The following is a 42,185-nucleotide window of genomic DNA, read 5'->3' as shown; positions in this document are numbered from 1 at the left end:
GCCTTGCGGCGTTTGCTTCGAATCGTTTTGTTCGTAAGCAGCAGAGAAACGAGATTATGAAGCTTCGACCGGATTGTGTCAACACCTTGATCAGAATCTTCTGTTTATTCTCTTCAAACCGTTGTCTTAACTATTATTCGGCGCAACAAAAACTGGTTTGCACTTAGCATCACGAGATGAACTACGATTTATTTGATGCGCTCGCTTATACATCCGCCCAGCCAGAAGAGATAGAACCGGGTGTGGTTCTGCTGCGCGGTGCAGCCAGCCATCTGGTATCTGACATCCATCAACAACTAGGCGCTATTTTAAATATCTCGCCATTCAGACATATGTTCACGCCTGGTGGACGACGCATGGCAGTTGCAACCAGCAGTTGTGGCCCGTATGGCTGGATTTCAGATCAGTATGGATATCGCTATCATTCTGCTGATCCCCTCACGGAGCAGCCATGGCCAGCGATGCCAGTCAGTTGGGAGCAGTTTGCACGCGAATCTGCCTTGTATGCGGGCTTTCCAGATTTTCTGCCCGACAGCTGTCTGATCAATCGCTACCAGGCTGAGACTCAGTTAAGTTTGCACCAGGACAAAGACGAAAAAGATTTCAAGCATCCTATCGTTTCTGTGTCTTTAGGTTTAAGCGCACAATTTCTATTGGGCGGAATGCGGCGCGAAGATGCAAGCCGCAAAATTCCCCTGATGCATGGTGATGTTTTAGTCTGGGGCAATCAAAGCCGCTTGCGCTTTCATGGTATATCGCGCATACAGGCCGGATATCACCCTGTATTTGGAGATTGCCGGATAAATCTGACATTCAGGCGGGCGGGCTAAGCGGGGCTTCATCGGACCTGAACGAAAATAAAAGACTTTACCCCGCTCACCGCAAGTCTACAGACAGTGATATCTTCTTACTAATGCAGCAAATAGTCTGCCGCGCTTCAGGCACAGCTTAATCACCTGTCACTCACCATCACCTGGAACACTGTACACATCTATGGCTTATTCCTTAGACCACTTACTGGTAATCGGCATTTCCTCACGTGCTTTATTTGATCTGGAAGCGGAAGATGAGATTTTCCGTGAACAGGGGCTGGATGCTTTTCGCTCCCACCAACTACGACATGAAAACAAGGTCTTAAATCCGGGAGCCGGATTTGCACTGGTCAAAGCTTTACTGAAGCTAAATGCACTGGCGCCTGAGCAGCGCATGGTAGAGGTCGTTGTGATGTCACGTAACTCATCCGAAACCTCGCTCAGGATCTTTAATTCGATAGAACACTATGGACTGGACATCAGCCGTGCTGCCTTAACTGGCGGCGCACCGCTCTCTCCCTATCTCAAGGCATTTAATGTCAGCCTGTTTTTGTCTTTACATGAGGATGATGTGCAGGCTGCGATCAATTCTGGCGTCGCGTCCGCGATGCTGTATCCCATGCCGCCCAATGCGGCCGACATGGAACAAATACGCATCGCCTTTGATGGAGATGCCGTGATTTTTTCGGACGAGTCCGAAAGAATTTATCAGCAGCACGGGGTTGAGGCGTTTGAGCAGCATGAGCGAGAGAATGCCAAAAAGCCTTTGCCCGAGGGACCGTTTGCACGCTTGCTGGTTGCACTCTCGTATCTACAAAATCAGTTCAGAACGCCGGATGGCCGCGCTTTTCCTATACGCACAGCTCTGGTCACAGCACGTTCCTCACCGGCGCATGAACGTGTGATTCGTACTCTGCGCGCCTGGAACATCGCCATTGACGAAACCTTTTTCATGGGTGGCGTAAATAAATCAGAAGTGCTGGCCGCTTTTAAACCGCATATGTTTTTTGATGATCAGCATGGTCACTGTATCAAGGCATCTGATTTTGTACCTACCGGCCGCGTACCTATCCGCCAGAATCAACAGGAACAGCAGGAACAACAATAAAAAACGGAGGCATCAGCCTCCGTTTTTTAATACAGACTCAGCAAACTATCAGCGCTGAGCAACTGCATCCACTACGCACAATGCCGTCATATTCACGATACGACGTACTGTTGCCGATGGTGTCAGGACGTGCACAGGTTTTGCGCAACCCAACAGGATAGGACCAATCGCCACATTGTTGCCGGCCGTTGTTTTCAACAAATTGTAGGCAATATTAGCGGCATCGATATTTGGCATGACCAGCAGATTGGCATCGCCATTCAAAGTCGTATCCGGCATCATTTTTTTCCGGAAGGCAGAGTCGAGCGCGGTATCGCCATGCATTTCGCCATCAATTTCCAGATCTGGCGCATCGCGACGGATGATCTCCAGCGCGGCACGCATTTTCTGCGCAGATTCACTATTACTCGAACCGAAATTCGAATGCGACAGTAAAGCCGCCTTAGGCATCAGACCGAAGCGACGCATTTCTTCAGCCGCCATAATCGTGATTTCCGCCAGTTGTTCTGCAGTCGGATTTTCATTCACATGGGTATCCACCAGCACCAGCTGACGGTCTGGCAGTACCAGCGCATTCATCGCTGCATAGACATTGACGCCTTCGCGCTTACCCAACACCTGATGAATGTAGTTCAAGTGTAGCGTGGAATTGCCAAAAGTACCGCAGATCATGCCATCTGCATCGCCCTTATGGACCATCATGGAACCAATCAGGGAGTGACGGCGGCGCATTTCCAGTTTGGCGTATTGCTCAGTGACGCCTTTGCGAGAAGTCATCTGGTGGTAAGTCTGCCAGTAATCACGGTAGCGCGGATCGAATTCCGGATTGATGACTTCAAAATCAATACCAGGACGAATGCGTAAACCGAATTTTTCTACGCGTTGCGCCAGAATTTGCGGACGGCCAACCAAAATCGGCGTCGCCAGCTTTTCGTCTACCACCACCTGTACTGCGCGCAGTACACGCTCGTCTTCACCTTCGGCATACACAATGCGCTTACGTTCAGCCGGTGCTTTCTTCGCGATCTGGAACAGCGGCTTCATAAAGGTGCCGCTGTGGTAGACAAATTGCTGCAACTTATCTGCGTAAGCCTGCATATCCTGAATCGGACGCGCAGCCACACCACATTCTTCTGCCGCTTTAGCTACCGCTGGCGCAATCTTAATCATCAGGCGCGGATCAAATGGTTTAGGAATCAGATATTCCGGACCAAACGACAGGTTACTAATGCCATAAGCGGAAGCCACGACGTCAGATTGTTCCGCCTGAGCCAGCTCAGCAATGGCGTGGACAACAGCGATTTCCATTTCACGGGTGATGGTGGTTGCACCACAATCCAGCGCGCCACGGAAGATATACGGGAAGCACAATACGTTATTAACCTGATTCGGGAAATCCGAACGGCCAGTCGCCATGACCGCATCGTCGCGCACCGCCTTGACTTCTTCCGGCAGAATTTCCGGTGTCGGGTTGGCCAGTGCCAGAATCAGAGGATTCGCGGCCATCATTTTGACCATGTCCTGCTTCAGTACACCTGCCGCAGACAAACCAAGGAAGATATCGGCATCAGGAATGACATCGCGCAAAGTGCGCGCACTGGTGTCCTGCGCAAAGCGTGCCTTGTCCGGATCCATCAGTTCTGTACGCCCCTGATACACCACACCTGCTAAATCTGTGACGAAAATATTTTCGATCGGGAAGCCCAGATCGACGATCAGATCCAGACATGCGAGCGCTGCTGCGCCTGCACCTGACACCACCATCTTGGTTTTTTTGATGTCTTTACCGACGACTTTCAGACCGTTCATGATCGCCGCGCCGACGATAATCGCAGTGCCGTGCTGATCATCATGGAAGACCGGTATCTTCATGCGCTCACGCAGCTTGCGCTCGATATAGAAGCACTCAGGGGCTTTAATATCTTCCAGATTAATACCGCCAAAGGTAGGCTCCAGCGAAGCGATGATATCAACCAGCTTGTCCGGATCTGGTTCATTAATCTCAATATCGAACACATCGATACCGGCAAATTTTTTGAACAGGACGCCCTTACCTTCCATCACGGGCTTCGATGCCAGTGGGCCGATATTGCCCAGACCCAGCACCGCAGTTCCATTGGTGATGACACCAACCAGGTTGCCACGCGCCGTATATTTAAATGCAGCAGTCGGATCAGCAACGATTTCTTCACAAGGAGCGGCAACGCCAGGAGAGTAAGCCAGCGCCAGATCACGTTGGTTGGTCAGTTGCTTGGTTGGCGTCACGCTGATTTTGCCCGGTGTCGGGCATTCATGATATTCCAGCGCTGCCTGACGCAACTGCTGACGAATTTGCTCTTTCTGATCTGCTGAATCCATACGGCCTTCTTTCTTTTTTACTTACTCAAAACTTACTGTTGGAGGATAGGCTCTAGATTCTAGCAGAGCAGGCTTTCATTCTTCATACGTATTTGTACGGTTTCTATGCTTTTAGCGCATAGGTCCATGCCTAATTCGAATGAATAAACCCTAATCGCATAGCAAGCCACTATCCAACCAATAAAAACAATTAATTTCACAAATAAATTACATATAACTATCATCAATACTACTTTGATAGCTAAGTACCTGGCGCAGCATAACATGAAGCTCGTCATCCCATGCAATCCTGCAACAGAACACCCAATCCAGTATGAAAGGATACAAAGAATGCAAACCGCGCTCCAGCTCCGCCAAGCAGTACAAACATTATGGCAACGTGTCAATAATTGGCAGACTTTCCATACCTACAGTCTGTCCCCGGATGTGCAAAATATGCTACTGACCGCCAGCCGGGTCTGAGTCAAAACCAGAAGCGCATACCCTGTGTTTCCGCTGACAAACTCAGCCGCACAGACTCTGGTATTCGGTACAATGCGCGCATGCTCTCCGAATTTGATTTAATCCAACATTATTTCGCCCATCACTCCCCGGCCGACTCGCATCTGGTACTGGGTGTGGGTGACGACTGTGCGTTGATACAGCCAACGGCTGGCATGCAAACCGCAGTTTCTACCGACATGCTGGTCTCGGGCCGACACTTTTTCCCTGACGCCGACCCGCGTATGCTGGGACATAAATGCCTGGCGGTGAATTTGTCGGATCTGGCTGCGATGGGCGCGCGTCCTATGGGCTTTAGCCTGGCGCTGGCCTTACCAGAAGCGAATGCTGACTGGCTGCATCCTTTTTCGCAGGGCTTGCTGGCACTCGCCGATCAACATCAGTGCCGTCTGATCGGCGGCGACACCACCAAAGGGCCGCTGAATATCTGCATTACGGTATTTGGTGAAATCCCACCGGGGCAGGCATTACGTCGTGATGCCGCTCAAGTCGGCGATGATATTTGGGTCTCTGGCACCTTAGGTGACGCGCGGCTGGCATTGGCCGGATACTGGCAAGAGCTGGAATTAACTTCGGATGTCCATCAACAGGCAGCGCTGCGTATGCATATGCCTACGCCCAGAGTTGAGCTGGGACTGTCGCTGCGAGGTATCGCCCATGCGGCACTGGATATCTCAGATGGCCTGACTGGTGATCTCGGGCATATCCTGAAGCGCTCAGGTGTTGGTGCGAGTTTGTGGGTGGATGCCTTGCCAGCCGGCCCTATGCTGCAACAGCAAGAGCTTGCACTGCGCCGGCGCTTTTGTCTGACTGGCGGCGACGACTATGAATTGTGCTTCACCGCACCTTCGGACCAACGTGCGCAGGTACTGGCGGCAGCGGCAGCCAGCCAAACCCGGGTAAGCCGCGTCGGCCAGATTGAAGCACAACCCGGCTTACGCTTATTCGATGCGCAGCAGCAGCCGCTGCAATTACATTTACAGTCTTTCGATCACTTCTCTACCCCATGACCACTCTGGATAACGGGCAAACGGCCCAAATACTACGCCCCGGTGCACGCTTCATGTTCAGTCATCCTGCGCATATCCTGGCGCAAGGCTTTGGCAGTGGCTTATCGCCCAGTGTTCCGGGTACCATGGGCACCCTGTTTGCCTGGCTGAGCTTTAATATCTTCAGCGACCGCTGGCCTGCGTTTTTCACTCCCTGGAACTGGTTGCTCATCATCGTGATTGGCTTCGTAGCCGGCATCTGGGCTTGCCATATCACAGGCAAAAATCTGGGTGTCGCCGACCATGGCAGTATGGTGTGGGATGAGATTATTGCGTTCTGGCTGGTTTTAGTTTTGGTCACCCCTGCGGGTGCACAGGCGCAGACTGCTGCGTTTCTGATTTTCCGCTTCTTTGACATGGTAAAACCACCGCCGATACGCTATTTTGACCAGCGCTTCAAAGGTGGCTTTGGTGTGATGTTCGATGACATTGTGGCGGCCTTTTTCTGCCTGCTGTGCATCGCACTGTGGCGCAGCTTATAGCAGATTGCCACGTTTCATCTCGAATAAGCAGATGGCAAACTTCAGGCATGTATTGCCTTAATTACACTCTATCCGCATAATATTGCGCTCAACGCAATACATAGGATACGACATGCAAGTTGCCCGCTGCGCCTTAAGCCTGATTATCATCGCCCAGTTTTTCTGTGCGCCACTTGTCGTCGCCAGTGATGAGGCTGGGGAGTCCGTTCCCGCTGTAAAGTTCGACTTCTCCATGGATATGGAAGCCATCTGCAAACTGCCTGAGTATCCGGCCGCTGCGGTGCGGCGTGGCATAGAAGGTGACACCAAGTTAAAGCTGCATATCGATGAGCACGGCAAAATTGCAGCCTTTGACCTGCTGCGCAGTGCAGGCTGGAAGATACTCGATATGAGTATTATGAATCATCTGTCTGGTTGCCAACTTCTGCCACCTGGTGACTATGCACCACAATCAAAAATCTTCGTCTTGCGCTGGTTATATGAACAAGGTTACTCAAGTCGTGCTGAGCTGGACCTGGCCAGTTGCAAAAAATCAGCGACTCTGCGTATCGCCGAAAACAAAGACATCGCCAATGATATCGTGGTCGGCGTCATGGTTTCATCCAGTGGTAAGGTGGTCGATGCAATCATTCAATGGGGAAGCGGCGATGAAGCCCTGGATAAGGAAAGTCTGCGCATTGCGCGCTCCTGCGAATTTACTCCCGCCGAGTTCAGAGGCAAACGGGTAGCGAAGGCTGAATCCTTGCGACTAATCGGTCTGACTGATTAAGTCGAGTCAACAGGTATCAAGCGATCTATGCACTTCTTTGCTCCACGCTCAGGGAGTCCCAAGCCTAAGCCATCGCTGCAGCAGCGCAAATCTGCTGCCCAGTAACAGTTGGCAGACAGTTCGTATATTTTCTTTTGCAAACAGGCTTCACCTCAATACAGACTAAGTGGTAAAGTAGTTTCCACAGCTCATGATCGGGCACGGAATCAGACGTGATCCGGAGCATTCAATAACCAGACGGGAGACGCATCATGCAGAATGCTATCGAACTCGCAGCAAAAGTTGGTGAAGAACTCAAATCCAGACGTCTGTTACTGGCGGTCGCTGAATCCTGCACCGGCGGTGGCGTCTGTCAGGCATTAACAGAAATTGCAGGCTCCTCGGAATGGTTTGACTGCGGCTTTGTCAGTTATTCCAACTCCTCAAAGTCTGAACTCCTGAGTATTCCGGCCGCACTGATTGCGCAACATGGCGCGGTGAGTGAAGAAATCGCTGCCGCCATGTCCGAGGGCGCAATCGCTAATTCTGAAGCCCATGTCGCCCTGTCCACCACGGGCATCGCCGGGCCTGGCGGTGCGGTACCTGGTAAGCCAGTAGGGACGATCTGCTTTGGCTGGACTGTCGGTGGGACAACGCATACCGAACGTAAAATTTTCAGCGGCGACCGCCACAGCGTGCGTGAACAGACTGTGGCCTACGCATTAGAAAAATTATTACGCTACCTCGAGGAAATTTGAGCCACGCGGGCAGCGCTACCTAAGTGAGCGAGTGCCTGCGCTTAACGGTTCTGTGTCAGTAACTCGTTCAATAATACCGACTGTACTTTGTCGGTTGCCAGTCGCTGGTTTAAATCAACGCGCATCTGTTCACGGATGCGCTCCATTCCCTCTTCGGTTTTCAGGTCGTCCGGCTCTATCGTAGTCATCGTGATCGGAAACATCTCGGTCAGCGCCTGTTTGTTCTTTGCCAGCCAGTCACGGTCCGCATTCTTGACCTGAATATTCACCTGCATTCGTATTACCTGCCCATCCAGATTCACCACGGTCTGGGGTAGCGCCAGATAACTGGGCTTATTTTCATTATTGGAAAATTTGGTAAAAAACACCGCACCAAAGATCACCAGAAAACTCAGCAGCGCAACGATGGCGGCATAAAAGGCAAAATTATCTCCCTTGCCATTCGCCTTCTGGCGCTCACGGTCCAGCCGCTCCTGGCGCTGTTTCTCTCTGGCGATATCCTCTGCCGAACGCAGTATGCGTGGCGTTCTTTCCACTTTCACAGCAGCGGGCTTGCTATCGTTATCGACATCAAATTGCAAATGCGACAAGTCATCCCCAAGCGGCGGCGCGGGATCTCCGGGATTTCTGATATCCTCGAAATCAAGTTGTGCACTGAGCAAACTGGCCCGTGATTTATCTCTCGCCATGCCACGCCATCCAAGAATTTTGACTGCTATCTATGTGCAAAAAAGGAGCACATAATATTTCATTAGGTAAACATATTTTACCCGACTCTCCTGACAGCTCCATCACTGAAATCGCCCGAAACTTAGAATAATTAAGCATGCAGACTGACGCCGATCAGCATAAGCAAGCCCCAATGCATGATACGATAAAAAATTACCTATATAGAAATACGTTACAAAGCGGAACTACTTAATTGCGGGAAAATATCCTAAATTCGATTATCATCACGGCTCTTTGCGGTATTTGATTGAATTGACGAGTATGCACACCTCCCGCCCCGCCCTTCCCCTGAACAGAAATACTAGCCTCGATAACATTAAAGGCTTACTGATTTTTCTGGTGGTATTCGGCCATTTGGTGGAATTGCACATCGCCAGTGATGCCTTCCTGCGTCCAATCTGGATTCTGATCTATACCTTCCATATGCCTATGTTTGCCATGGTGTCGGGCATGCTCTCAAAACCCGATCTGAACCAGCACCAATCCGGCCAGCTGATACGGAATATCCTGGCGCCCTTACTTGCTTTTGAATTGTTGTATGAATTGACGGAGTATGCGCTGACAGGCAGTTTCAGCGTCTACGCCAAACTGATCGCGCCTTACTGGATGCTGTGGTATTTGCTGAGTCTGTTAAGCTGGCGGCTGTTGCTGCCACTGTTTGCGCGCTTACAATTTCCCGTGCTGATTGCGGTCTTACTGGGTATGGCAGCCAGCTATTCCGAGCACAGCGGTTATTTTCTGAGTGCTGCACGGACGCTGACTTTCTTCCCGTTTTTCGTACTGGGCTGGACGCTGGGGCCAGATTTCTTCCAGCGCTGGAAGAGCAAACCACAATGGCTCTTGCTCAGTTTGCTGATCTGCGCCAGCGCGATCGTTGCTGCCATGTTGTTGCCTAAGCATTTTGACTATCGCTGGCTGTACGGCAGTTTCTCATTGCACAGGCTGGGTTTGGCAAATCTGACGGGCAGTATGTATCAACTGATCCAATACGTAAGTTGTACTGTGATCGGCCTGGCTGTTTGTTATCTGATGAGTCGCCGCAACTGGGGACTGGCAAGAATAGGACAGCAATCCATGTATGTCTTTTTATGGCATGGAATGGCACTGATTATTCTGCACAATACGGGCTTATTAAACCGCATCTTGCATCTGGAAGACACGGCACGCTTATTGGTATCACTGGGAGCGAGTGCCCTCATCGTCTGGATGGCTGCCCACCCGTATTGCGAATTACTGACTAAAAAACTCATATTGCAACCTGCGCAATGGTTATTGCTACAGCAGGATAGCAAAACAGAGCAAGTCACTTCCTCTGCCAAAGGCGAATCCAGACATACCGGCTGAAATATGGATATGGGAATACAGGCACGACCAGTCCAATTCTAAAATCCTGGTCTGAGTAAACATGCGGCTCGCAGCCGCATTTCAGGCTGAAAGCCGCATCTGATCAGGGTCTTGCCTTGAGCAGCCCTGCCAAATGGGCGATAGGCAGGCTATTCGGGCGCAAATAGCAGGGAAGTTGCGGGCTACAAGCTGAAGCCAGCTTAACGGATCTGAATATTGTCTTCAAATTGCTGCGGGTGCTTGCCTTGTATGCCAGCATAGAATTGGCGAATTTCCAGCATGTCGGCAGCGATATCGCCAGTCGGCATAAACATCTTCCCTATGCCACCTACCTTGCGACCGAAATCCAGGTAACCCAGGGCAATTGGTACACCAGCGCCAAGCGCGATATAGTAAAACCCGGTTTTCCAATGAGTGACTTTGCCACGTGTACCTTCCGGCGGCACGATCACGGTCAGTCTGTCACTGGTGTGAAACGCATCCACCGTGCTCTGTACCAGATTACCGGAACGGCTGCGATCCACCGCAATCCCGCCCAGCCAGCGCATCACGCCACCCAGCACAGGTGGAAACAGGCTGGCTTTCCCCATCCAATAGACCCGCAGACGCAGCACAAAGCACACCATCAGAGTCACTGGAAAATCCCAGTTACTGGTATGCGGCGCTGCAATCAGCACATATTTTTTTTCGGCCGGCTGTATGCCCTCAACGCGCCAACCGGTCAGCCGTGCGGCCAGGACGGCGATCCAGCGCATCAATGTGTTTATGATAGGAGTTTCGAAGATAGTCAGGTGCATGCCGTAAGTATTTGATATAAAAAGGGAAACTTCCCTGTACTCAGGGAGACGGCATTATAGGTAAGTATTGCTGGAGAGGGTAATTTTCCAAGAGAAATATTGCGTTTTTCGACCTAACACTCCAAAAACCTGACAAACGGAAGATTTTCAGTGAGATGCCGTCGATCCGGACACCCGGGCGGGTGCACCGGAATCCGCAGAATAAAAACTAATGCTCTATCCAGCGCAATACCTCTTCCCATTGCTCCAGATCTTTATCCACGCGGGATGGCGCGACATCCCAGATGGTCGCGCCATGGGCCGCCAGCTGTATATAGTTCTGGGTGTCACGTAAATAACCGATCACCGGTAAGCCCAGTTGATTCACATAATTCGCCAACTGATCGGCAGAACGGCTGCGTGCATGGACGCGCATACCTAATACGCCGACTTCGCAACGGTGTTTTTGTTGAGCGAGCAGATTCAGAAAATCCTGCGTCGCAAGAATATCGAAAATCGATGGCTGCAAAGGAATGACGATTTTGCTCGCCAGCGCCAGCACCTGCTCCAGTGAGTCACCGGCCAGACCAGCGGGCGTATCCAGCACCAGATGCGCTTTGCCTGTTTTGGATGGTAAGGGATCAGCAGGCTGCCAGGGGGTGATGCGCGCCAGATTATCGGGGCGGATTTTCAGCCAGCTGAGAGAGGATTGCTGAACATCCATGTCCCCCAGCATGACAGTCTGACCCTGAGCCGCAAAATATCCGGCCAGATTAGTGGAAAAAGTGGTTTTTCCTACGCCCCCTTTGGGGTTGGTCACAGCAATCACACGCATAGTCAGTTTCCTCATTCATGATCAGCAAAACGAAAGACCTGAAATCCATGAAACTCAGGCCAGTGAATTCATGTTGAAACCTTAAACAACGCGCCAGCGCCCCCGCTTACGCGTTGAAATCGACAGGAACCAGTAAGTCCAGCTGCTCTTGCGTCAGGTAACACCACTCGCCCTCTTCCAACTCCAGCGATGCGAGTGTTAACTTACCTATCGCGGTGCGTTGCAAGGCGGCACAATGATTACCTGCTGCCGCTAACATGCGCTTGACCTGATGATACTTGCCTTGCTCCAGAATAATCTCGATCTGAAACTCTGCGACCTGCCGGCACATCTGGGCGGCGAGTGGTGCAGGCTCATCATGTAATTGCACGCCACTGAGTAAAGTACTGACCAGTGCCTCAGTCACCGGTTCAGCTGTCGTCGCCAGATAGACCTTGGGCACATGGCGCTTAGGCGATGACTGCGCGTGGATGAAAGGACCATCATCAGACATCAGCAACATGCCAGTGGTATCGTGATCCAGTCGGCCAACCGGCTGCACATCGCGCCAGCTGAACTGCTCTGGCAATAAGGTCAGGACACCGGGATGGTGGCTGGGCTTACGCGAACATTCAAAATTGGATGGTTTATTCAAAGCAATGTAGACATGCTCGCGATAAGTCCATTCTTCCTCGAAAATTGTGAACCGTAAGCCATCGGTTTCCAACGTCAGCTTATAGTTATCGACAACTTCATCCTGGATGCTGACCTCGCCATCCTCTATCAGCTCGCGGCAATACTTGCGCGATCCAAATCCCTGCGACTGCAGAATACGGTCTAAAGATAATTTACTCATTACAAGACTGTAGCAGAACTATGGCATGCAGGCAAAGCAACATACCTCCATCCATAGGCAATTCGTTCAATGCGGGGTTTCAGCGATTTTGGCAATTTTCGGTATGCTCATACTGAAACGCGTTCCTTCGCCAACGGTACTGGACACCCGTATATCGCCACCCAGCACATCTTTGACCAGGTTGTAGACGATGTTCAAGCCGAGTCCACTGCCACCTTGCCCCAGGCGGGTGGTGAAGAAGGGATCAAAGATACGACCAATATTGGCTGGTGGAATGCCTTTACCATTGTCCGTCACTGTGATTTCGATGAACTCCCCATCCATGTCGCGCCCCTCTATACGCACCCGGCCGCGCACATCTGCATCAAATGCATGGATGAACGCATTGTTAATCAGATTGGTCATGACCTGGCCCAGTGCGCCCGGATAGCTATCCAGCAGCATTTTCGCGGGAATATCAGCAATCACTTCATGCGGCGTCTTACGTATCATGGGTCCCAGCGTCAAGATTAATTCATCCATCATCTCGTCAAGCGCAAACTGGCGACGATTGGCACTGGTGCGATCGACCGCGACTTGCTTGAAACTGGCGACCAGCTCGGAAGCCTTACTCAAATTACGCAGGAGCAAATCCGTCCCAAGGCGGGCATTGGATAAATAATCTTCCAGCACTGACTTGCGTAAGCCTTGCTGGAATTGCTGATAAATTTCATTGGTTTGCTGCTGCAAGGTACTGGCGACCGTCACACTTGTGCCTATCGGCGTATTCAATTCATGCGCCACACCAGCAACCAGCGAACCCAATGCCGCCATTTTTTCTGTGCGCAGCAATTCCTGTTGTGCGCGTTGTAAATCTTCAAGCACAATAGTCAGCTCGCTATTGGCCACTTCCAATTCGTGCGTACGTTCTGAAACGCGTTTTTCCAGTGTGACATTCATATTGCGTATAGCCTGTTCATTCTGGCGCTTTTCCGTAATATCCTCCTGAACCAGAATCAACATGGTTTCCTCGGCAATTCTTACCAGACGGCCAGACAATTCGCACAATAACAAACGACCGGCGATACCGCTGCGGCACCAGGCTTCGTAGCCATGTATTTCACCATCACGCTCCAGGCAATTGACGACATGATGGAAATCATCCATGTCGCGCCACAAATACTCTTGCATGCTGACTTGCCCAAGTATGGTTTCATGCGACCAGCCGAACTGGCGCACCCAGGCATCGTTGACATCTGCCATGCGGTAAGTGGGATTTTTTCTGAATACCGTCATCGCGACCGGTGAGGCCTGAAAAATCGCGATAAACTTTTCTTCTGTTTCGCGCAGTATTTGTTCAACCCGCAGCCGTTCTGCGAGCTCTTGCTGCAGCAAGGCATTCTGATGTTCACGTCCCGCAATCAGTTCGCCCAGGTTCAGACGCATTTTGTTCAGCCCCTGCGCCAGGTTGCCGATTTCATCCTGACGTGTCCAGGCCAATGGCTGCTCCATCTGGCCGCTGGCCAGCCTTGCGGTTTCCTGCTGCAAAATTTGTATAGGTCGTATGATACGGCGGTCAAACAGGAACCAGATCAAGGCAAAGGAGAACAAGACCTGGGCGCCCAAGCCCAGCAATTGCGTGGCTACATCTTCCAGCAAGTCATGCTTTACATTAGCGGTTGTGAGCGAGATTTCGACTTTACCGATAATTTTGTTATCAAGAATGACAGGGCGGATATCCGTGAGTAATGCAGCACTGGATCCAGCTTCTTTTTTTTGGCTGACAAAGTCGGAACCCGCTTCATCGGTGATGGCGATACTGACAACTTCGGGATTGCGCATCACGCCACTGACAAACTGGCGGCCAACCTCTTTATCTACATTCCAAATCGGTACTTCCATCGCTTTTGCCAGCATATCGGCGTACTGCACCATGGGATTGCGTATGCGTAGCTGTACTTCACGCTCGTAGCGCGCCAGCACCATGAAGTATCCGAACACGAGCGCAGGCAGCAAAATGCCGAGTCCGACACCAAAAATCGAAATTTGTCTTAAAGAATATCTTTGCAAAGCAAGCCTCGTGCAGCCGTTTATTTTGCGTGCTGCTTGCGCCAGAGTTCCATATTCGACTCCAGCAATTTATCCATCACTTTTTGCTTATCAAGTTTATACATTGCTTTTCCCACACGGGCCCGCATTTCCGGCGTATTGCAAGGCGACTTGTGCGGAATGGTCAAATACAGATTTTCATTCGTAATCGCAGGATAAACTGCCTGCAGGCTAGTGATTTGATTTTTAGCAGCAATTGCTAATCCCGGCGCCTCTTCATAAATCAGATAGTCTGCACGTCCCAAATTCAGTATCGCCAGTGCCTGCTCCAGGGTAGCAACGGTTGAAATGCGTAAAGATTCCTTGGCATAACGGTCGAATTCTTCACCGAAGCTGTTATTGATAACGGTGACACCACTTTTCCCAGTCAGGTCACTCCATTTTTTATAACGGACTTTGCCACCCTTTCTGATCCAGATGACAGTACTGGTTTCACGAAAGGCGGGATACACATAATCCATGTAATCAAAACGAGGCAAGGTCAAAAAGGCGCCGGCCATCAAGTCCACTCTGCCCAGTTTTGCCTCTTCCTGCACTCTGCCCCATGGCCCAAAATAGCGGACTTCAACCGGAATACCTATTTCTTTTCCTATGGCCTGTACGAAATCAGCATTGGCACCGATCAAGCGGTTTTCATCTTCAGGATCGCGCCACAAATAAGGCGGATATTCGGGATTCCCTGTAGAGATTATTTTTTTACACGACTCCGGTACAGTCGCCTGTACCTGCGTCCCGGCAGAAATGAATAGGGCAAGCCCTATGCCTAAATGGAAACATTTCGAAGATATCCTGCGCATTATCATTTGCATGCCTCTTGGCAATAAACTTAAATCTGACTTGCAGTCTAACTGCGAGATTCTTTTGAGGCAAGAAAGGGATTTTTGTCTCTGCTTTTTTGTTGTGCTGATGCAGAAAAGAAATAGAAAAACGGCATAACAATTTAAAAAATGTTATGCCGTTATCCTTATACGCAATCAAATTAATCAGAAGAACAATTATCTGCGCACGATGCTGGAACCGCTGTTTTTCACTAAGTCACCAGATTGCAATCCTGGATCCTGGTCAAAATGAAAACTCTGCTTGTTGCCGTTATCATATTGAACTGTTACATTCCAGACTTTGGCAGTTTTCACTTTCTGTTCAATTTTATGACCCGCCATCGCGCCGCCTGCAGCACCCGCAATGGTTGCCAAATCACGACCGGTACCGCCACCAACCTGATTTCCTAACAATGCACCTGCGACACCGCCTGCAATGACGCCGATAGCACTGCCTTCACCGTCTTTTTCACTGACATTGACTGCAACAACACGCCCGCATTCTGCGCAGACCGGTTGTTTTTTCTGATTGCTGCTCATATTATTCGATGCAGATGCTGTTTTTGCCGCAGCGAGCGCATTGTTGTACACGGCTTTCGCATCCCTTAAGCATTGCATGCGGGCACTGGAGCTGGTTTCTTCTGCACACAATTTTTTATCGTCGGCATAACGGCTGGCCGCCTGCTTCGATGCTTCACTATATTGCTGCTTAGCCATCTGCGCATTTTGCGCAAACGCTGCTGAGGCAGAACTCAATAACAAACCAGCCAGAATTAAATTTTTTTTCATGATCAACTCCTGTTGAAAAACGGTGAACCTGTAAAGCATAACGTCACACCACTGAATCAGATGACAATTATCACAATTACTCACAATTAATTTCCTGCTTAGAATTGCATTAAATAATTAAGTTACCTCAATAAAATANTATCACAATTACTCACAATTAATTTCCTGCTTAGAATTGCATTAAATAATTAAGTTACCTCAATAAAATATAGGACTTACGCAAAATTGTCCCGGCAAGGCTTGGCGACGCAGACAGACCATTTGTACGGCAAGGAGCCATAACGCCGCTGGGGCGGTTTTGCGTAAGTCCTAAAACTATATGGCAAACAAAAAGCCAGCTACTGACAGGTAGCTGGCTTCGCAACAAATCATGACAACTGGCAGAAAATCAGAGTTTTGCTTTGATCAGTTTGCCCAGTTTTTCTATGCCTTCGTGGATGCGTTCAGGTGAGACCGTGACGAAGGATAAGCGCAAAGTATTTTTCTCTGCTTCATTCGCATAGAAAGGCCCACCCGGTACAAAAGCAACATTCTGTGCAATCGCCTCGTCCAGCAATTGCTTGCTATCCATATGTGCAGGCAAGGTAACCCAGATGAACATGCCGCCTTCTGGACGAGTCCAGCTGACGCTGGCTGGGAAATGCTGACTCATGGCTTCCAGCATGACATCACACTGACGCGAATACAGCGCGCGGATGGTAGGAATGTGTTCGTCAAGGAAACCATCCTTGATCACTTCATACACCACCATCTGGGTCAGCTGGGCAGTATGCAGGTCAGAAGCCTGCTTAGCCTGCTCCAGCTTGCGGATCAGCGGAACTGGCGCCACGATATAACCCAGGCGTATGCCAGGCGTCAGCACTTTAGAGAATGAACCCATGTAAATCACACCATCCGGATTCATGTTCAGCATTTTTGGCAGCGGATCGCCGCTGTAGCACAGATCGCCATAAGGATTATCTTCAATCAGCGGTATACCCATGCGTGCGCAGGTTTCAACCAGCTCATAACGACGCTCAACTGACAGCGTACGGCCTGTCGGGTTCTGGAAATTTGGCAAGGCATACATCAGCTTAGCGCCCTGACCTTTTTCTGCCACGGAAGCAGGGATCAGGCCATGTTCGTCGGTATCTACCGATTCAAACTGCGGCTGATAAACGGAAAAAGCCTGCAAAGCGCCGAGATAGCTTGGTGTTTCCACCAGCACTTTACTACCTTCATCGACCAGAACTTTGCCGATCAGATCCAGCGCCTGCTGGGATCCGGACACCATCATGATTTGCTCAGGCAAAATCGTTGAGGTTGGCGTGGACAGGGATTTCGCCAGAAATTCACGCAGCGGCGCATAACCATCGGTAGGACCGTACTGCAAAGCCATCTTGCCTTGCTCTGTCAATACTTTGTCAAAGGCGGCCTTCATCCGTTCTACCGGGAAAGTTGCAGGAGATGGCAAACCGCCGGCAAAGGAAATGACTTCCGGACGCATGGTCACTTTGAGAATCTCACGGATCGCAGAGCTTTGCAGTTGCTCGGCGCGAACGGAGAACTTCCAATCTATAGGGGTGGGATTTTCAAGTTTCATGCTAGTCTCACTAAAAGTCATGCCATGTCGGCAATTTTGTTGTCGTTAAATAGTATTAAAGCAAATTCCAGAACAGCGGCGTGACGTGGCGGTCAAGCCAGCCGTGTGCATTAAGCGAGCTCTGCGATCAACTCGATTTCAACGCAGGCGCCCATAGGAATCTGCGCCACACCGAAAGCTGAACGTGCATGTTTACCCGCATCGCCGAATACCTCAACCATCAGCTCAGAGGCACCGTTGGTGACCAGATGCTGCTCTGTGTAGTCAGGTGTGGAATTCACCAGACTCATCAGTTTTACAATACGTTTTACGCGTGTCAGATCACCACCACATGCGGCTTGCAAAGTCGCAATCAGATCTACAGCCACTGCGCGGGCTGCTTGCTTACCTTCTTCGGTAGTAATATTTTTACCTAACTGCCCTACCCAAACTTTGCCATCCTGCTTGGCGATATGACCAGAAATAAAGACCGTATTGCCAGTCTGGGCATACATCACATACGCGGCGGCTGGCGTGGCAACGGCAGGTAATTCTATATTCAGCGATTTGAGTTTTTCGTAAACAGACATAATTAATCCAGAGTAAGGGCCGCCGGGAACAGCTGGCGAGGTTTGCGGCAGTGGTCGCAGGCGAACATGCCTTCGAATAACGTACTATTGTAAGCCTGCCCCTGTGTGATTCATACCCCCAAAATCGAGTGGTCTTATTGATTTAATTTGGCATAGTCTATCATTATGCGGTTTGCACCGATGAATCTTCGTTTTTCAAGTATCAGTCCGGTACCAGAAATCAATGCCGTTTTGCGCACATCAGAACCGGGGTTCATTGCATCATCCAGAGCGCGGTGCAGGCCAGCGAGGCCCCCATCGTCAGATTGAAATAACGCAAGCGTTGACCGACCAATAGCCAGGCACGTAATTGTTGTCCCATCCAGGCCCAGGCCAGCAAACTTAAAGCACTGGGTACCGCGAAACCTATGCTCATCCAGGTCATACGGTTCAGAAAATCACTTTGTCCGATTGCATAGGTGGAGGTTGCTGCAACCAGCATCATCCAGGCTTTTGGATTAACCACCTGAAACAATGCAGCTTGCGGCAAGCTCAATGCCTGCATGCCGCGGTTATCAGCCAGGCTGGTAGAAAAACACAGTTTCCACGCCAGATACAATAAGTAGGCGTTACCCAATAGTTTCATAATCAGTATCAACACCGGATACTGTTGCAATACCAGCGTGCCACTACTGCCGACCACCCACATCATGATGACGAAACCCAGTGGTACCCCTGCCACCTGCGGCAAGGCGGCGCGAAAACCGTGATTCACACCGGTGGTCGCGGCTATCGCGACATTCGGGCCGGGTGTAAAAGAGCCTATCCAGGCAAATACTGAAAAGGCAAAAAATTCAGTCAGCGGCATGCTAATTCTCCTGCGGTTGTTGAGCAGGACTCATTATTCAGGACAGCGGACGGCACCTCTGCAGGCTGGGTCTGTTCTAACTGCAGACTGGGCTGCTGCATTTGCTCCAACTGCTGCAGACTAAGTGTCGATGGTGCGTCCCAACTTTCAACGACGACTTTTTGCTTAGCGGGCAGGTGCATTTGCATTCCCTCGGATAACCAGTAATCAAGCGGATCCTCACTGATCGTCAGCCACACTAATCCGGAATGCACGCAGACTTGATGCGTATGCGTCCCTGTCCAGGACTCAATCTGTCCGGCGGCTAACTGCAACAGCTGGTGTTCTGCTTGTTTTTGCATCTTATTCTCCTTTGTTGGCTCCCTGCATCAACAGGAATAAAGACCCGTGGTCTGATCAGGCGTTTGTGCTATCCTAAACGGAATTACCGATACAGTACCAGTACACTAAAAACGATAATTCACACACTGTACTGGACACTTCCCCATGACAGCGGACGGAGACACGCCCCATGCAGACCCCACATTTTTTTATTTCCCGTGATTCCGGTGGTTCACTGGTAGAACAGATATTCCATGCGGTTGCCAACCGCATTGACGACAAGTTGTTACGAACCGGTGCACGCATGCCTTCGATACGCCAGTTCGCAGATGAACAGGGGGTGTCGCGTTTTACCGTAGTGGAAGCCTATGACCGTCTGGTCGCCAAGGGTTATCTGGAATCGCGGCGCGGTGCCGGATTCTATGTGCGTGAGCGCGCCTCCATGGTGATGAATACGCCGGTCACGCCGCCCTTGCCGGATAGCGCGCAACAGCTGGATGTGGTCTGGCTGGTCAGGAATATGTTTCGTCAATTACCACCGCAGAAAATGCCGGGTTCTGGCGTCTTACCGCATGACTGGCTGGATGGCGAACTGGTCGCTAATGGCCTGCGCGCCATCAGTCGTCTGAACCAGAACCTGCTACTGCATTACGGTACCCAGCAAGGCTTTCTGCCACTGCGCCAGCAACTGCAATTGAAGCTGGCGGAACAGGAAATCGCCGCCGCACCGGAGCAAATCGTGATGACCACGGGGGTGACGCAGGCGCTGGATCTGGTGGCGCGTGAATTTACCAAACCCGGCGATACGATTTTTGTTGATGATCCAGCCTGGTTCCTGATGTTCGGCTCCTTCGCGATTTTAGGCACCAAGGTCATCGGCATACCACGCCTGCATGATGGCCCGGATGTGGTCAAACTGGCTGAACTGGCTGCAATCCACAAGCCTAAGCTGTACATCATCAATTCTGTGATGCATAACCCGACCTCGACCTCGTTGTCAGCAGCGAAGGCGTTTCAGGTACTCAAAACCGCTGAGCTGCATGACTTTATGATTGTGGAAGATGATATTTATTGCGATATGCATCCTGGCAGCGCAGTACAGTCGGCGACCCGGATCGCAGCACTCGATCAGCTTAACCGTGTGATTTACCTGGGTGGTTTTTCTAAAACCCTGGCTGCGAATCTACGGGTTGGTTTTATCGCGACTTCACCCGAACTGGCGATACGGCTGTCGGACCGCAAAATGTTATCGACTCTGACCACCACAGAAATCGGTGAGCGGGTAGTCTATAAAATTTTATCGGAAGGTCATTACCGTAAGCATGTAGATCGCATTCGCGTCAAACTTGACGGTGTGCGTGACCAGATCACCAAACGGCTGGAAAACCTGGGCATGAAGGTCGAGCATCGCACCCCGGCGGGTATGTTCTTATGGACAGATACCGGACTCGATACGAATAAGCTGACGGAAAAAGCCCTGGAGCAAGGCTATCTGCTGGCACCGGGCAGCCTGTTTTCGCCGCAGCAGCTACCGTCCACCCGTATGCGTATCAATATCGCTGCCATGTCCGATCCCGGAGTCTGGGATTTTCTGCAAAAAGCCATGAAGTGAAGCTCCGGTCAGCTGGCATAAAAAGTAGCGGCAGGTGCCACTCAGTACACGCGGACAACAGCAGAAATCCGGATATCTATGCTACATTCTGTCAGAATCCCTGCTTATTCACGCTCAGCTTGACGTAAAATAGCAGCTTCTCTGCGCTGCACCATCTGGTTTGCCCCGGCCAATTGAAAATGACCGGGCGCAGATAGCGCAGTCTAAAACGACACCACTTAACCATGACACTTGCATCCAGACTTGTTATCGCTTTCGCTACCGGCCCACGGCCAGGTCAGCGCACAGCCTTAGTCTGTGGCTGCTATTGCACGTATTGTTGCACTTGTTGTCGCACTTGCTGCTTCTGATTCCTGCCGGTCTGGCGATGCCAGTACTGCGCCAGCCACTTGGCTAACACTCATTTTTCTCAATATTTTTCTAAATTACGATGGACATTCAGCTCTACGACAATTGGGAACGCCGCTTGCGTCCTTTTACTCCACTGCGCAATGACTGGGTAGGTTTGTACTGCTGCGGCCCGACTGTGTACGACTATGCGCATATCGGTAATTTACGCACTTATCTGTTCGAAGATATCCTGCGCCGTACGCTGGAATGGAATGGTCATACCGTGCGCCATGTCATCAATATCACCGATGTAGGCCATCTGGTCTCAGATGGCGATGATGGCGAAGACAAGATGGAAAAAGGCAGCCGCAAGGCCGGTGAATCTGCATGGCAAATCGCAGACCGCTTCACAGCTGCATTCAAAAACGACCTGAACAGCCTGAACATTCTGGAGCCCGCAATCTGGTGCAAAGCGACCGATCATATTGCCGAGCAAATCGACTTTATCTCCTGCATAGAAAAAAACGGCTATACCTATCGCACCAGCGATGGCATTTATTTTGACACCAGCAAACAGGATGATTACGGCTATCTGGCCCGTATCAAACGCGATGCCATCAAGGCTGGCAGCCGGGTTGAACTGGGTGAAAAACGAAATGCCACCGATTTCGCGCTGTGGAAATTCAGTCCGGACAACGAGCAGCGTCAAATGGAATGGGATAGTCCCTGGGGACGTGGTTTCCCGGGCTGGCATATCGAATGCTCGGCGATGTCAGCCAAGTATCTGACGCCTTGGTTTGATATCCATTGCGGCGGTGAGGACCATATCTCCATCCATCACAGCAATGAGATTGCGCAAAATCAGGCCTGCCACGGCACGCGCCTGGCGAACTTCTGGATGCATGGCTATTTCCTGCAAATCGATTCCGGCAAGATGTCGAAATCCAGTGGTGACTTCCTGCGCCTGCAAACCCTGCTTGACCAGCATATTGATCCGCTGGCCTATCGCTATCTGTGCCTGACTGCGCATTACCGCAGCCAGATGCAATTCAGCTTTGAAGCGCTGCAATCTGCGCAAACCGCATTGCAACGCCTGCGTGAGACTTATCACGCCTGGCCAGCCGGAGGCAGCGTTTCCAGCGCCTACCAGGAAAAATTCACAGCCTTTGTGAATGAAGACCTGAATGTGCCACGCGCACTTGCACTGGTTTGGGAAATGTTGAAATCCGAGCTCAGCGATGCCGATAAAAAAGCAAGCATCACTGAGTTTGACCGCATCTTTGGTTTAGGTCTGGCCAGCTGGGTACCACAGGCATTGGAAGTACCCGCTGAAGTGCAGGCGCTGGCAGAACAACGTCAGGCAGCCCGTGCCGCGAAAAACTGGGCAGAAGCAGACCGCTTACGCGCAGAATTGCACGCACTTGGCTTTGAAGTCGAGGACAAGGCTGGCAGCATGCAGATCAAGCGTCTGTAAGCACTGCGAAAGCAAAGAAAAAAGCTGATCCCGCAAACGGATCAGCTTTTTTTATATCCCGGCACCGGCACCTGCACGACAGGATTACAAACGCTTTTCCAGCACTACCCGGATCGCCGTCGATCTTGGCGTCTCTATGCTGCGCAGCCTATTTCCCTGATAGGTATAACCTTCGGCTGTCACGAGCGGCTGATGCAGCACATTCAGCAGCGACAGGCGTAACTGTAAGCCCTGCTCCCACTTCCACAGACTGTAGATATCCAGACCACGGTTCACACTGCTATAGCTGTTTAACCAGGCTGCGGTTCGCACATAGCCTCCGGTCTGTAAATTCAGATTCATCCCCAGCGTGTGATTGGCATTGCGCTGATAATCCAGGCTCAGATTGCCCGTTACCGGCACCTGCGCCACCAGACGGTTATCCGGGCCAGGTACACTGTCTACCCTCGACCAGTTACGCGCCAGATTGAAGCGCACATCCACCGCCGGTGCCGTTGGCCACCACAGTTTCAAAGGAAAACGTGCATCCATTTCTACCCCAGCGATCAATGCGCGGCCCTGATTGTCTGGCCAGCTCACCCACGCCCCATCCTGACGAAATAGCTGAAAGGTGGTGATATTGTCGACCCGTTTCCAATATGTGCTCAGGCTCACTACACTGTCTTTGCTCAGATAATGTTCGTACGCCAGATCAATGCCCCAGGCCAGCTCAGGCAGCAATTTGGGATTACCTTGAAAATCAGCATTGGTCGGGCTGTTTGCATTGTTGACGGTATAGCGCCGCGGCACCAGATTGCGCGTAGTCGGCGCTTTGTAGGTACGCGATACTGCCAGTCTGAGCTGATCCTTTTCACTGCCGGGCAGCTTCCATAACCATTGCGTGACCGGGCTGAGTACACTGGAACGGGTGTCGACCGGCTGCATCGTCAATCCACTTATGGCGGTGTTCAGGCCCTCCCAACGTAAGCCCAGATAAGCCTGCAGCGCGGGTGATATCTCCCACTCATCCTGGGCAAAGACTGCCAGCCTGCGCACATCGGCACTGTATTCTTCGTTCAGCCGGCTCAGTTCCCCAGTAACAGCGGCATGATCGAGCTGTAGCCGTTGCTCGCTGCGGCGTACCAGACCACCGTCCCAACCCAGCGCGAAACTATGTTGCTCATTCAGCTTCATCAATAATTTTCCACTGGCGCTCAGATTCTGATCGACCGCATAAGACACGACATTACGCACGAATGGTGAGGTAGCGGCGGGTCGGGAATAGCCATCAAAAAAATAATCAGAATCGCGCCTTAGGTAAAACCCACTGACTTTGCTGTCGAGTTTGATCTCAGGTGAAAAACGATGGCTCCAGCTCAGGTCGCTGCGCAGATGGCGGGTGTTGGCATCAGAGCGGTAATCATTATCGGGATAATCCGAAGCTTGTCCCAGCACAGTCTGTTCGTGGTTATTACCGCGCATGCTGTTCCGGCTGTATTCCAGTAAATTCTGCCAGACCAGCTGATCACCATTGTCCAGCTTCCAGCTCAGGCGCGGCGCCATGCTGAACTTATCCGTTTGAAACCGTATGTCTTCATGAAACCGGCGCAAACCGATGAGTGCATTCTGCGTATCATGCACCGTCTCGGTCGTCACAGGCTGGCTGCCGCTGCGGTTTTGCGTCAATGCGGCATTCAATGACCAGCTCAGTTTTCCATTGCGGTCTGCCATATCCAGGCTCAGCCCGGGACTCAGACCCGCCTCACCATGCTGGGCGCTGATTTTAAGCTGGGTAGCACTCCGTTCCACGTTTTTTCGCAAGATGATATTGATGCTGCCAGCAATCGCCTGCGCACTGAATTCTGCTGTCGTACTGCGATAAATTTCCACCCGCTCAATCAACTCCGGCGACAAACTATCGATAGAAAACCCAGGTGGCACCGGCTCGCCATTGATCATAATCTGGGTATAACCGGAACCCAGACCACGCATACGAATTTCGGTGCCAACCACAGAAATACCGGGTTGCCGTTTTAAGGCTTCAGCCAGACTCTGTTCGCCAAACTGCAGCAACTCACTGCGCGCGATCACAATTTTGCCGGCGCTATCCTGACGGCGCTGACTTTGGGTATCGGGGGCGGTGATTTCTACATTCTGGATTTTTTGTTTATCGTCAGCCCCATCCTGCGCCAGCACGATAGAGCTGACGGCACTGCTGATGCACAGAGCGTATGAGATCGTCCTGATTAAACCAGTGTCAGAGACATGCGCAGATTTTTTGAAACAAAACTTAGTTGGCATAAGAAAGTAAATGAAACAGGCATTTTTAAAAAAGCACATTATGCTTACTTGCTGAGCATGAGGGATTAAAATGTGATGAATGCGGTGATTGGCGGGACGAGTCGCCTCAGTTTCCGAAACAGGCCTGCTACACTGCGAATATGCTAAATTTTTTTCCTGCCAATCCAGTGCCGCCCTACGCATCACCCGCCATGCGTACCGCACCGACCAGCGCACTGACCGCGCTTTACTTACTGTGCTTTCATAGCCTGCTTTGGATAGCATTAAGTAGTATTGCCGCGCTCATGAAGGTCAGTGATAGCCTGCAGTCCGGTCAAATACAGAACCCAGAATTTGGAAGTCTGCACTGGTTTACTGGCTGGTGGCTCAGCTGTGTTGGCTATCTGGTGCTTACCTTCAGTCTGCATCTGCTGATCCGTAGCAGGCCCGGGATTTTTCAACACAGATTCGCGATTGCGCTGGGATTACTGATACTGCTGGCGCTGTATTTACCAGTCGAACTACTTTACTGCGCGTTCCTGTCCGTGTACGACGCCAAGTCGGGCCTGAGCTGGACGGATTGCTGGCATTACTGGCAAAAACTCCCTAAGTTTCACTGCTTCACAGATGGCGTCATTGCCACGGCAAGCTATGCCAGCATGGTTGCTTTTGCTGTGTGGTCTCAGGGCAGACAACTGGAAAAAGCATGGCTACAAACACAGACGGATAATTTACGCTTACAGCTGGAATTGGAACAGCAGCACCTGCTTACCTTACGCGCTCAACTGGAGCCGCACTTTATTTTTAACGCACTCAACAGCATCAGTGCACTGGTGCGTAGTAACGACAAGACTATAGCGCTGCGCGGTATACAAAAACTGAGCCAGTTATTGCGCTACGCAATCACAGCCAGCCAGCGGGAATGGATCAGCCTGTATGAAGAGCTGGAATTTTTACATGACTACCTGGATTTACAGGCTATACGCTACGGTGATCGTTTGGCACTCGACATCGCTACGCCAGCATGCTGGATGCATGAGCACATGATTCCTCCTTTGCTGTTGCAACCTTTACTGGAAAACTGCCTTCGGCATGGCGCAGACTCACAGTCTGAAACGACCGCAATCTCGCTGCACATAGAAAAGCAATCGGAAGAGCTGAATATCATCTTACGCAATCAATTCGCACTCACGGCCACACCCAATCCCGGACTAGGTATGGGCCTGCCCCATACACACACCCGGCTGTCTGCCGCGTATGGCGCCAGCGCAAGCCTCCAAACAAACAAATCAGCCGGCCAGTTCATCGTCACACTCCGCCTGCCTGTCGCACCATGAAACCCGTTCAGTCATCACAACCGGGGGGAATCCGGACACCAGTACGTTGCATTATCGTCGATGATGAGCAACTCGGACGCATCAACCTGCGCCTTGCGCTAGAGCCTCATACCAACTGGCAAATAGTCAGGGAATGCGCCCATGCAGCGGCTGCCAGGCAGGCACTTTCAGAGCAAACTGTGGATGTTATTTTTCTGGACATCCGAATGCCGGGTGACTCCGGTCTGCAACTGGCGAGGGAGCTGTTGGCAGCAACTACGCAAGGGCTGGACAACAAGCTCCCCTTGATTATCTTCGTCACCACGTTTGAACAACATGCGATCGAAGCGTTTGAAATTCATGCGCTGGACTATCTGCTTAAACCAATCGCCGATGAGCGCCTGCATACAGCACTGCTCAGAGCTGAGGCGATGCTGGAACAACAACAGCAATCAGCACTGGCCAGGAGCTTTCGGCAATTCCTGATCGATGAAGAACCAGCACAGGCCAGTCAGTCGTACTGGCAACAAATTTACATTCCGGCACCTGGAAAAATCGACACCCTTCAAGTCTGCGAAGTACTTTGGCTGGAGTCAGCCGGGAACTATGTGCAACTCCATCTGGCACAACGTACAGCGCTGTTCCGCATCACGATCAGCAAACTACAACAACATCTGAATCCCGCCGATTTCATTCGGATACATCGACGCTATCTGGTCAGCAGGCCACAAATCCTAAGTTTGCTTACCGAACCATCACTATCTCTGCGTCTGCGCTGCGGCGCTACACTGCCGGTAAGTCAGAGTTATTTGCAAGATTTGAAAGCAGCATTACATAATAATTAATTAATAACCAACAAGAGAATCACTTAGGGGTTCGCAAGATTGTTATGGCAAAGCTGAACAAGCCTTTGCAGCGCTGGGGAACATCGCTTGCAAGCGGGAACCATAACGCCACTGGGACAGTTTGGCGTAAGCCGCATAAGAAAATCAGATAATAATTTTGCCTTGAAATATCTTGCCCTGCCCCCCAGATAGCGAGCACTCTGTTTTGCGTGTGTTACTGATCTGTGCCAGGCAAAACAGGCAAAAGCACGAAAAACCTCTATCTAACTAAGCCAGTCTTCCCAAGCTAAATTCCGAGGAAAAAAATGTCAGAAAAACAAACCCTGGGCTTTCAGGCCGAAGTCAAACAGTTGCTGCAACTGATGATTCACTCCTTGTATTCCAACAAGGAAATCTTTTTACGCGAATTAATTTCGAATGCATCGGATGCATCCGACAAGCTGCGCTTTGAAGCGATCAATAATGCTGCGCTGTACGAAAACGACAGTGAACTGCAAATCCGGGTCAGCTTTGATAAAGCCGCACGCACCATCACGATTTCCGATAACGGTATCGGTATGAGTAAAGAAGATGCGATTGCGCATCTCGGTACCATCGCCAAATCCGGCACCAAGGAATTTTTTGGTAAGCTGTCTGGCGATCAGCAAAAAGACGCGGCCATGATAGGTCAGTTCGGTGTCGGCTTTTACTCCGGCTTTATCGTCGCCGACCGCATCACCGTCGAATCGCGCCGCGCTGGTCAGCCTGCGGCTGAAGGCGTACGCTGGGAATCCGAAGGAAGCGGTGACTTCAGCGTAGAAAGCATTGCGAAAGCGAATCGCGGTACCGACATCATCCTGCATCTGCGCGAAGGTGAAGATGACTTCCTGTCAGCCTGGAAACTGAAATCTGTAATCCGTACTTACTCCGACCATATCTCGCTGCCGATCAAAATGCAGAAAGAAGAATGGGACGAAGAGAAGAAAGAAAACGTACTGAAGGATGAACTGGAAACAGTCAATCAGGCCAGCGCATTGTGGGCACGCAGCAAATCAGACGTGACCCAGGAACAGTACGACGAATTCTACAAACACATTTCGCACGACTACAGCGCTCCGCTGAGCCACACCCATAACCGGGTTGAAGGCCGCAGCGAATATACCCAGTTGCTGTACATTCCGGCACGTGCACCGTTTGATCTGTGGGACAGAAATAAACGTGGCGGCATCAAGCTGTATGTAAAACGCGTGTTCATCATGGACGATGCAGAACAACTGATGCCGGTCTACCTGCGCTTCGTCAAAGGTGTGATCGACTCCAACGATCTGCCGTTGAATGTGTCGCGTGAAATCCTGCAGGAAAGCCGTGATATCAAAGCGATTCGTGAAGGCTCGACCAAGCGCGTACTCGGTATGCTGGAAGACCTGGCGCATGCAGAAGGCGAAGAAGCAGCGGCCAAGCATGAAAAATACGCGACCTTCTGGACAGAGTTCGGTCAGGTGCTGAAAGAAGGCATAGGTGAAGATCATGCCAATAAAGACCGCATCGCCAAATTGCTGCGCTTTGCCTCTACCCACAACGACAGCGATGCCCAGAACGTATCGCTGGCCGACTACCTGGCACGCGCCAAAGAAGGTCAGGACAAGATTTACTATGTGACCGCTGACAGTTATGCCACCGCGAAAAACAGTCCGCATCTGGAAATTTTCCGCAAAAAAGGTGTGGAAGTCTTGTTGCTGACTGACCGCGTCGATGAGTGGATGCTGTCCTTCCTGTCTGAATTCGAAGGCAAGGAACTCGCTTCAGTCGCCAAAGGTGGCCTGGATCTGGGCAAACTGGAAGACGAAGCTGAGAAAAAACAGCATGAAGAGACCGAGACCCAGTTCAAAGAACTGGTCGAGAAAATGAAAGCTGCACTGGCCGATAAAGCCAAAGACGTGCGTGTGACCTTCCGTCTGACTGACTCCCCAGCTTGTCTGGTCGCGGATGAGCACGACTTATCAGGCAATCTGGCCCGTATGCTGAAGGCCGCTGGTCAGGCTGCGCCAGAATCCAAACCTATTTTGGAAATTAACCCTGACCATCCGCTGGTACAGAAGCTGAAATACGAAGAAGCGAAATTCGCTGACTGGTCGCACATCCTGTTCGACCAGGCTTTGCTGGCGGAAGGCGGTAACCTGTCTGACCCTAGCGGCTTCGTGAAACGCCTCAATGAAATGCTGTTAAATGCATAAAGCAAGCGACTGAAGCCCAATAAAGCTTCGGTCGTGCGCTCTGGCCCGTCCTATCAGGACGGGCTTTTTTTATTTTACAACGACAAGTGAACAAAGAATGACAGCTGGCTACGTCGCTCTTTCAATCGCGGCACCAGCAATTCACTGCCACACCATCCTTGCGCGTGAGCACTCGCGCCACTATGATGAAGTTAGCCCTCAACCCACTGCCCAACTGTCATGCTCTTGCTTCAGCCTACGACAGCAACATATGCTGAGCGCGCGCGCACAACGCCAGCAACTGTCAGCTTGCCTGCAAGCGGGGCAAAGTCAGCCGATTCTCCGGCACCCCAGACAGACAAAGCAAGTGAGCTCAAGGATCAGCCAGCTAAATCATCAACAGCCAGCAGCCAGCTTGCACTCAGTGAGGAAGCGAAATCCTTAATCAACCAGCTCAAGGCGACTGACAGCGAAGTCCGGGCACATGAATTTGCTCATCTGGCTGCCAGCGGTGGACTGGCGACGGGTGGCCCTAGCTTTGTGTATCAAAAGGGACCGGATGGGCAGCGTTATGCGGTTGGTGGCGAGGTGAATATTGATACATCTGCGGGATCTACGCCTCAGGAAACCATACAACGCGCCAGAACCATACAGGCTGCTGCATTAGCACCGGCCGAGCCTTCGGGACAGGATTTTGCAGTGGCTGCAAAGGCGCGCAATATGGAGCAACAGGCGATGGCTGCGCTACAACTACAACGTTCAGCGGAGATGCAGCAGGCTTACAGGACACAGGCACAATCCAGTGAGCAGGCTAAGAACAGTGTTGATATTCAGGTTTAAATTCAGGTTTAAATTCAGGTTTAAATTCAGGTTTAATGTCTGCACCCGCTCAGGCTGGACTCACCAGCTTAAATCGCTGGCGACATCCTTCCAGTGCAGTTCACGAATCAGCTCAGTCAGCTCAAAACCATGCAGAATAGGATTCTGTTGCTGAAACCAGACCAGCGTTGCCGCAGACATCAGACAATCCGGATGGTGCACAGGTTCTGCAAAACGCAAATTGACGGCACAGGCGTACTCTGGCAACGCTGGGTAGTGTGCATTGTCTTGTATATCGCAAAACAGCAAATAAGGTTTGCCTTGCCAGGCGCGCTGACGGATATCATGCACAAAATCCGCCACAATATCCTGATTGATTTTCGGGTCTGCCACACCCTCAATAAATCCGGAATAAATATTTTTTACATAAATGTTGTCAACACTCTGAAACTCTGTACCACACCGAAACAAGATTGTTTTCATCACTGCACCAGGTAGCTTGACTAGAGATACAGGCATTATTGCTGCATTAACAGTTTTTGTAAAAAAAAGACCTGAGCCCAACTATGCGGGTATCAGGTCTTTTTTATTTCACATGGGAAACTGTTTATCTGATTTTAGGGATAAACCCATGGGATCAGGCCAAGTTTAGCGTCGTAGACACCATAATTCAGCGCACGACCATCCGTTTATTTACTTGGAAAAATATGTTCGCGCTGTTGTTTTTTAAACCAGTCTGTGAGCATTTTTTCCTCATATTGCAGGCTGGTATGACCTGATGGGATCATGCTACTCATGAGAAAATTCATATCTTTAATGTCTTCTGTCGCCTCCGCCAGCACCTTGCCGCTGCTATCGGTCATTTTGTGGTGCAGGCTTATACGTGGCCAATACAAGTCTTTGACAATGCGGATATCATTGATTCTCGCACCCTGTGACGGACGCACATCACCCGCGAGATCCAGATCCGTCACAGTGACCTCCCACTGCACGCCATCTGGCAATTTTTTTGCCAAGTCCTGAAAAACTGCATCGAGTTCCTTCGTCACACGTTGCTGGAAAGCTTCACGTGTTTCGCTGGTCGGGCGGATATCTGTGTATTTATCAGGGTCTTGCCAGGTGACCTTGACCTCGCCAGCATGGGCTAAGGAAGTCATTGAAACTAAAGCCGATGCAAATAAGATCGCTAATGGGTACTTTTTCATTTTTACTCTCCAAAAATTAGTCTGTGATCAAAGTGACAGTAGACTTGGAGCACTGAATTGATCGCAGCTACATCATTCCAGTCTATCGTGAGGTTCTCTACGAATTGCGGTAAACAGTGAAAAGACAAAAAACAGCCGCTCGCTGTTTTTTGTCAGAACCTCAGTCAAAACATCAAACTACCAGAGCCGTATTCAGTGGGTGACGCGGGTGGTGCGTCCATTGGATAACAAACGCACGCGTTCACCGGCACGGAAAAACTCGTCGGCTTCCTGTACGATCGCTTTCATTTCTCCACTGTCCAGGCGTACCGTAATTTCCAGGCCGCGTTTCTGGTTCATATTTCCTTCAACCTTCTGACCGATCAGCCCGCCAGCAATTGCACCAACGATACCTGCAGCAACTGCGCCGTTTCCACCACCTATACTGGAACCCGCAGCAATGCCGCCTAAAGCAGCGCCAGCGGCGGTACCAACACCGCTCTGGCCTTTTTCTATCATCACTTCACGCACAGACTCAACCACGCCCATGCGCACGCTTTGCTCATTCTGAGTCTGGCTCGCACGGTAGACACTGCCGGAATTAGATGGGCTTGCACAGGCACTCAATAAAGCAACCGAAGTAATCAAACTCAGGGCAACAAATTTTTTCATCATGCACTCCTTTTATCCGTTTCATTAACATCACGCTGTTCACTCTGTTACAACGTAGAGTATCGCGCTCACGTTGACAGCATAGTTGACTCCCGCAGCATACATCTAATGAATTCGCCATAGTCTTAAATTTTCAGACCTGGCGTACCATCGCACTTTACTGCACTGTTTTGTCTATAAAATACCCAGCGGCAAGCTTTCGCCCTACCCTTGATTTTCTCCGTAATCGCAAACACAGAAATGACATCCGTCCAATCCGAGCTGCAAGGCTTTCCACCCCTGATTAATGCGCAAACGCATACCATGATACTGGGCAGCTTTCCCGGTATCGCCTCACTGCAGGCGGGGCAATATTATGCCCATCCACAAAATCAATTCTGGCGTCTGCTGTCAGCGATGCTCAATGAAGATCTGCGCGCACTGCCCTACCAACAAAGGACAGATGCCTTACTGGCACATGGCATAGGACTGTGGGATATCTACGCATCCTGCTACCGCGAAGGCAGCCTTGACAGTGCGATACGTATGGGTCAGCTGAATGATTTTTCTGCGTTACAGGATCAATTCCCAAGTCTGCAAAGGATAGGGTTCAACGGGAAAGTTGCGGCAAAAATTCAAACTCATTTCCAGCAACAAGGTTTTCAGACCCTGATCCTGCCCTCCTCCTCGCCAGCTAACGCAAGCTGGAGTTTCGAAAAGAAATTGTCGGTATGGCAGCAATTATTACGTTTTGATGCACAATTTTCCTGACTTATCGCCTGCTTCTGGCACAATGTATAACAAGAATTCCCTGCAACAACATGCAGCGTGAACATAGCAACACAGGAACACGTCTAATTACCCTTATGTTAATTAAAAGAAAATCAATCGAAGCAGAAGCCAATCTGCGTTCAGGTCCCAAAGCAGCGATAAAAAAAGCGCCCCGCAAACCGAAATATGCGCCGGTCACCTTATCGGAACTGGATGGCGTGCGCTTTCTGCACTTTGGTACCGAATGGGTGCAGGGTGCAATGCGTATACGTAAGCCAGATGCGATAGAGCTTGAATATGCGCAACAAATGATGACGTGGATGTTATTCAACAAAGCGCCTGTCCATGTGGTCCAGCTCGGGCTGGGTACCGGCGCACTGACTAAATTCTGTTATCGCCAGTTTCCTGAACTGCAGGTGACCGCTGTAGAACTCAATCCAGCCGTAATCAGTATTTGTGAGAGCATGTTCAAGCTGCCGGCCAATGATGACCGTCTGCAGGTATTGGAAATGGATGCACTGGATTTTGTGAATGACAGCAATAACCACGCTTGCTTCGATGCCTTACAGGTAGATCTGTATGACGCCACAGCGAAGGGACCTGTACTTGATACAGCTGAGTTTTACCAGGCTTGCGCCGCCTGCCTGAAAGACGACGGCATTCTGACGGTGAATTTATTTGGTGAGCATCCTAGTTACAAGCGGAATTTAAAAGCGCTGCGCTTCGCCTTCGATTGCGTCATGTGTCTGCCTGAAGTACATGATGGGAACGTGGTCGCTATCGCATTCAAACAAAAGCCGGAGCTGGACTTCACAGCACTGTATGAGCGTGCCAATGAGATCAAAGCACAGACTAAATTACCAGCGAAATCCTGGGTAAATGGTTTGAAAGCTGCGGCTGATCCGGGTTAAGACCGGCTAAACACTGAAACCATAAACAGTCATGAAAACGAATCCGGAACGGCAGCTGAATTTGCAGCAGATTTTCACCTGGTTGATGGCAGATGGCCTGATACAGAAAGAAGATGCCAAGCAAAAATTCAATGAGGCGCAAGGCATACTGAAAAATGCGCCATCGGCCATGCATGCGTTGACCGCTGCTGCCCAATGCAAAATTGTGTCTGCAAAAGCGCCCCACGCCTTGCTGACGCTGGACTGGCTGACAGAATGGACGGCACGTAAAGTCCATCTGCCGTTTTACCGGATCGATCCGCTGAAGATAGATTTCACGTCGGTCTCAGAAGTGATGTCTGCCACCTATGCAACCCGTTTCAATATTTTACCGGTGGAGTTATCCGGCAATACCGTGGTGGTCGCCACCACAGATCCTTACAACCGTGAATGGCAGGATGAAATCGCCAGGATATCGCGCAAAGACATCCGTCTGGTGTTTGCCAATCCGCTCGATATTTCACAATACATAGGCCAGTTTTTTTCACTTGCCAAGTCGATTAAAGACGCACGCAAATCGAATGGCAATGATCTGGGCTTACGCCAGAATCTGGAACAACTGGTCGAGCTGGGCAAATCCAATAAGCAAGTGGATGCGAATGACCAGCACATCATCAATATCGTGGACTGGTTGTGGCAATTTGCGTTTGATCAGCGCGCGTCTGATATCCATCTGGAGCCCAAGCGGGAATTGGCGGTCATCCGCTTCCGCATAGATGGTGTACTGCACCAGGTATATCAGGTGCCGGCAACGGTCATGATCGCGATGATTGCGCGTATCAAATTATTGGGCCGTATCGATGTAATTGAAAAACGCCGCCCACAGGATGGCCGCATCAAAACCCGCACCGCCGCAGGGCAGGAAGTCGAATTGCGTTTATCGACTTTACCTACTGTGTTCGGCGAAAAAATGGTGATGCGTATTTTTGATCCGGAAGTCGTAGTCAAAACCTTGCCGGAACTGGGCTTTCCGCCGGAAGATGCAAAACGCTGGGATCATCTGACGGCGAAACCGCACGGCATTATTCTGGTTACAGGACCGACCGGATCGGGTAAAACCACTACGCTGTACACCACGCTGAAGGCGCTGGCGACGCCGGACGTCAATGTCTGCACAGTCGAAGACCCGATAGAAATGGTGGAAGGCAGTTTCAATCAGATGCAGGTACAGTCTGCGCTTGATCTCGATTTCTCCGATGGCATACGGGCGCTGATGCGTCAGGACCCGGATATCATCATGGTCGGTGAGATCCGCGATCTGAAAACAGCGGAAATGGCAGTCCAGGCTGCGCTGACCGGTCATTTGGTCCTGTCTACGCTGCATACCAATGATGCGCCCTCCGCCATCATGCGTCTGCTGGAGCTGGGTGTCCCCTACTATCTGCTGGAAGCGACCATCATAGGCATATTGGCGCAACGGCTGGTGCGCACCCTGTGTGTGCACTGCAAAGCGCCGGACGGCAGTATCACCGATCCGGTCTGGGCTTCACTGACCGAAGAATGGGCGCTGCAAAAACCTGCAACCATTTATCGCCCGGTTGGCTGCCCGGAATGTCGCCAGACTGGCTATTTAGGACGAACTGGTTTATACGAACTATTGACAGTCACGTTGCCTTTCAGCAAACTGATTACCGAAAATGCGGATATTCATGCCCTGCGTCAACAAAGCATACGGGATGGTATGAAGCCCTTACGCATAGCCGGCGCTGAAAAAATTATAGAAGGACTCACAACTGCGGAGGAAGTCCTGAAAGTGACTTCATCACTCGTCTAAACGCTGCCATCTGAACAGATTGCTATGCCCAAGTCATTCTCCCAGACTATACTATTGCCGCTATTGCTAGCAACGACGGTGTATTTTGTCGCAGGCAGACTGGGTATGTTGCTGGCAATCCCGCCTGGCTATTCAACCGCGCTGTTTCCTGCCGCAGGGATTGCATTTGGACTGGTGCTATCGTTTGGCGAGCGCATGTTACCGGCTATTTTTGCCGGACAAGTCCTGTTTCATCTGTCACTGAGTTTCGGCCAGAGCACGGGACTGAGCATAGACTCCGTCTCGTTGGCGCTGATACTGGCGGGTATCGCTGTATTTCAGGCAGCTGCCGCGCAGCGCCTGATACTCCATGCGCTCAAGGAGCGTCTGGTATTGGATAGCAACCGCGATATTTTTTACTTCTTCCTCTGTACCGTCGTCGTTTCACTCATCAGCAGTGCAATGGGTGTCACAGCACTGCGCCTGATGGGACGTCTGAGCAGTGCGGAAGCCGATAGCAGTTGGCTGGTGTGGTGGGTCGGTGATGTGCTGGGTGTGATTACCACTACCCCACTGGTGCTGGTGCTGTTTGCGCGCCCTGCCGCCCTGTGGCGCTCACGGCGTTTCAATGTGCTGGTTCCACTCAGTCTGTGTTTGTTGGTGGTACTGGTAGCCTTTCTGTTTATCCGTGAACGTGAAACCCAAAAGCAGCAACTTGAGTTCCGTCTGGAAGCCCAGCGTATGAGCCAGAATATACAAAACAGGCTCAACAGCAATGCGGACGTCATGGACAATATAGAGCGCTTGTTTTCGAGCTCCAGACATGTGGAGCGCGAGGAATTTGCGACATTTGTACAACATGCACTCAGAGGAAATCCAGCCATAGGTCTGCTGACCTGGGTACCACTGGTCAGGCATGCACAAAAATCAGAGTTTGAGCGCAGCGTCGCGTCGGAAGGTTATCCCACATTTCGAATGACTGAAAAAGATGACAACGAGCGTTACCGCCCGGTCAGAGACAGGGATGAGTATTTCCCCATGCGCTATCTGCAACCCTACAACAGCCCGCCTGATCTGGCCGGATTTGACCTCGGGTCCGTGACGCGGCACCGCAACGCAATTGAAGACGCACGCGACACCAATCAAATCACAGCGACCGACCCCATGCTGGATGAGCGTGGTCAGAAAGTGGTCATGCTGTATGTGCCTGTCTATTTGCGTGGACATGCCATCTCTACGCCAACAGAACGGCGGGAAGCCTTTGACGGCGTCGCGGCCGGCATGTTCCGGGTAGCCGACATGATTCAGGAAACGCTGAGCCCTCAGGAAAAAAACGATATGCTGATCAAATTCTATGATCTGTCTTATCCGGTATCGAATGGGGTATTTATCGACACCATAGGCGCGTCTGACCCAGCCTTTCAATTTCAGTCCACCATCCATTTCGGCGGCAAACAATATGCCTTTCTGGTTCAGGCTTCACCTCTGTACTGGAAGACGCACATCTCCTGGGTGACCTGGAGTGCGATGGTAGGCGGGCTCTTGTTCACCGGCTTATTTGGTGCTTATCTGCTCATGACCAGCGCCCACACCTATAACGTGGAAACCCTGGTGAAACAAAGAACAGCGGAGTTGCATGAAAGCGAAGAACGCCTGAGTTCGATACTGGATCATGCAGCCGAGGGCATATTGACGTGTAATACGGCCGGGCTGATACAGTCTGCCAACCCCTCTGCCGAAGCCTTGTTTCATTTTCCGCCCGGTAGTCTGAAGGGACGTCAGTTATTCAGTCTGTTTCCGGAAGAATGCGCGCAAAAGACACTGCATCAACATATCGATGCGATCACAAGCATGGAAAACACATCGACTATGCCCAAAGCGAACCGGGTGGAAATCCGCGCCAGACAACGTTCTGGCGACGATATTCCGCTGGAGCTGGCGATGACGCGGGTCAGCTTGGGCACCCAGACTTTGCTGGTCATCATCCTGCATGACCTGAGCGAAATCAAGCGGGCGGATAAATTAAAAAGTGAGTTCGTATCGGCGGTGTCGCATGAATTGCGTACCCCGTTAACCTCAATCCGTGGCGCACTGGGTTTGCTCAAAGGTGTGGTAGCGCCAAACATCCCTGAGCAGGCACAAAAATTATTGGATATGGCCAATGACAACGCGGTCAGGCTGACCTCGCTGATCAACGATATTCTGGATTTTGAAAAACTGGAATATGGTGGCATGCAGTTTCATCCCGAAGACCACGTATTGCAGCATCTGGTCAATCAGTCTATCGAAGCCAACCAAGGCTATGCCGAGAATTTCCATGTCAACCTGGAACTGGCAAAACAACAAATACCGGACTTATGGGTGCATGTGGATGCCCAGCGCTTTGTACAGGTGCTGTCCAACTTGCTGTCGAATGCGATTAAATTTTCCGGCAAAAAAGCCCAGGTCGATGTGCGTCTGTCAGTCCGTGGCGACTGGATTAAGGTGGAAGTGCAAGACTATGGCATCGGTATTTCTGACGATTTCAAATCCAGTATTTTCCAGAAATTCACCCAGGCAGAGGCCAACTCAGCCCGCAAATATGCAGGCACCGGTCTGGGTCTGAGTCTGAGTAAAACCATGATAGAAAAAATGGGCGGAAAAATTGGCTTTAAGAGCGAAGAAGGTCATGGCTCCTTGTTTTACCTATTACTGCCGCTGATACCACCGCCTGATCAGCGCAATCCAAAAATATGAATGCTGCAGAACGAGTAAAGCAGCTTCATGCCAGCTCAGCCCGTGCCGCTGCCACACCGGCCTGCACATCCGGATAGCGCAGGTGCATCCCCAGTTCGCACCGGATACGCAGATTCTTAAGTCGCCGCGATTCCGACATAAAACTCAGTTGCACCGGCGAGACCTGCTGCATCAGTTCAGCACGCGTCAATCGTGGTGCTTTTGGTAAGCTGAACTGATCAGCCACTAAATCAAAGTAGTCCGCCATTTTCAGATCGCTGTCATCCACCGCATGGTAGACACGGGAGGGTTTGGCACGGAACAATGCCAGGCGTATCAAACTGGCCAGATCATCGGCATGAATATGATTGGTGTACACATCTTCCGTCTCAGTCAGAGCTGGCGAGCCCTTGCGCAAACGTTCCAGCGGCAGCCGGTCTGCCGCATATATGCCAGGCACACGCAGAATGGAGAGCCGGGACTGTGAAGCACGCGCCCAATCCCTGAGCAGGTTTTCAGCCGCAACCCGGCGTATCGCACGCGCATTCTGCGGCGCCACCGGACGGCATTCATCAAACTCAGCGCCGCCACAATCCCCATATACGCCGGTGGTGCTGACATAAACAAGGCGGCACTTGTCAGGTAAAATGGCGGCCAGATTCCGGGTGCGGCTATCCATTTCGCCCTCCGCTTTGGGTGGCGCCAGGTGCACCAGCCACTGTGCCAGCCCTTTAAGACGGTGCAAACTGGCGGGCTGATCCAGATTACCAATCACAGGAATAGCACCGGCAGCACGCAATTCAGCTGCCCGCGCTGGCTGGCTGGTCAGGGCAAATACACGGAAACGTTCGCGCAGCAGCGGTAACAGCCGCATGCCGACATCGCCACACCCGATAATGAGCAAGCGTGGCTTGCCGATTTTTTTAAACTGTTTTTTCATGCACAGGATTGTATGACTTTTCAAGTAACCGTGACCCCGAGTGGTCGTCAATTTAGCTGCGAAGCAGATGAAACCGTACTCAATGCAGCACTGCGTGCTGGCCTCATCCTGCCTTATGGTTGTAAAAATGGTGCCTGTGGCTCCTGTAAAGGTAAGGTCAGCAGCGGCAGCGTTGTTCATGGCAACCACCAGCAACGCGCGCTGCCTGATACCGAAGAAGCGGCTGGCATGGCGCTGTTCTGCTGCGCCAAACCGCAAAGCGATCTGACCATAGAAGCGCGTGAAATTGTGAGCGATGGCGACTATCCGGTCAAGAAACTGCCGACCCGCGTCGCCCGTCTGGAAAAACTGTCGCACGATGTGATGCTGGTTGCGCTGCAATTGCCTGCCAATGAAAAACTCAATTATCGCGCTGGTCAATATATTGAATTCCTGCTGCGTGACGGCAAACGCCGCAGCTATAGTATGGCCAATGCGCCGCATGATGCAGAACAGATCACGCTGCATATCCGTCACATGCCGGGTGGTGTGTTCACCGACCAGGTATTCAGCAGCATGAAAGAGCGCGACATCCTGCGCTTTGAAGGCCCGCAAGGCAGCTTCTTCCTGCGAGAAGACAGTGACAAGCCAATTATCCTGCTGGCTTCCGGCACTGGCTTCGCACCGATCAAAGCCTTGATGGAACAACTGATCCACACCGGTTCGACCCGCCCGGTCAGCCTGTACTGGGGCGGCCGCCGTCCGGCTGATTTATACATGGATGCGCTGTGCCAGGAATGGGCTGCCAGGCTGCCGCATTTCCGCTACATCCCTGTAATTTCAGATGCGCAGGCAGAAGACAACTGGAGCGGCCGCAGCGGCTTTGTACATCAGGCGGTGATCGCCGATGTGGCGGATATGTCGGGCTATCAGGTCTATGCCTGCGGTGCGCCAGTGGTAGTGGAATCTGCAAAACGTGATTTCAGTGCGCAATGCCAGTTGCCCGCCGATGAGTTCTATGCCGACTCGTTTACCTCCGAAGCCGATCTGGCCGGCTGAGTGCAGGAAACAGGTAAGCAGAAAAAATTCTGAAACGGGTGGAAATTTATTTTGACGCAGTGCGCAAAAAGTCCTACTATCCGTTTTATGAAAATTTCTGCTGACATGTCCTCACCAAATATCGTGCGACGTCGCCGCTCGCTCTGCGAGCCTGGGCGGATGTGTTAGTGTACCTGCGCGTCAAATGAGCGTGCAGCACCAGACCAAAGCCACAGGCCGCCCCTGTGGCTTTTTGTTTTTCTGTTCATATTTAATTTTTTATCCACCCTTGCTTGATCACAGGAGTCCAGAATGGAATTCAGTCAGTACAACGTAAATTCTCTGATGTACATCACGCCGCGCCCGGAAATCGTTTTTACTGAAGGCAGCGGCATGTGGCTGACCGATCATACCGGCAAACGCTATCTGGACTATTTGCAAGGTTGGGCGGTGAACTGTCTGGGCCACAGCCCGGCTGTGATACACGAAGCCCTGGTCAGCCAGTCTAAAAAACTGCTGAATCCTTCACCAGCTTTCTACAATGCGCCTATGGTAGAACTGGCGACCATGCTGACCCAGCAATCCTGCTTCGACCGCGTATTCTTCACCAACAGCGGTGCCGAAGCCAATGAAGGCGCAATCAAACTGGCGCGTAAATGGGGTCAGCTGAATAAAAACGGCGCATTTGAAATCATCACTTTTGATCATGGTTTCCACGGCCGCACCCTGGCAACCATGTCAGCTTCCGGCAAACCGGGCTGGGATACTTTGTTCGCACCGCAAGTGTCTGGCTTCCCGAAAGCCGATCTGAATGACATCGCTTCAGTCGAAAAACTGATCAGCGATAAAACCGTCGCCGTCATGCTGGAACCAGTACAAGGCGAAGGCGGTGTGATACCGGCCAGCCGCGAATTCATGCAGCAACTGCGCGCCTTAACCCAGAAGCACGGCATCCTGCTGATCGTGGATGAAGTACAGACTGGCATGGGCCGCACCGGCGAATTGTTTGGCTATCAGTTGTCCGGTATCGAACCAGACATCATGACCCTGGCGAAAGGCATAGGCGGCGGCGTTCCACTCGGCGCACTGCTGTGCCGCGAAGCAGTCGCCTGCTTCGTACCAGGTGATCAGGGCGGCACCTACAATGGCGCGCCACTGATGACAGCGGTTGGTATCGCCGTGCTCAAAGAACTGACCAAACCGGGTTTCCTGGATGAAGTCAAACAAAAAGCCGCTTACCTGAGCGCGGAACTGATCAAACTGTCGGAAGAATTTGGCCTGCAAGGCGAACGCGGCGAAGGCTTGCTGCGCGCGCTGAAACTGGGTGACAACATCGGCGCAGAAATCGTGGAAAAAGCCCGCAATCTGGAACCGGTCGGCCTGCTGCTGAACTCCCCACGCCCTGACCTGCTGCGCTTCATGCCAGCCCTGAACGTAACCCGCGAAGAACTGGACCTGATGCTGAGCAGCCTCAAAGCCATCCTGCGCGACATCAAAGGCTGATCACACGGATAGTTTCAGAACAGGCAGCGTCACCGTAACGACGCCTGCCCTATGCGCCAAACAAACTAGCCATGCACACGCATGGCTAGTTTGCTTTTCAGACCTGACGAACACCGCAATACCCTGCCCGATTGCCCGTATCCATCGCCTGCGCCAGCATCAAGTCTATGCAAATATCGTCACTTCCTATTTTCAGAGAGCCTTACTTTCTGCAGACAATTTCCAGATGACTATGCCGAATGCCGCATTTATGATGTTTTTGGGTGATTTTTGTGCTCTGGTTTCTGTTTGCGTAGCTTGATTGAAGTTGGCGGTACCAAGGCGGTAACACGGTAAGGGGCTTAGACGAAATCCATGACGCCCTACAATTCATTCCGTCTTTTGGTCTTATCCGCCGCATCGGCAATTTTCCAGGCCGTGCTCGGCAAGCCTAAGCGATGACAAACGACACTGTAACCTGACATGATATCCGCTGATGGCCGGATATAGCCTACGACCTTGAATT

The 42,185-nt window shown here is 51.3% G+C and carries 37 protein-coding genes (1 of these 37 only partly in view); 19 read left to right on the top strand and 18 right to left on the bottom strand.

Going from position 1 to position 42,185, the window contains the following annotated elements; genetic code table 11:
- The first annotated feature begins 176 nt into the window (after window positions 1–176).
- Together alkB and EYB48_RS17100 are read left to right on the top strand one after the other, a co-directional pair.
- On the top strand, window positions 177–830 hold the full coding sequence (gene alkB / locus EYB48_RS17105) for a DNA oxidative demethylase AlkB (RefSeq protein WP_162021592.1): 654 nt from the start codon (window positions 177–179) through the stop codon (window positions 828–830).
- Window positions 831–993: 163 nt separating this feature from the next.
- On the top strand, window positions 994–1,920 hold the full coding sequence (locus EYB48_RS17100) for a 5'-nucleotidase (RefSeq protein ID WP_162021591.1): 927 nt from the start codon (window positions 994–996) through the stop codon (window positions 1,918–1,920).
- A 48-nt stretch (window positions 1,921–1,968) separates the two neighbouring features.
- Here EYB48_RS17100 and EYB48_RS17095 read toward each other — a convergent pair whose 3' ends face one another.
- The gene (locus EYB48_RS17095) at window positions 1,969–4,278 is read right to left on the bottom strand and encodes an NADP-dependent malic enzyme (RefSeq protein WP_162021590.1); all 2,310 of its coding nucleotides are present in this window, start codon (window positions 4,276–4,278) and stop codon (window positions 1,969–1,971) included.
- 542 nt (window positions 4,279–4,820) lie between these two features.
- Between EYB48_RS17095 and thiL the strand changes: the two genes are divergently transcribed.
- The 4 genes from thiL (at window position 4,821) to EYB48_RS17075 (ending at window position 7,816) form a co-directional block, all read left to right on the top strand.
- Complete coding sequence (gene thiL / locus EYB48_RS17090; RefSeq protein WP_162021589.1) at window positions 4,821–5,789, top strand: thiamine-phosphate kinase; 969 nt, start codon at window positions 4,821–4,823, stop codon at window positions 5,787–5,789.
- On the top strand, window positions 5,786–6,310 hold the full coding sequence (locus EYB48_RS17085) for a phosphatidylglycerophosphatase A family protein (protein WP_235935233.1): 525 nt from the start codon (window positions 5,786–5,788) through the stop codon (window positions 6,308–6,310). The genes thiL and EYB48_RS17085 overlap by 4 nt, the downstream gene beginning before the upstream one ends.
- Before the next feature lie 112 nt (window positions 6,311–6,422).
- On the top strand, window positions 6,423–7,079 hold the full coding sequence (locus EYB48_RS17080) for an energy transducer TonB (RefSeq protein WP_162021588.1): 657 nt from the start codon (window positions 6,423–6,425) through the stop codon (window positions 7,077–7,079).
- Window positions 7,080–7,330: 251 nt separating this feature from the next.
- Window positions 7,331–7,816 (top strand): CinA family protein, encoded by a 486-nt coding sequence (locus EYB48_RS17075; RefSeq protein WP_162021587.1) that lies wholly within the window; start codon window positions 7,331–7,333, stop codon window positions 7,814–7,816.
- A gap of 41 nt (window positions 7,817–7,857) precedes the next feature.
- Here EYB48_RS17075 and EYB48_RS17070 read toward each other — a convergent pair whose 3' ends face one another.
- Window positions 7,858–8,505, bottom strand: coding sequence for a flagellar basal body-associated FliL family protein (locus EYB48_RS17070; protein WP_162021586.1), 648 nt, complete (start codon window positions 8,503–8,505; stop codon window positions 7,858–7,860).
- 301 nt (window positions 8,506–8,806) lie between these two features.
- On the opposite strand from EYB48_RS17070, the gene EYB48_RS17065 reads away from it, so the two are divergent.
- Entirely contained in the window at window positions 8,807–9,889 is a 1,083-nt protein-coding gene (locus EYB48_RS17065) for an acyltransferase family protein (protein ID WP_162021585.1), read from the top strand.
- 200 nt (window positions 9,890–10,089) lie between these two features.
- On the opposite strand, the gene EYB48_RS17060 is transcribed toward EYB48_RS17065, so the two are convergent.
- From EYB48_RS17060 to EYB48_RS17015, 10 genes are all read right to left on the bottom strand, one after another.
- Window positions 10,090–10,686, bottom strand: a complete 597-nt coding sequence (locus EYB48_RS17060; protein ID WP_162021584.1) for a lysophospholipid acyltransferase family protein — start codon at window positions 10,684–10,686, stop codon at window positions 10,090–10,092.
- Window positions 10,687–10,894: 208 nt separating this feature from the next.
- Window positions 10,895–11,500 carry a ParA family protein gene (locus EYB48_RS17055; RefSeq protein ID WP_162021583.1) on the bottom strand — a complete coding sequence of 202 codons (606 nt, stop codon included), beginning with the start codon at window positions 11,498–11,500 and terminating at the stop codon, window positions 10,895–10,897.
- 106 nt (window positions 11,501–11,606) lie between these two features.
- Complete coding sequence (locus tag EYB48_RS17050; protein WP_162021582.1) at window positions 11,607–12,335, bottom strand: pseudouridine synthase; 729 nt, start codon at window positions 12,333–12,335, stop codon at window positions 11,607–11,609.
- 66 nt (window positions 12,336–12,401) lie between these two features.
- The gene (locus EYB48_RS17045; RefSeq protein ID WP_162021581.1) at window positions 12,402–14,384 is read right to left on the bottom strand and encodes an ATP-binding protein; all 1,983 of its coding nucleotides are present in this window, start codon (window positions 14,382–14,384) and stop codon (window positions 12,402–12,404) included.
- Between the two features lie 20 nt (window positions 14,385–14,404).
- Entirely contained in the window at window positions 14,405–15,232 is an 828-nt protein-coding gene (locus tag EYB48_RS17040) for a substrate-binding periplasmic protein (protein WP_202927821.1), read from the bottom strand.
- Window positions 15,233–15,418: 186 nt separating this feature from the next.
- The gene (locus EYB48_RS17035; RefSeq protein ID WP_162021580.1) at window positions 15,419–16,030 is read right to left on the bottom strand and encodes an outer membrane lipoprotein; all 612 of its coding nucleotides are present in this window, start codon (window positions 16,028–16,030) and stop codon (window positions 15,419–15,421) included.
- Window positions 16,031–16,418: 388 nt separating this feature from the next.
- Window positions 16,419–17,612, bottom strand: coding sequence for an aminotransferase-like domain-containing protein (locus tag EYB48_RS17030; protein ID WP_162021579.1), 1,194 nt, complete (start codon window positions 17,610–17,612; stop codon window positions 16,419–16,421).
- 110 nt (window positions 17,613–17,722) lie between these two features.
- Window positions 17,723–18,181 (bottom strand): RidA family protein, encoded by a 459-nt coding sequence (locus tag EYB48_RS17025; protein WP_162021578.1) that lies wholly within the window; start codon window positions 18,179–18,181, stop codon window positions 17,723–17,725.
- A 253-nt stretch (window positions 18,182–18,434) separates the two neighbouring features.
- Window positions 18,435–19,028 carry a LysE family translocator gene (locus EYB48_RS17020; protein WP_162021577.1) on the bottom strand — a complete coding sequence of 198 codons (594 nt, stop codon included), beginning with the start codon at window positions 19,026–19,028 and terminating at the stop codon, window positions 18,435–18,437.
- Window positions 19,019–19,369 carry a DUF2917 domain-containing protein gene (locus tag EYB48_RS17015; protein WP_162021576.1) on the bottom strand — a complete coding sequence of 117 codons (351 nt, stop codon included), beginning with the start codon at window positions 19,367–19,369 and terminating at the stop codon, window positions 19,019–19,021. The genes EYB48_RS17020 and EYB48_RS17015 overlap by 10 nt, the downstream gene beginning before the upstream one ends.
- Window positions 19,370–19,539: 170 nt before the next feature.
- On the opposite strand from EYB48_RS17015, the gene EYB48_RS17010 reads away from it, so the two are divergent.
- Together EYB48_RS17010 and cysS are read left to right on the top strand one after the other, a co-directional pair.
- Window positions 19,540–20,961, top strand: coding sequence for an aminotransferase-like domain-containing protein (locus EYB48_RS17010; RefSeq protein ID WP_162021575.1), 1,422 nt, complete (start codon window positions 19,540–19,542; stop codon window positions 20,959–20,961).
- 430 nt (window positions 20,962–21,391) lie between these two features.
- Window positions 21,392–22,765, top strand: a complete 1,374-nt coding sequence (cysS, locus tag EYB48_RS17005) for a cysteine--tRNA ligase (RefSeq protein ID WP_162021574.1) — start codon at window positions 21,392–21,394, stop codon at window positions 22,763–22,765.
- Between the two features lie 84 nt (window positions 22,766–22,849).
- On the opposite strand, the gene EYB48_RS17000 is transcribed toward cysS, so the two are convergent.
- Entirely contained in the window at window positions 22,850–25,045 is a 2,196-nt protein-coding gene (locus tag EYB48_RS17000) for a TonB-dependent receptor plug domain-containing protein (RefSeq protein ID WP_162021573.1), read from the bottom strand.
- A 140-nt stretch (window positions 25,046–25,185) separates the two neighbouring features.
- Here EYB48_RS17000 and EYB48_RS16995 point away from each other — a divergent pair, with 140 nt between their 5' ends.
- The 4 genes from EYB48_RS16995 (at window position 25,186) to EYB48_RS16980 (ending at window position 30,217) form a co-directional block, all read left to right on the top strand.
- Window positions 25,186–26,361 carry a sensor histidine kinase gene (locus EYB48_RS16995; protein WP_162021572.1) on the top strand — a complete coding sequence of 392 codons (1,176 nt, stop codon included), beginning with the start codon at window positions 25,186–25,188 and terminating at the stop codon, window positions 26,359–26,361.
- On the top strand, window positions 26,358–27,185 hold the full coding sequence (locus EYB48_RS16990; RefSeq protein WP_162021571.1) for a LytR/AlgR family response regulator transcription factor: 828 nt from the start codon (window positions 26,358–26,360) through the stop codon (window positions 27,183–27,185). Before EYB48_RS16995 ends, EYB48_RS16990 begins: the two co-directional genes overlap by 4 nt.
- Window positions 27,186–27,490: 305 nt before the next feature.
- Window positions 27,491–29,398, top strand: a complete 1,908-nt coding sequence (gene htpG, locus EYB48_RS16985) for a molecular chaperone HtpG (RefSeq protein WP_162021570.1) — start codon at window positions 27,491–27,493, stop codon at window positions 29,396–29,398.
- A gap of 288 nt (window positions 29,399–29,686) precedes the next feature.
- Window positions 29,687–30,217 carry a putative metalloprotease CJM1_0395 family protein gene (locus tag EYB48_RS16980; RefSeq protein ID WP_235935232.1) on the top strand — a complete coding sequence of 177 codons (531 nt, stop codon included), beginning with the start codon at window positions 29,687–29,689 and terminating at the stop codon, window positions 30,215–30,217.
- A gap of 60 nt (window positions 30,218–30,277) precedes the next feature.
- Here EYB48_RS16980 and EYB48_RS16975 read toward each other — a convergent pair whose 3' ends face one another.
- The 3 genes from EYB48_RS16975 to EYB48_RS16965 all read right to left on the bottom strand — a co-directional run bounded on the left by EYB48_RS16975 (window position 30,278) and on the right by EYB48_RS16965 (window position 32,052).
- On the bottom strand, window positions 30,278–30,589 hold the full coding sequence (locus EYB48_RS16975; protein WP_162021568.1) for a hypothetical protein: 312 nt from the start codon (window positions 30,587–30,589) through the stop codon (window positions 30,278–30,280).
- Between the two features lie 296 nt (window positions 30,590–30,885).
- Complete coding sequence (locus EYB48_RS16970) at window positions 30,886–31,401, bottom strand: DUF3016 domain-containing protein (protein WP_162021567.1); 516 nt, start codon at window positions 31,399–31,401, stop codon at window positions 30,886–30,888.
- 192 nt (window positions 31,402–31,593) lie between these two features.
- Window positions 31,594–32,052 carry an outer membrane lipoprotein gene (locus tag EYB48_RS16965; RefSeq protein ID WP_162021603.1) on the bottom strand — a complete coding sequence of 153 codons (459 nt, stop codon included), beginning with the start codon at window positions 32,050–32,052 and terminating at the stop codon, window positions 31,594–31,596.
- A gap of 240 nt (window positions 32,053–32,292) precedes the next feature.
- On the opposite strand from EYB48_RS16965, the gene EYB48_RS16960 reads away from it, so the two are divergent.
- From EYB48_RS16960 to EYB48_RS16945, 4 genes are all read left to right on the top strand, one after another.
- Window positions 32,293–32,802: a DNA-deoxyinosine glycosylase gene (locus tag EYB48_RS16960; protein ID WP_162021566.1), complete on the top strand. Its 510-nt coding sequence runs from the start codon at window positions 32,293–32,295 to the stop codon at window positions 32,800–32,802.
- A gap of 95 nt (window positions 32,803–32,897) precedes the next feature.
- Window positions 32,898–33,713, top strand: coding sequence for a spermine/spermidine synthase domain-containing protein (locus EYB48_RS16955; protein WP_202927820.1), 816 nt, complete (start codon window positions 32,898–32,900; stop codon window positions 33,711–33,713).
- Between the two features lie 31 nt (window positions 33,714–33,744).
- Window positions 33,745–35,526: a type IV pilus assembly ATPase TfpB gene (gene tfpB, locus EYB48_RS16950; protein ID WP_162021564.1), complete on the top strand. Its 1,782-nt coding sequence runs from the start codon at window positions 33,745–33,747 to the stop codon at window positions 35,524–35,526.
- Window positions 35,527–35,550: 24 nt separating this feature from the next.
- Complete coding sequence (locus tag EYB48_RS16945) at window positions 35,551–38,241, top strand: CHASE domain-containing protein (protein ID WP_162021563.1); 2,691 nt, start codon at window positions 35,551–35,553, stop codon at window positions 38,239–38,241.
- Window positions 38,242–38,266: 25 nt separating this feature from the next.
- Here EYB48_RS16945 and EYB48_RS16940 read toward each other — a convergent pair whose 3' ends face one another.
- Window positions 38,267–39,160, bottom strand: coding sequence for an SDR family oxidoreductase (locus tag EYB48_RS16940; RefSeq protein WP_162021562.1), 894 nt, complete (start codon window positions 39,158–39,160; stop codon window positions 38,267–38,269).
- A 12-nt stretch (window positions 39,161–39,172) separates the two neighbouring features.
- Here EYB48_RS16940 and EYB48_RS16935 point away from each other — a divergent pair, with 12 nt between their 5' ends.
- Both EYB48_RS16935 and EYB48_RS16930 read left to right on the top strand, forming a co-directional pair.
- Window positions 39,173–40,198: a CDP-6-deoxy-delta-3,4-glucoseen reductase gene (locus EYB48_RS16935; RefSeq protein ID WP_162021561.1), complete on the top strand. Its 1,026-nt coding sequence runs from the start codon at window positions 39,173–39,175 to the stop codon at window positions 40,196–40,198.
- Window positions 40,199–40,489: 291 nt separating this feature from the next.
- Window positions 40,490–41,680: an acetylornithine transaminase gene (locus EYB48_RS16930; protein ID WP_162021560.1), complete on the top strand. Its 1,191-nt coding sequence runs from the start codon at window positions 40,490–40,492 to the stop codon at window positions 41,678–41,680.
- 362 nt (window positions 41,681–42,042) lie between these two features.
- Here EYB48_RS16930 and EYB48_RS16925 read toward each other — a convergent pair whose 3' ends face one another.
- Window positions 42,043–42,185, bottom strand: partial view of a hypothetical protein gene (locus EYB48_RS16925; RefSeq protein ID WP_162021559.1) — the final stretch only. 532 nt of this gene lie beyond the right edge of the window; the window shows 143 of its 675 coding nt (coding positions 533–675); its start codon lies off the right edge, out of view; the stop codon is at window positions 42,043–42,045.

This window comes from Cognatundibacterium crateris (assembly GCF_010078235.1).
GTDB classification, from domain to species: Bacteria; Pseudomonadota; Gammaproteobacteria; order Burkholderiales; family Burkholderiaceae_D; genus Undibacterium; species Undibacterium crateris.
Note: the sequence above shows the minus strand (reverse complement) of the source record. Positions and strands in the feature narration are given on the sequence as shown.

Bases quoted from the DNA above. Each gene is read 5' to 3' on its own strand.
- EYB48_RS17030 (WP_162021579.1), bottom strand. From the start codon at position 17,612: ATGAAACTTGAAAATCCCACCCCTATAGATTGGAAGTTCTCCGTTCGC.
- EYB48_RS16940 (WP_162021562.1), bottom strand. From the start codon at position 39,160: ATGAAAAAACAGTTTAAAAAAATCGGCAAGCCACGCTTGCTCATTATC.
- EYB48_RS17000 (WP_162021573.1), bottom strand. From the start codon at position 25,045: ATGCCAACTAAGTTTTGTTTCAAAAAATCTGCGCATGTCTCTGACACT.
- EYB48_RS17070 (WP_162021586.1), bottom strand. From the start codon at position 8,505: ATGGCGAGAGATAAATCACGGGCCAGTTTGCTCAGTGCACAACTTGAT.
- EYB48_RS17035 (WP_162021580.1), bottom strand. From the start codon at position 16,030: ATGAAAAAAAATTTAATTCTGGCTGGTTTGTTATTGAGTTCTGCCTCA.
- EYB48_RS16930 (WP_162021560.1), top strand. From the start codon at position 40,490: ATGGAATTCAGTCAGTACAACGTAAATTCTCTGATGTACATCACGCCG.
- EYB48_RS17020 (WP_162021577.1), bottom strand. From the start codon at position 19,028: ATGCCGCTGACTGAATTTTTTGCCTTTTCAGTATTTGCCTGGATAGGC.
- EYB48_RS16945 (WP_162021563.1), top strand. From the start codon at position 35,551: ATGCCCAAGTCATTCTCCCAGACTATACTATTGCCGCTATTGCTAGCA.
- EYB48_RS17015 (WP_162021576.1), bottom strand. From the start codon at position 19,369: ATGCAAAAACAAGCAGAACACCAGCTGTTGCAGTTAGCCGCCGGACAG.
- EYB48_RS17025 (WP_162021578.1), bottom strand. From the start codon at position 18,181: ATGTCTGTTTACGAAAAACTCAAATCGCTGAATATAGAATTACCTGCC.
- EYB48_RS17055 (WP_162021583.1), bottom strand. From the start codon at position 11,500: ATGCGTGTGATTGCTGTGACCAACCCCAAAGGGGGCGTAGGAAAAACC.
- EYB48_RS17040 (WP_202927821.1), bottom strand. From the start codon at position 15,232: ATGCAAATGATAATGCGCAGGATATCTTCGAAATGTTTCCATTTAGGC.
- EYB48_RS17010 (WP_162021575.1), top strand. From the start codon at position 19,540: ATGCAGACCCCACATTTTTTTATTTCCCGTGATTCCGGTGGTTCACTG.
- cysS (WP_162021574.1), top strand. From the start codon at position 21,392: ATGGACATTCAGCTCTACGACAATTGGGAACGCCGCTTGCGTCCTTTT.
- EYB48_RS16935 (WP_162021561.1), top strand. From the start codon at position 39,173: ATGACTTTTCAAGTAACCGTGACCCCGAGTGGTCGTCAATTTAGCTGC.
- EYB48_RS16995 (WP_162021572.1), top strand. From the start codon at position 25,186: ATGCTAAATTTTTTTCCTGCCAATCCAGTGCCGCCCTACGCATCACCC.
- EYB48_RS16970 (WP_162021567.1), bottom strand. From the start codon at position 31,401: ATGAAAAAGTACCCATTAGCGATCTTATTTGCATCGGCTTTAGTTTCA.
- EYB48_RS16990 (WP_162021571.1), top strand. From the start codon at position 26,358: ATGAAACCCGTTCAGTCATCACAACCGGGGGGAATCCGGACACCAGTA.
- alkB (WP_162021592.1), top strand. From the start codon at position 177: ATGAACTACGATTTATTTGATGCGCTCGCTTATACATCCGCCCAGCCA.
- EYB48_RS17065 (WP_162021585.1), top strand. From the start codon at position 8,807: ATGCACACCTCCCGCCCCGCCCTTCCCCTGAACAGAAATACTAGCCTC.
- EYB48_RS17080 (WP_162021588.1), top strand. From the start codon at position 6,423: ATGCAAGTTGCCCGCTGCGCCTTAAGCCTGATTATCATCGCCCAGTTT.
- EYB48_RS16955 (WP_202927820.1), top strand. From the start codon at position 32,898: ATGTTAATTAAAAGAAAATCAATCGAAGCAGAAGCCAATCTGCGTTCA.
- EYB48_RS17085 (WP_235935233.1), top strand. From the start codon at position 5,786: ATGACCACTCTGGATAACGGGCAAACGGCCCAAATACTACGCCCCGGT.
- EYB48_RS17050 (WP_162021582.1), bottom strand. From the start codon at position 12,335: ATGAGTAAATTATCTTTAGACCGTATTCTGCAGTCGCAGGGATTTGGA.
- EYB48_RS17095 (WP_162021590.1), bottom strand. From the start codon at position 4,278: ATGGATTCAGCAGATCAGAAAGAGCAAATTCGTCAGCAGTTGCGTCAG.
- EYB48_RS17060 (WP_162021584.1), bottom strand. From the start codon at position 10,686: ATGCACCTGACTATCTTCGAAACTCCTATCATAAACACATTGATGCGC.
- EYB48_RS17075 (WP_162021587.1), top strand. From the start codon at position 7,331: ATGCAGAATGCTATCGAACTCGCAGCAAAAGTTGGTGAAGAACTCAAA.
- thiL (WP_162021589.1), top strand. From the start codon at position 4,821: ATGCTCTCCGAATTTGATTTAATCCAACATTATTTCGCCCATCACTCC.
- EYB48_RS16960 (WP_162021566.1), top strand. From the start codon at position 32,293: ATGACATCCGTCCAATCCGAGCTGCAAGGCTTTCCACCCCTGATTAAT.
- EYB48_RS17100 (WP_162021591.1), top strand. From the start codon at position 994: ATGGCTTATTCCTTAGACCACTTACTGGTAATCGGCATTTCCTCACGT.
- tfpB (WP_162021564.1), top strand. From the start codon at position 33,745: ATGAAAACGAATCCGGAACGGCAGCTGAATTTGCAGCAGATTTTCACC.
- EYB48_RS16965 (WP_162021603.1), bottom strand. From the start codon at position 32,052: ATGAAAAAATTTGTTGCCCTGAGTTTGATTACTTCGGTTGCTTTATTG.
- htpG (WP_162021570.1), top strand. From the start codon at position 27,491: ATGTCAGAAAAACAAACCCTGGGCTTTCAGGCCGAAGTCAAACAGTTG.